This window comes from Paracandidimonas lactea, from assembly GCF_021653995.1.
In the GTDB taxonomy this organism is placed as follows: Bacteria; Pseudomonadota; Gammaproteobacteria; order Burkholderiales; family Burkholderiaceae_B; genus Allopusillimonas; species Allopusillimonas lactea.
Genome location: NZ_JAJJOZ010000006.1, coordinates 1 through 54861 on the forward strand (window position 1 = coordinate 1; position 54861 = coordinate 54861).

At 59.7% G+C, this 54861-nt stretch carries 57 protein-coding genes (1 of these 57 only partly in view); 34 read left to right on the forward strand and 23 right to left on the reverse strand.

Annotated elements, in window-relative coordinates; all coding sequences use genetic code 11:
• Positions 1–89 precede the first annotated feature (89 nt).
• The gene (locus LOL23_RS11650; RefSeq protein ID WP_160980585.1) at positions 90–1268 is read right to left on the reverse strand and encodes an acyl-CoA dehydrogenase family protein; all 1179 of its coding nucleotides are present in this window, start codon (positions 1266–1268) and stop codon (positions 90–92) included.
• A gap of 103 nt (positions 1269–1371) precedes the next feature.
• On the opposite strand from LOL23_RS11650, the gene LOL23_RS11655 reads away from it, so the two are divergent.
• Complete coding sequence (locus LOL23_RS11655; protein WP_160980587.1) at positions 1372–2295, forward strand: LysR family transcriptional regulator; 924 nt, start codon at positions 1372–1374, stop codon at positions 2293–2295.
• Here the strand turns inward: LOL23_RS11655 and LOL23_RS11660 are convergent.
• Positions 2288–3841 (reverse strand): AMP-binding protein, encoded by a 1554-nt coding sequence (locus LOL23_RS11660; RefSeq protein WP_237173622.1) that lies wholly within the window; start codon positions 3839–3841, stop codon positions 2288–2290. The genes LOL23_RS11655 and LOL23_RS11660 overlap by 8 nt on opposite strands.
• 246 nt (positions 3842–4087) lie before the next feature.
• Here LOL23_RS11660 and LOL23_RS11665 point away from each other — a divergent pair, with 246 nt between their 5' ends.
• Entirely contained in the window at positions 4088–5065 is a 978-nt protein-coding gene (locus LOL23_RS11665) for a Bug family tripartite tricarboxylate transporter substrate binding protein (RefSeq protein WP_160980591.1), read from the forward strand.
• 446 nt (positions 5066–5511) lie between these two features.
• Positions 5512–6702 (forward strand): MFS transporter, encoded by a 1191-nt coding sequence (locus tag LOL23_RS11670; RefSeq protein ID WP_237173623.1) that lies wholly within the window; start codon positions 5512–5514, stop codon positions 6700–6702.
• Between the two features lie 118 nt (positions 6703–6820).
• Here the strand turns inward: LOL23_RS11670 and LOL23_RS11675 are convergent, their stop codons facing one another.
• Positions 6821–7087 (reverse strand): GDCCVxC domain-containing (seleno)protein, encoded by a 267-nt coding sequence (locus LOL23_RS11675; protein ID WP_439652097.1) that lies wholly within the window; start codon positions 7085–7087, stop codon positions 6821–6823.
• Positions 7088–7147: 60 nt separating this feature from the next.
• On the opposite strand from LOL23_RS11675, the gene LOL23_RS11680 reads away from it, so the two are divergent.
• From LOL23_RS11680 to LOL23_RS11690, 3 genes are all read left to right on the forward strand, one after another.
• On the forward strand, positions 7148–7609 hold the full coding sequence (locus tag LOL23_RS11680; protein ID WP_237173625.1) for a hypothetical protein: 462 nt from the start codon (positions 7148–7150) through the stop codon (positions 7607–7609).
• The gene (locus LOL23_RS11685) at positions 7606–8619 is read left to right on the forward strand and encodes a CapA family protein (protein ID WP_237173626.1); all 1014 of its coding nucleotides are present in this window, start codon (positions 7606–7608) and stop codon (positions 8617–8619) included. The genes LOL23_RS11680 and LOL23_RS11685 overlap by 4 nt, the downstream gene beginning before the upstream one ends.
• A gap of 80 nt (positions 8620–8699) precedes the next feature.
• The gene (locus LOL23_RS11690; protein WP_160980601.1) at positions 8700–9365 is read left to right on the forward strand and encodes a 7-cyano-7-deazaguanine/7-aminomethyl-7-deazaguanine transporter; all 666 of its coding nucleotides are present in this window, start codon (positions 8700–8702) and stop codon (positions 9363–9365) included.
• Between the two features lie 46 nt (positions 9366–9411).
• Here the strand turns inward: LOL23_RS11690 and LOL23_RS11695 are convergent, their stop codons facing one another.
• Complete coding sequence (locus LOL23_RS11695; protein WP_160980603.1) at positions 9412–10359, reverse strand: TauD/TfdA dioxygenase family protein; 948 nt, start codon at positions 10357–10359, stop codon at positions 9412–9414.
• Between the two features lie 365 nt (positions 10360–10724).
• Between LOL23_RS11695 and LOL23_RS11700 the strand changes: the two genes are divergently transcribed.
• Complete coding sequence (locus LOL23_RS11700) at positions 10725–11465, forward strand: IclR family transcriptional regulator (protein ID WP_237173627.1); 741 nt, start codon at positions 10725–10727, stop codon at positions 11463–11465.
• A 161-nt stretch (positions 11466–11626) separates the two neighbouring features.
• On the opposite strand, the gene LOL23_RS11705 is transcribed toward LOL23_RS11700, so the two are convergent.
• Complete coding sequence (locus tag LOL23_RS11705) at positions 11627–12571, reverse strand: LysR family transcriptional regulator (protein ID WP_160980607.1); 945 nt, start codon at positions 12569–12571, stop codon at positions 11627–11629.
• A gap of 85 nt (positions 12572–12656) precedes the next feature.
• On the opposite strand from LOL23_RS11705, the gene LOL23_RS11710 reads away from it, so the two are divergent.
• Both LOL23_RS11710 and LOL23_RS11715 read left to right on the forward strand, forming a co-directional pair.
• Positions 12657–13877, forward strand: coding sequence for a CaiB/BaiF CoA transferase family protein (locus tag LOL23_RS11710; RefSeq protein WP_202411751.1), 1221 nt, complete (start codon positions 12657–12659; stop codon positions 13875–13877).
• Between the two features lie 43 nt (positions 13878–13920).
• Positions 13921–14889, forward strand: a complete 969-nt coding sequence (locus tag LOL23_RS11715) for a Bug family tripartite tricarboxylate transporter substrate binding protein (RefSeq protein WP_237173628.1) — start codon at positions 13921–13923, stop codon at positions 14887–14889.
• 82 nt (positions 14890–14971) lie between these two features.
• On the opposite strand, the gene LOL23_RS11720 is transcribed toward LOL23_RS11715, so the two are convergent.
• Positions 14972–15550 carry an ureidoglycolate lyase gene (locus LOL23_RS11720; protein ID WP_160981190.1) on the reverse strand — a complete coding sequence of 193 codons (579 nt, stop codon included), beginning with the start codon at positions 15548–15550 and terminating at the stop codon, positions 14972–14974.
• A 93-nt stretch (positions 15551–15643) separates the two neighbouring features.
• Here LOL23_RS11720 and arfB point away from each other — a divergent pair, with 93 nt between their 5' ends.
• The 3 genes from arfB (at position 15644) to LOL23_RS11735 (ending at position 16986) form a co-directional block, all read left to right on the forward strand.
• A complete protein-coding gene (arfB, locus tag LOL23_RS11725) occupies positions 15644–16051 on the forward strand; it encodes an alternative ribosome rescue aminoacyl-tRNA hydrolase ArfB (RefSeq protein ID WP_160981188.1) in 408 nt (135 codons plus the stop codon).
• Positions 16052–16288: 237 nt separating this feature from the next.
• Positions 16289–16525 (forward strand): metallothionein, encoded by a 237-nt coding sequence (locus LOL23_RS11730; RefSeq protein ID WP_160981186.1) that lies wholly within the window; start codon positions 16289–16291, stop codon positions 16523–16525.
• A gap of 38 nt (positions 16526–16563) precedes the next feature.
• Positions 16564–16986, forward strand: a complete 423-nt coding sequence (locus LOL23_RS11735) for a CBS domain-containing protein (RefSeq protein WP_160981184.1) — start codon at positions 16564–16566, stop codon at positions 16984–16986.
• 107 nt (positions 16987–17093) lie between these two features.
• On the opposite strand, the gene LOL23_RS11740 is transcribed toward LOL23_RS11735, so the two are convergent.
• The 3 genes from LOL23_RS11740 to LOL23_RS11750 form a co-directional block, all read right to left on the reverse strand.
• On the reverse strand, positions 17094–17474 hold the full coding sequence (locus LOL23_RS11740) for a low affinity iron permease family protein (protein ID WP_160981182.1): 381 nt from the start codon (positions 17472–17474) through the stop codon (positions 17094–17096).
• 62 nt (positions 17475–17536) lie between these two features.
• Positions 17537–18172, reverse strand: a complete 636-nt coding sequence (locus LOL23_RS11745) for a CinA family protein (protein WP_369414120.1) — start codon at positions 18170–18172, stop codon at positions 17537–17539.
• Complete coding sequence (locus tag LOL23_RS11750) at positions 18165–18686, reverse strand: DUF421 domain-containing protein (RefSeq protein WP_160981180.1); 522 nt, start codon at positions 18684–18686, stop codon at positions 18165–18167. The genes LOL23_RS11745 and LOL23_RS11750 overlap by 8 nt, the downstream gene beginning before the upstream one ends.
• A gap of 263 nt (positions 18687–18949) precedes the next feature.
• Here LOL23_RS11750 and LOL23_RS11755 point away from each other — a divergent pair, with 263 nt between their 5' ends.
• A complete protein-coding gene (locus tag LOL23_RS11755; protein WP_237173629.1) occupies positions 18950–19525 on the forward strand; it encodes an HdeD family acid-resistance protein in 576 nt (191 codons plus the stop codon).
• 168 nt (positions 19526–19693) lie between these two features.
• Here LOL23_RS11755 and LOL23_RS11760 read toward each other — a convergent pair whose 3' ends face one another.
• Positions 19694–20563, reverse strand: a complete 870-nt coding sequence (locus LOL23_RS11760; protein ID WP_237173630.1) for an AraC family transcriptional regulator — start codon at positions 20561–20563, stop codon at positions 19694–19696.
• 28 nt (positions 20564–20591) lie between these two features.
• Here LOL23_RS11760 and LOL23_RS11765 point away from each other — a divergent pair, with 28 nt between their 5' ends.
• Positions 20592–21437 (forward strand): hypothetical protein, encoded by an 846-nt coding sequence (locus LOL23_RS11765; RefSeq protein ID WP_237173631.1) that lies wholly within the window; start codon positions 20592–20594, stop codon positions 21435–21437.
• Positions 21438–21628: 191 nt separating this feature from the next.
• On the opposite strand, the gene LOL23_RS11770 is transcribed toward LOL23_RS11765, so the two are convergent.
• The 6 genes from LOL23_RS11770 to LOL23_RS11795 all read right to left on the reverse strand — a co-directional run bounded on the left by LOL23_RS11770 (position 21629) and on the right by LOL23_RS11795 (position 27678).
• Positions 21629–22030: a hypothetical protein gene (locus LOL23_RS11770; RefSeq protein WP_160981176.1), complete on the reverse strand. Its 402-nt coding sequence runs from the start codon at positions 22028–22030 to the stop codon at positions 21629–21631.
• A gap of 40 nt (positions 22031–22070) precedes the next feature.
• On the reverse strand, positions 22071–22268 hold the full coding sequence (locus LOL23_RS11775; protein ID WP_202411778.1) for a hypothetical protein: 198 nt from the start codon (positions 22266–22268) through the stop codon (positions 22071–22073).
• 360 nt (positions 22269–22628) lie between these two features.
• The gene (locus tag LOL23_RS11780; protein ID WP_237173632.1) at positions 22629–24284 is read right to left on the reverse strand and encodes a sulfatase-like hydrolase/transferase; all 1656 of its coding nucleotides are present in this window, start codon (positions 24282–24284) and stop codon (positions 22629–22631) included.
• Positions 24285–24454: 170 nt separating this feature from the next.
• Positions 24455–25441 carry a Bug family tripartite tricarboxylate transporter substrate binding protein gene (locus tag LOL23_RS11785; RefSeq protein ID WP_160981172.1) on the reverse strand — a complete coding sequence of 329 codons (987 nt, stop codon included), beginning with the start codon at positions 25439–25441 and terminating at the stop codon, positions 24455–24457.
• A 42-nt stretch (positions 25442–25483) separates the two neighbouring features.
• Positions 25484–26488, reverse strand: a complete 1005-nt coding sequence (locus LOL23_RS11790; protein ID WP_237173633.1) for an NADPH:quinone oxidoreductase family protein — start codon at positions 26486–26488, stop codon at positions 25484–25486.
• Complete coding sequence (locus tag LOL23_RS11795; protein WP_237173634.1) at positions 26485–27678, reverse strand: CaiB/BaiF CoA transferase family protein; 1194 nt, start codon at positions 27676–27678, stop codon at positions 26485–26487. The genes LOL23_RS11790 and LOL23_RS11795 overlap by 4 nt, the downstream gene beginning before the upstream one ends.
• Positions 27679–27775: 97 nt before the next feature.
• Between LOL23_RS11795 and LOL23_RS11800 the strand changes: the two genes are divergently transcribed.
• The 7 genes from LOL23_RS11800 (at position 27776) to LOL23_RS11830 (ending at position 33257) form a co-directional block, all read left to right on the forward strand.
• The gene (locus LOL23_RS11800; protein WP_237173635.1) at positions 27776–28105 is read left to right on the forward strand and encodes a hypothetical protein; all 330 of its coding nucleotides are present in this window, start codon (positions 27776–27778) and stop codon (positions 28103–28105) included.
• The gene (locus LOL23_RS11805; protein WP_237173636.1) at positions 28096–29253 is read left to right on the forward strand and encodes an acyl-CoA dehydrogenase family protein; all 1158 of its coding nucleotides are present in this window, start codon (positions 28096–28098) and stop codon (positions 29251–29253) included. Before LOL23_RS11800 ends, LOL23_RS11805 begins: the two co-directional genes overlap by 10 nt.
• 29 nt (positions 29254–29282) lie before the next feature.
• Complete coding sequence (locus LOL23_RS11810; RefSeq protein WP_237173637.1) at positions 29283–30350, forward strand: hypothetical protein; 1068 nt, start codon at positions 29283–29285, stop codon at positions 30348–30350.
• Positions 30351–30394: 44 nt separating this feature from the next.
• On the forward strand, positions 30395–31546 hold the full coding sequence (locus LOL23_RS11815) for a CaiB/BaiF CoA transferase family protein (RefSeq protein ID WP_160981158.1): 1152 nt from the start codon (positions 30395–30397) through the stop codon (positions 31544–31546).
• A 139-nt stretch (positions 31547–31685) separates the two neighbouring features.
• Positions 31686–32342 carry a TetR/AcrR family transcriptional regulator gene (locus LOL23_RS11820; RefSeq protein ID WP_237173638.1) on the forward strand — a complete coding sequence of 219 codons (657 nt, stop codon included), beginning with the start codon at positions 31686–31688 and terminating at the stop codon, positions 32340–32342.
• A gap of 174 nt (positions 32343–32516) precedes the next feature.
• The gene (locus LOL23_RS11825) at positions 32517–32849 is read left to right on the forward strand and encodes a YMGG-like glycine zipper-containing protein (protein ID WP_237173725.1); all 333 of its coding nucleotides are present in this window, start codon (positions 32517–32519) and stop codon (positions 32847–32849) included.
• A gap of 30 nt (positions 32850–32879) precedes the next feature.
• Positions 32880–33257, forward strand: a complete 378-nt coding sequence (locus LOL23_RS11830; protein ID WP_202411776.1) for a hypothetical protein — start codon at positions 32880–32882, stop codon at positions 33255–33257.
• Positions 33258–33273: 16 nt separating this feature from the next.
• Here the strand turns inward: LOL23_RS11830 and LOL23_RS11835 are convergent, their stop codons facing one another.
• Together LOL23_RS11835 and gltS are read right to left on the reverse strand one after the other, a co-directional pair.
• A complete protein-coding gene (locus LOL23_RS11835) occupies positions 33274–34809 on the reverse strand; it encodes a TAXI family TRAP transporter solute-binding subunit (protein ID WP_237173639.1) in 1536 nt (511 codons plus the stop codon).
• Between the two features lie 2 nt (positions 34810–34811).
• Positions 34812–36008, reverse strand: a complete 1197-nt coding sequence (gltS, locus tag LOL23_RS11840; protein ID WP_160981152.1) for a sodium/glutamate symporter — start codon at positions 36006–36008, stop codon at positions 34812–34814.
• Between the two features lie 232 nt (positions 36009–36240).
• Between gltS and LOL23_RS11845 the strand changes: the two genes are divergently transcribed.
• A complete protein-coding gene (locus LOL23_RS11845) occupies positions 36241–37212 on the forward strand; it encodes a glycosyltransferase family 2 protein (RefSeq protein WP_160981150.1) in 972 nt (323 codons plus the stop codon).
• Between the two features lie 26 nt (positions 37213–37238).
• Here LOL23_RS11845 and LOL23_RS11850 read toward each other — a convergent pair whose 3' ends face one another.
• Complete coding sequence (locus tag LOL23_RS11850) at positions 37239–37628, reverse strand: GtrA family protein (RefSeq protein WP_160981148.1); 390 nt, start codon at positions 37626–37628, stop codon at positions 37239–37241.
• Positions 37629–37710: 82 nt separating this feature from the next.
• Between LOL23_RS11850 and LOL23_RS11855 the strand changes: the two genes are divergently transcribed.
• On the forward strand, positions 37711–38490 hold the full coding sequence (locus LOL23_RS11855) for a ChbG/HpnK family deacetylase (RefSeq protein ID WP_160981146.1): 780 nt from the start codon (positions 37711–37713) through the stop codon (positions 38488–38490).
• 98 nt (positions 38491–38588) lie between these two features.
• Here the strand turns inward: LOL23_RS11855 and LOL23_RS11860 are convergent, their stop codons facing one another.
• The 3 genes from LOL23_RS11860 to LOL23_RS11870 all read right to left on the reverse strand — a co-directional run bounded on the left by LOL23_RS11860 (position 38589) and on the right by LOL23_RS11870 (position 41365).
• The gene (locus LOL23_RS11860) at positions 38589–39569 is read right to left on the reverse strand and encodes a Bug family tripartite tricarboxylate transporter substrate binding protein (protein ID WP_237173640.1); all 981 of its coding nucleotides are present in this window, start codon (positions 39567–39569) and stop codon (positions 38589–38591) included.
• Positions 39570–39624: 55 nt separating this feature from the next.
• On the reverse strand, positions 39625–40089 hold the full coding sequence (locus tag LOL23_RS11865) for a MaoC family dehydratase (RefSeq protein ID WP_160981144.1): 465 nt from the start codon (positions 40087–40089) through the stop codon (positions 39625–39627).
• Between the two features lie 64 nt (positions 40090–40153).
• Complete coding sequence (locus LOL23_RS11870; protein WP_160981142.1) at positions 40154–41365, reverse strand: CaiB/BaiF CoA transferase family protein; 1212 nt, start codon at positions 41363–41365, stop codon at positions 40154–40156.
• A gap of 199 nt (positions 41366–41564) precedes the next feature.
• Here LOL23_RS11870 and LOL23_RS11875 point away from each other — a divergent pair, with 199 nt between their 5' ends.
• Positions 41565–42458, forward strand: a complete 894-nt coding sequence (locus LOL23_RS11875) for a LysR family transcriptional regulator (RefSeq protein WP_160981140.1) — start codon at positions 41565–41567, stop codon at positions 42456–42458.
• A gap of 30 nt (positions 42459–42488) precedes the next feature.
• On the opposite strand, the gene LOL23_RS11880 is transcribed toward LOL23_RS11875, so the two are convergent.
• Positions 42489–43244, reverse strand: a complete 756-nt coding sequence (locus LOL23_RS11880; RefSeq protein ID WP_237173641.1) for an IclR family transcriptional regulator — start codon at positions 43242–43244, stop codon at positions 42489–42491.
• Between the two features lie 330 nt (positions 43245–43574).
• On the opposite strand from LOL23_RS11880, the gene LOL23_RS11885 reads away from it, so the two are divergent.
• The 10 genes from LOL23_RS11885 to LOL23_RS11930 form a co-directional block, all read left to right on the forward strand.
• Complete coding sequence (locus LOL23_RS11885) at positions 43575–45140, forward strand: acetolactate synthase large subunit (protein ID WP_160981245.1); 1566 nt, start codon at positions 43575–43577, stop codon at positions 45138–45140.
• 114 nt (positions 45141–45254) lie between these two features.
• Positions 45255–46049 carry an SDR family NAD(P)-dependent oxidoreductase gene (locus tag LOL23_RS11890; protein WP_160981136.1) on the forward strand — a complete coding sequence of 265 codons (795 nt, stop codon included), beginning with the start codon at positions 45255–45257 and terminating at the stop codon, positions 46047–46049.
• A 29-nt stretch (positions 46050–46078) separates the two neighbouring features.
• Positions 46079–47116, forward strand: a complete 1038-nt coding sequence (locus LOL23_RS11895; RefSeq protein WP_160981134.1) for a WD40/YVTN/BNR-like repeat-containing protein — start codon at positions 46079–46081, stop codon at positions 47114–47116.
• Between the two features lie 11 nt (positions 47117–47127).
• Positions 47128–47610: a VOC family protein gene (locus LOL23_RS11900; protein WP_160981132.1), complete on the forward strand. Its 483-nt coding sequence runs from the start codon at positions 47128–47130 to the stop codon at positions 47608–47610.
• A gap of 81 nt (positions 47611–47691) precedes the next feature.
• Positions 47692–48291 carry an amino acid synthesis family protein gene (locus tag LOL23_RS11905; protein WP_160981130.1) on the forward strand — a complete coding sequence of 200 codons (600 nt, stop codon included), beginning with the start codon at positions 47692–47694 and terminating at the stop codon, positions 48289–48291.
• A 28-nt stretch (positions 48292–48319) separates the two neighbouring features.
• Entirely contained in the window at positions 48320–49195 is an 876-nt protein-coding gene (locus LOL23_RS11910; RefSeq protein ID WP_160981128.1) for an alpha/beta fold hydrolase, read from the forward strand.
• Between the two features lie 29 nt (positions 49196–49224).
• A complete protein-coding gene (locus LOL23_RS11915; RefSeq protein ID WP_160981126.1) occupies positions 49225–50913 on the forward strand; it encodes a bifunctional 3-(3-hydroxy-phenyl)propionate/3-hydroxycinnamic acid hydroxylase in 1689 nt (562 codons plus the stop codon).
• A 34-nt stretch (positions 50914–50947) separates the two neighbouring features.
• The gene (locus tag LOL23_RS11920) at positions 50948–52561 is read left to right on the forward strand and encodes a sulfatase-like hydrolase/transferase (RefSeq protein ID WP_160981243.1); all 1614 of its coding nucleotides are present in this window, start codon (positions 50948–50950) and stop codon (positions 52559–52561) included.
• Between the two features lie 66 nt (positions 52562–52627).
• Positions 52628–53659 carry a Bug family tripartite tricarboxylate transporter substrate binding protein gene (locus LOL23_RS11925; protein ID WP_160981241.1) on the forward strand — a complete coding sequence of 344 codons (1032 nt, stop codon included), beginning with the start codon at positions 52628–52630 and terminating at the stop codon, positions 53657–53659.
• A gap of 67 nt (positions 53660–53726) precedes the next feature.
• On the forward strand, positions 53727–54861 hold the 5' portion of the coding sequence (locus tag LOL23_RS11930; RefSeq protein WP_160981124.1) for an NAD-dependent succinate-semialdehyde dehydrogenase. Its footprint extends 293 nt past the window's final position; 1135 of the gene's 1428 nt are visible here — the first part of the coding sequence; it begins with the start codon at positions 53727–53729; its stop codon lies off the right edge, out of view.

Genomic DNA, 54861 nt, shown 5'->3' on the forward strand with positions numbered 1-54861 from the left:
ATTGCTTCCATTAGAAATGTTCTTCGCAAAAACAAGTCTAATGAATACCGCTTGTCCCCCGTTCATGATGTAGAGCCCAGCAGTCTCGCTCACGAAAGAATTGCTTTGGCGATTGTGTTGCGCTGGATTTCGCTGGTGCCGGTGACGATGCGGTAAAGGCGCAGGCGGCGGAAGATGAATTCCACGGGGTGGTTTTTGGTGACGCCCACGTTGCCGTGTATTTGCATGGCCTTGTCGGCGATCTCGAAGCATTTTTCGGATACGAAGAGCTTGCACATGGAGGCTTCCTGGCGGATGTCTTCGCCGGCGTCTGCCTTGCGGGCGGCCGCCATGACCATGCTGGTGCATGCGTAGAGGCCGGTGGCCATATCGGCCAGCATGTGCTGAATGGCCTGGAAGCGGCTGATGGGGCTGCCGAATTGCTGGCGCGTCTGCGAGTATTCGACGGCCATGTTGTATGCCTGGCGGGCGAGGCCGATCATGGTGGGGCAGTGCAGCAAGCGATTGACGCTGATGCGGCCCATGGCGGCCTTGAAGCCCTGGCCTTCGCGGCCGAGCAGGTTGCTGCATGACACGCGCACGTTGTTGAATTCGATGTCTGCGTCGACGTGCTGGCCGGTCATGGGCAGGCAGTCGTAGGTCAGGGACACGCCCGGCCTGTCGAGCTCGATGAGGATTGCGGAGATCCCTTCTGCGCCTTTGTCGGGGTCGGTGACGCAGAGGGTGATGGCGTAGTCGGCGAAAGTCGATGCGCTGATGTAGTGCTTGCGGCCATTAATGATGTAGTCGTCGCCGTCTTTCACTGCTTGGGTCTTGAGGCTGCCGGCGTCCGAGCCGGACTCGGGTTCGGTCATGGCGAAGCAGGCGCCCATTTCGCCGCGCACGACGGGCAGGATGAAACGCTCGATCTGGTCGGGCGTCGCGTGGCTGGCCAGGCTGCCGATGCGGGCCGGCCCTCCCCAGTCGCCCAGCACGTGCGGGAAGAGTATCGCGCCCGAGGCGGCGACATCATCTTTGAGCACGCACAGGTCCTGCAGGCTCAGGCCCTGTCCGCCCAGCGCGGGGGGAACCTGCAGGCCGTACAGGCCCAGTTCGCGCGAGCGGCGCCATACGCGATGCACGTCTTCCTTGGTGAAGCGGTCCTCATAGCTGTAGCCCTGCTCGTGCTCGTAGGGGATCAGTTCGTCCTGCAGGTAAGCGCGCAGGCGCGCGCGCAATGTGTCAAGGTTCGCGGGAACGCTGGAGGGTGCGGCTTTGATGTTATCCATGGGAGGCCTCAGGCTATCGTGTTTTCTGATGCCTCCATATTGACAGCCGCCACCGGCCCGATGGATTATCTTTGCGTCAGACTCGATAACGCAGAGGAATGCCGTGCGGATTGAAGATCTTCAGTATTTCCTGGCCGTCGCCGAAACAGGCCATGTGGGCCGCGCGGCGGAAAAGCTCGGCCAGACGCAGCCGGCCCTGACCAAAGGCATACAAAGGCTGGAAAAAGAACTGCACCTGCAGTTGTTCGAACGCACGCCCAAAGGCATGGTGCTGACCACGGTCGGCGAAGCCTTCCATGCGCGCTCGCGGACGGTGCAACTGAGCCTGGACGAGGCAGTGCGCGAGGCGCGCGACCTGCACCTGGGTGCCATCGGACTGTTGCGGGTGGGCGTGCCGCCCAATTACACCGATTATTTCGCCTCGGTCTGCGAGGTGTTGCTGCGCCAGCGGCCTGCCGCCCGGGTGCAGGTGATGCTGGGGATGAATGACCAGCTTTTTTCCGCGCTGCGAACAGGTGAACTGGACCTGTGTATCAGCGGGCAGCACAACGCAGCCAGCACCGAGTTCGACCAGACGCCCTTGTTCGCCGACGACTTGCGGGTAGTGGCGCGGGAAAGCCATCCGCTCTTTTTTCAGCCGCGGATAACGCTGGCCGACCTGAGCAAGGCTTCCTGGATGCTGCCCCGCTCCGAAATCGTGGCAAGGCGCTGGGTCGAAGCGCGATTCCAGGAAAACGGCTTGCCTGTACCCAATGTGGTGATCGAGTCCAACTCATCCAGCATGGCGCTGGTGCGCATGCTGCGCAGCACTGACCTGCTGACCGTCCTGACTGAGTCATCGCTGCGCCAGCCGGGCGGCCAGGGCCTGCGCGCAGTGCCGCTGCGCGAGACGATCTGGCCGCGGGTGGTGGGCATCACCATGCGTAAGGACAGCTATCTGTCACCGCTGGCGCAGCGCTTCATGGAGCTCATGCGCCAGTACAAACCTGACGACTTTCCGGGCGCCGATTTCGCCCAGCCTAGCTGACGCGGCGCTCGCTGCCGGCCCAGTACGGGTCCTTGAGCACCTTGCGCGCGATCTTGCCGTTGGCGTTCTTGGGCAGTTCCGGCAACACATCGATCGAGCGCGGCTTCTTGAAGTCGGCAAGCAATGACTTGCAATGTGCCGTGAGGTTCTCCACGCTCGCCGTGGCGCCCGGGCGCAGCACCACGGCCGCCTTGATCGCCTCTCCCCATGTGTCGTCCGGCACGCCGAACACACACGCCTCATAGACGGCTGGATGCTGGTAAAGCGCCTGTTCCACCTCGGTCGGGTAGACGTTGAAGCCGCCGGAAATGATCATGTCCTTCGCGCGGTCGACGATGTAGAGATAGCCTTCATCGTCCATGCGGGCCAGGTCGCCCGTGTGGCACCACTGCCCGCGCAGGGCCTGGGCCGTCAGGTCAGGCTCGCGCCAGAAACCGGCAAACACGTCGGGACCGCGCACGGCGATCTCGCCCACGTCGCCGGGCTGTACGACTTCGCCATTATTGTCGAGCAGGCGCACTTCGGTTTCGCCGAAGGGTCGGCCGCATGATCCGAGCAGGTGCCCCGCCCCATCCATTGCGCGCGCGTGGTCGTCCGTGCTGAGCATGACCATGCCGCCCGTGGTCTCGCCGGCGCCGTAGCCCTGGCACAGGACGGGACCCAGCGCCTCCCACGCCTCGCGGATGCGGGCCGGCGCCACGGGGGCCGCGCCATAGGAGATCTGGCGCAGGCTGCCCAGATCGTAGTCCTTGAGCTTCGGGTGCGCGATCAGCATATTGATCATGGTGGGCACCATGAAGGTAAAAGCGACGCGGTGGCGCTGCACATCGGCCAGGAAATGCTCAGGATCGAACTTCTCATGCAGAAGTATGGTGCCGCCCTGGAACAGAAAAGGCTGCATGAACATGCCGCTGGCGTGGGTGATCGGCCCGCACAGTCCAAGCACTTCACCCGGCTGGGCGCGCATCCGGCCCATGACGACCTTGCGCAGCGAAGCCATGCGGTTGCCTACGGTCTGCATGGCCGCTTTCAGCTTGCCGGTCGAGCCCGATGTGAAATGCAGCACGGCGAGATCGTCGGCCTGCATTTCCGCGTCGGGACTGCGGGTGCTGGATGCGGCAAGCAAGCGTTCGTATTCACTGGATGCTTCATAGATGGCTGCCATGGCGATGAGGCGCTCGACACTGGGCATCTGGGGTCGCGCATCACCTGCGGCATCGGCGTGCGCCGGGTCAACCAGCAGGATGCGCGCCTGCGCATTGTTGACGGTCTCGACCAGCTCGGCCGGCGACAGGCGGGCATTGAGCGCTACCTTGACCAGGCCCGCCTTGTAGAGGGCGCATTCCAGCTCGATGATTTCGGGCCGGTTCCATGCTTGTATGGCAACGCGGTCCCCCTTGGCCAGACCCAGCCCCAGGAGCGCATTGGCCAATTGGCTGGATCGCGCATCCAGGGCGCCGTGCGTTACCTGTTGGTCCCCGAATATGATGGCCGGCCTGTCCCGCCAGTAAAGCGCATTGCGCGTGATAAAACGTCCTTGGTTCATGGTGTTGGCCTCAGGTTGGTGAAGGCCCTATGGTGCGCGCCCGGAGCGAAGCGCCGAATAACGCTCCCGCGTCGTTCGATAACGGCACGTTATCACGCCTTCGTAACCCGGGCGCGGGCACGCCGATGCCGCGCCGTTATGACGATGGACGCCAGCGGAATGAATGGCCGGGCGCCGCCGGGCTATAAATTCCAATCAGAAGATCAGGCGCCGCTCGGCCGCCATTCGAACTACCGGAGACTACGCATGAATCTGTTTTCTTACCTCGCGCAAGGCGCCATAGCGGCAAGCCTGCTTCTGGGCGCCGCCGCGCCCGCAAGCGCGGCGCCAGGCTACCCCGAACGTCCCCTTCAGCTCGTCGTGCCTTTCAGCGCCGGCGGCCAGTTCGACATGCTGGCGCGGCTGACGGCTGCGTCCATGAGCAAGAACCTGAATCAGGACATCATTGTCGAGAACGTGGCAGGCGCCGGCGGCAATCTGGGCGGCGCCAAGGTGGCCAAGGCCAAGCCAGACGGCTATACCGTCGTGGAATACGGTGGCAACTTTGCGATTGCGAAGTTCCTGACCAAAAACCTGACCTATGATCCCATCGGCGACTTCGAGCCAGTGGCAGGCATCAGCCTGGCACCCCATGTGATTCTGGCCAACAAGGACGTTCCTTTCAAGGACTTCAAGGATCTCGTGGCCTACGCGAAGGCAAACCCTGACAAGCTCAGCTATGCATCGCCGGGCGTGGGGACGTCGATGCACCTGACGTTTGAAGAGATCAAGGCATTGTTCGGTTTCTCTGCGCTGCATGTGCCGTATCGCGGCGGCAGCAATGCGCTCAATGACCTGGCAGGCGGGCAGGTGCAGTTGTGCATCGTCGCGGTCGCGCCAGCGATGCCGTTCATTCAGGCCGGCCAGATACGCGCGCTGGCCGTTACCGGCCCCCAACGCAGCAGCGCTCTGCCCGATGTGCCGACCATCGCAGAACTGGGCCACCCGGGCTTCAGCAGCGGAAGCTGGGCCGCGCTGGCAGTGCCCAAGGGCACACCCGAGCCGATCGTGGAGCGCCTGCACGCATCGGTTCAGGATGTATTGAAAGACCCCGCGGTGCTTGAACGCTTCGAGTCTTTGTCATTCACGCCCCTGCCGGGCACGCGCGAAGATCTGCGCGCGCGCATCGAAGACGAAGCGCGCCGCTACGGCCCGATGATCGAACGGCTGGGCATCCAGCGCTGAAGCATTTCCAGGCGATGAAACGCCATACGCACCGCCAGCAAGGACGCCGGCAAGGCGAGCGGAACGCAGTGCCCGCCCGAAGTCGCCGCTGTGGGCCGGCACCTGTGGCCTTCGTTTGAGGAGGTGAAGGTCATCAACAAATACACGGTGCAGTTCATCCATGCGATCCCTGATCTCACGCTGGAAGGCCGCCCGAACTTGATTGCACTGAGCGGCGAGGTTTGCCGATACAGTGGGGTTCAAAACCCAGTACCAGACTGCCATCGAACCGATCAGCGCAGAAGAGCAGTTCGGAGCGACGAGCAAGATCATCCATCAATGATTATGAAATAATCGTCATGATTAAAATCTAGGCGATCAAACACTGTCTGGAAGGGCGTCTTAGCCTGGCGTCAGTTCTTGGAATGGAAGCGACGTGGAGTCAAAGATCATTGATGGTGCCCCCCATGGATGAGAGATCATTCAGGGTGATGAGTACCTTGCTCGCCACGGCCTGTTTCCTGAGCATGGCCGCGCTGCGCGTGTGCGATACGCTCATCTCTGTATTGTCCGTTACCTTTTCTTCATCCCTTGAGGACACGTCGGTCACGATATACGCATATACCATCGCCTATGGTGTTGCACAGCTCGTATACGGCTTGATAAGCGATCGGTATGGAAAAGCGCGTGTTGTTGCCTGGTGCTGCCTGGTTTCAGCCGTTGGCAACCTCGCCTGTGCGCTATCCCAGACACTGACTGCGCTGATAATGTTCAGGATTTTGACTGGCGCTTCCACGGCGGGGATCTTTGCCCTGTCTATGGCGTGGATTGGAGATAATGTTGATTTCCGGTCCAGGCAGGTCATCCTGGCGCGGTTGGTTGCCGCCGGCGTCATGGGAATGTTGGCCGGTCAATGGCTGAGCGGCCTGATCGCGGACTACCTGAACTGGCGCTATGCGTTCATGGCCTTGACGCTGCCTTTCTTCGTCTGCGGCGTCTTGCTGCGTGCCCGCGCCAAGTATTCCGAAAGCAATGATGGCTTGGAACAGGAGGGCGGATATCGCAGGCTGCTGAAGGTCTTGTGGACGCCGCTCGTGCTGTGGACTTTGCTGTTCGCGTTGGTCGAAGGCGCATTGGGCTACGGCGCGCTGGCATTCGTGCCCAATTATCTGCAGCATCGATTTTCACTTTCACTATCAACGGCAGGGGGTATCGCGGCTTCATATGCCGTTGGTGGCTATATCTATACGAAGCTGGTGCCCATTATTTTGAAGAGGATGTCTGCGGCCGGGCTTGCGCGCCTGGGTGCTGTGTCGCTGCTCGTTGGATATAATGGTATTGCGCTTACAGGGAATCCGTGGGTTGCGGGCGTATTCTGCGCACTTTCGGGGTTTGGCTTTTATTGCCTGCACAACACCCTGCAGACCCATGCTTCCCAAATGGTGGCCGAGTACCGCGGCCTTGCCCTCTCGGCTTTCGCGTGCGCCCTCTTTATCGGCCAGTCGGTGGGGGTCAGTATCGCAGCTTTGATCTATTCCCCCAGTCGTGATGCCGTGATATACAACATTTCGGGCATTGGCTTACTGCTTCTGGGCCTGTTGATTGGCACCCTTTTGCGATTTCGGGAGCGGATCCAGGGCGCGCCGGTGGCACCCTAGCGCGACAATCGGGCCGCGACCGAGGCTTATCACTAGCGCGACCATGCTGCGCGCAAGCGTTGTTCTGCGGGCTGCCATAGCCCCGCAGGCGGTTCGGTTGCAAAATCACGGGGATCAGCTATGGATACGCATCCTGCTGTCTTGATGGGCATCTTCGGGAGCCGTAAGAGCAAAAGACACAACAATCGCCGGGTTTGGGCTTGAGGACCGTATGGCATGCCGGGCATTCGTAGAAGAACTGGCAGGAATCCACCGGCATGATTTCTTCATGCCTGAAACCGCATATTGGACAGGTGATTGTTGATTTCAAGGTAGGTGCCGAATTCATTTCATGTCTCCTTGCAATGCATACGGCGAAAAGGCGGCGCCGGTTGTTTACGGACATTTTCAGGAGTAAGATAGCCGCGTCCAGCACGAACGTCTTACATCATGGAGCCCCCAGTTCATGCGTCAGGTCGAACTTCTGTTTCGCCGTCGGTTTCGGGGGGCAGGCGTCATTGTGGCGATGGTATTCCTGCTGTGCAATAGCGTCAGCAATGCGGCAAATGCGGAGAATACCCGGCAACCCCTGCTGCGCTGCGAGATCAGCCTGATGGGCGACAATCCCCGCAAAGTCGAATTCACGCCCACAGCTGATCCATATACTGTGGAATCCGTCGATATCGACGGGATTTATCGTTTCAAGGCCGTCATGGTCGGCGCCCGGCCCATCGCCTACATCAAGCTTTACGTCTATTACCACAAGTCTGGCCGGTTCATTCTGCTGCATCAGGCCAAATACGTTCCTCCTCCGCTGCCTTCACCGTCTGATTCGGTCGAGCCCTTTACGGGCATCCAGTATCTCTATTCCCCCAATCTTGAAAGGGAACTGCGATACAGCTGCAAATTGACCGAGGCTTACTCATGAGGCGCGCAGGGTCGGTCAGAATTGCCATCGCAAGGTTTTCCGTCGCGGTGGCGCTTTGCATGGGCGTTTCCAGTGAAGTGCTGGCGGCCGAGGGAGCTGACGATCCCGTCGTCTCCCTTGCCTTTGTCGGCGACATCATGCTTGATACGGCGCCCGGCGCCGTGATCAAGGCCGGGAAAGATCCCTTTGCGCACGTTGAGACGATTCTGGCTACGGCAGACATCCGCGTTGGCAACCTTGAGTGCGTCATCGCTACCAAAGGGAAGCCGGAGCAAAAGCCCTGGACCTTTCGCGCAAACCCGCGCACTATCAATATATTAAAGCGCCATTTCACGGCGGTATCCGTCGCCAATAACCATGCCGGCGATTTCGGCCCTGCCGCCTTTACGCAGATGCTCGATCTGCTCGATGCGAAGAAGCTTTCATATTTTGGCGGAGGGCGTAACCTGACCGAGGCGCACGCACCGCTCATAATCGAGCGCAAAGGCCTGCGGATTGCCCTGCTTGGCTACAGCGAGGTCTTCCCCCGCAGTTTCGAGGCCAATTACGATGCGCCGGGGCAGGCCTGGAGCGAAGACGAGCAGGTCATTGCCGACATCGGCAACGCAAGAAAAGCCCACAGCGCCGATCTGGTTGTCACATTCATGCATTGGGGCGTGGAGCATGAGCCGCTTGCCAATGAACGCCAGCGGCAACTGGCCCGCGCGATGATCGATGCCGGCGCCGATGCAGTCATTGGCGGGCATCCGCACGTTACCCAGGACATCGAGCAGTACAAGGGCAAGCCTATTTTCTATAGTCTGGGAAACTTTGTTTTCGACGGTTTCGAGGACGAGGAAAACCTTAAGGGGTGGTTGGTCCGGCTGGAAATGGACCGAAGCGGGGTAGCCGCCTGGCAGGTCTATACCGTGTATATCGACCCAAAGGGCATTCCCCGTCCTGAATCGCCAGAACCCCGCTCGTGCTGGAAAAAAGGGCAGCAGGCAGAGACGGCTTGCGGCGGAGCCTGAAAATTTCTCCGGGCGGCATATAATCCACCTCTATACCGCTTTTATGGGTTCCCTAACCCCATTCATCAAAAAGGTGTCTCATGACCTCCGCATCCGTCCCGCAATCGCGGGAGTCGTTTTACCTTGCCCTGCTGGTGGCGTTTCATATTCTCATCATCATCGCCAGCAATTACCTTGTGCAGTTGCCCATCGAGCTCTTTGGCTTTCATAGCACGTGGGGCGCTTTCAGCTTTCCGTTTATCTTTCTGGCAACTGACTTGACGGTGCGCCTCATCGGTAAGGCCGAGGCACGCAAGGTCATTACGCGCGCCATGATTCCGGCGCTTGTTGTGTCGTACATTGTGTCGGTGCTGTTTCACGAGGGGCGTTTCAACGGCGTTGGCGCGTTGGGCGAATTCAATTCGTTCGTCTTCCGTATTGCGTTTGCCAGTTTTGCTGCTTATGTGTTGGGGCAATTGCTGGATGTACAGGTTTTTGACCGCATGCGCCGCAGTTACGCGCAATGGTGGGCCGCGCCCACCGCGTCTTCCATCGTCGGCCAGGCGCTGGACACGATCGCCTTTTTCGGCATTGCATTCTGGCACAGCAGCAACCCCTTCATGGCCGAGCACTGGGGTGAAATCGCCTTGGTCGACTATGTCATCAAGCTCGGCGTCAGCCTGCTGCTGTTCGTTCCTATATATGGCATCGCACTGAGCGCTATTGTCGGGGCGATGAAGCGGCGTAGCGCGCTCGCCAGCGCATGAAAAACATCCACGCCAATCTGGCGTACTGCCGGAGATTGGCGTGGCATCATTTTTGGTCTAGCACGCCTTCCTTCCGCAAAAACTGCTGTGGGATATCGGTTGATATCTCTGTCAGTGTATGTGCAACGCCGAGCATTGCCTGGCTGACGCCGTCGGATTCCGAAGCGGAGATCGTCATGCGCACGATCGACCGCGCCTCTTCCCCGCGCCAAGGCCGGCCCCGATGCATGGTGGCCCTGTTATCCCACATCAATACGTCTCCTTCTTCCCAGGCATGTGTATAGCGATATTCGGGACGCGTGGCCTGCGTCATTAATGTTTCGAGCATCTTATGCGCGACGGACGGTTCCATCCCTTCGATTGCGCCGGCATGTGACGCCAGATAAAGCGCGCGGCGCCCGTTGGTGGGATTGAGCCACGTCATAGGTTTGCGGACGGGGGGGAGCGCCGCTCGCTCCTCATTGTTCATCATTGCGGGATCAATCAGGTCGCGAGAGGTGGCATAGCTATGAATAACGACTTTATCGATGAGCGCATTGCGGAGGGTCGGATCGAGGCGCTGCCATGCGGCTCGCGTGGAAACGAATTCGGTCTCGCCGCCCTTGGATGGAATGACGCGTGCTGAGAGTACGGACGCCAGCGCGGGCAATTGCTTGAAGGAACTATCGGTATGCCAGAGCTGATTGGCTTTGGCGATAAGCAATGCGCGGTCGGTCGGAGGCACAACCTGGCCGTCCGGACCAATATTGTTCATGCGTGAATAAAACGTGCCTTGACCGCCTGAGCCCACCTTGGTCAGCTCCAGCGCGCCGAAGGCGCGGGCGAATGTTGCCTGAATGTCGTCGGTGACGTGCTGTCGTCGCCACAGAAGCAGCGAGTATTCATCAAAGGCCGTGCGCACTTGCGCAAATGCGTTACTGTCGCAAATAACATCCAGCAAACTGATTCCCTTTACTTGCGCGCCGAAGTCGGGATGCAGCGGTATAAGATCCATGGCGTTTCGTCCCCTGTGATAGATCCGGTGATAGTTGTTTTAAGTGTGTTAAGTTCAAGGCGTGATTGCTGCTTGGACAGATTTTTGCTGGACTTTATCACCGCTTATTCCAGTTGAGGGGATATCGGAACGATCCGGGGGCATTTACATATATGCGGAAAACCCGGCTATGAGTAAGAGGCCGCAAAGAACGTCGGCGTTTACGTGGCTGGAAAATGAATCGTAAAAAAAATCATACTTTTAGAGGAAGAGTGGCAACCAAAAATGGTCCGCTGGCTCGGTATCTGTAGCAACCTCGTCCTCAACTGGAGATTTCACAGTATCGTTCTGCATGGCAGCGGTCAGGGCGTGCCACAGGGTTTTTCATGATCAAGGGACCTATAAAGACATCAAAACGGGTATTTGAAATTCTGGAGGCGTTCGAGGACGTCCGGCGCCCGATGGCGCTGAAAGAGTTTGTGGATCGTTTTGGATACCCTGTCTCCAGCGCATCGGAGCTGCTTAAAAGCATGGTAGTGCTGGGCTATCTGGACTACGATCGATTCTCGCGTACTTATATGCCAACGATGCGTATCGCGTCGCTCGGAAGCTGGGTACACCACGCCTTGTTTGGCGAAGGAAAGATTTTCTCGCTGATGCAGGCTTTGTCGCAGGTGTCGGGAGAGACGATTACCTTGGGGGCACAAAGCGATCTGTATGTGCAATATGTTTATCTAATTCCGTCGCGGCTTCCCATCTGGTATACCCTGCCCATAGGCATGACCCGTCCCATTGCGCGATCTGGGAGCGGATGGTTGATGCTTGGCGTGCGTTCGGACGCAGATATCGAGCACATCTTGAGACGCGCAAATTTTCGTGAGCACGAAAAAAGCAGGCAGGTACCTTTGGCGGAATTGATGGAACATGTAAAGAAAGGACGCCGGGACGGTTATGTATTCTCCCAGAACACGCTGGAGCCCGGTGCCGGAAGTATTGCAATGCTGCTGCCTGAGAGACGCTTCGGAAGGGTATTCGCACTGGGCGTGCACGGCCCCGTTGAACGCTTGAGCGCCAAGCACGATCTGATTCTTGAACATTTGCGAAGCGGCATACAGGCGCTGGACTGACTTGAGGGCTGCGTGGTGCCACACTATGCGCCGCCCTGCGTTGATTCTGGACGACCAAAGATGCTTCTGGCGATCACCTCGCAATCGTGGCTATTGTGCCCAAGGAATAAGCCCCACCCGGCTACCCGGCCATTCCATACTATATCCATAATGCAATGTTGCTATTGGTTGGCGGGCATTCTCTCGGCAATATCCAACATTCTCATTTCCTCCAGCACCACTTTGAGCACCGCCCGTGACGCGTTGGATAAGGGGTGTTTCCGCGTGGCGTCTACAAACGCAGTCTGTCGCAAACCTGGTTCTTTAATGGGAGCCATCGCGAGGGCGCCAGCCCGTATTTCATCCGCCACCGCATGGTACGGCAGCAGACTATATACGTCGCAGTGAAGCACGACTTCTCTGATCAGCGTACCACTGGTCGCTTCGAGCACCACGTTCAGCGTCAGCCCGCGTCGGCTACAGATCTCATCAAGGTATGAGCGCATGCCGTTCGGGCGCGCCGGCAACACGAGGGGCAAGCTCGACATCGCGCTCAAGCGTACCGGCTGCCTACCCAGCGCGGGAGCGCCCGCCCTGCCTACCAGGTGCAGAGGAGCACTGAACACGGCTTCGCGAGCATCACGCTGCTTTGGGCGGTAGCGGTTGAAGATCCCGATATCCGCGCGGCCATCAGCCAGCATATTCTCGACTTCGCCGCTGTAGGCCTCGATGGCTTTCAGCCGGATGTCCGGGTAAGCCAACAGTACCCGCGATAGCACTCGGCTTATCAGCGGGCGCGACAAACCGGGCAGGACACCAATCGTCACGCTTCCGGCCGGACGATCACGCTGGGCCAGGACATCATCCACCAACTGCCCCGCGGTCTGGATCATGATCTGCGCGCGTGGAAGGATTGTGTACCCGATTTCTGTGAGCGACACGCCCCGGCCCGTGCGATGGAACAGCCTGCAACCCAGTAGTGACTCCAGTTGCGAAACTTGCCGGCTGAGCGCCGATTGCGCCATGCCAAGCGTGCTGGCTGCACTGCTGAGGCTGCCATGTTCGGCAGCGGCGATGAAGCAGCGAATGCTTTTCAGGTCGAGCAGTGGGCTATCTAAATTATGCATGACTGATATCCAGGGTATGCAGGTTCCAGCGTATAGCTGGCTTACTTATACTCGATGAACCGATTATTCCACTGAAGTGATAACCATGTCCGCCATGCACGATCCATCCACGTTCTCAGGACCTTTGAAGGGTCTTCGCGTACTCGATCTGTCTACGGTATATGCAGGGCCGTTCGCGGCAACCATGCTCGGCGACTTTGGTGCTGATGTGCTGAAAGTTGAACTGCCGGGCTCCGGCGACTCGCTGCGCAACCTACCACCCCACAAGGCGGGTATACCGCTCTGGTGGAAGGTGACAAACCGCAACAAGCGCGGCATTACCATCGATCTACGCAAGCCGGAAGGCCGTGCTCTATTGGGCCGACTGCTGCCCGACTATGACGTCGTTGTCGAGAATTTCCGGCCCGGCAAATTGGACGGCTGGGGCATTACCAAAGATTGGATGCATGAGATCAATCCCGGCCTGACGATTCTGCGAGTCACGGGGTTCGGGCAGACCGGCCCGTACAGTCATCGACCTGGCTTCGCACGGGTATTCGAAGCGATGACTGGCTTCACGAACATCTGTGGTGAGGCGGAGGGCCCGCCTTTGCATCTCGGTTTTCCGATCGCGGATGCGGTTGCGGGCCTGTTCGGCGCAGTCGGCGTATTGGCTGCCTTGTATCAGCGTCACGCGAATGGGGTGGCGAAAGGCGAGGAGATCGATTGTTCGTTGATGGAATCCATGTTCAGAATCATGGAATTCCTGCCCATCGAGTATGACCAGTTGGGCATCGTACGGCAACGTTCGGGCAGCTTCAGCCAGTATGCGGCACCCGGGAACATCTACATGACGCGCGATGGGAAGTGGGCATCGATTGCCGCGTCCACCCAAAGCATTTACGAACGCCTATGCCGGGCGCTTGAGCGGCCGGATCTGATTGCTGACGAACGGTTTCTGGATAATCCACGCCGGGTGACAAACCGGCTGCCTCTCGATGCAATCATCCGTAGCGAAGTCGCCAAGCATGCGTTGGATGAGTTAAGCGTCAGGCTCGATGAAAACGAAGTGGGATTCAGCCCAATCTACGATATTGCCGATATCTTTGACGATCCGCATTTCGCCGCTCGCAACGCGTTGGTCGGCGTGCCGGACGGGGAGCTCGGTATGGTGCGCATGCAGAATGTCGCGCCAGTATTCAAGAATTCACCGGGCTCAGTGCGGCACGCCGGGCCGTCACTCGGACAACACAACGATGAAGTCCTGCGGTCGCTGGGATTGGGGCATGAGGACATTGCGGCGTTGAAAGAAGCGGGCGTTATCTGAAACGAACCATTGTTAGGCGACATGTATGAGAGGAGACAGAAAAATGAAAGTGCTTGCGAAGTGGATGGCGGCCGGCATAATCGCCGTCGCCTGTGGATCCCCTGCGTGGTCCTCCTATCCGGATAAACCCATCACCATGATCATTGGATATCCGCCGGGCCAGGCAACGGACATTGTGGGCAGGCTGGTGGCGGAGAAACTAGCCCAGAAGCTGGGTCAGCCCATTATCGTAGAGAACAAGCCCGGCCAGGGAGCCAGCCTGGCCCTCGCCCACCTGGCAAAGGCAAATCCTGACGGCTACACGATGGTTCTGTCCGCGACCGCTGCTTATGTGACTAACCCCCATTTATACAAGTCAGTCGGCTACGACACCTTAAAGGATTTCACACCCATCGGCACCCTGATCGATTTTCCGCTTGTGATGGTTGCGCGCCCGGATGCGCCTTTCAGTGATTTCAAAGGCTTTCTGGAATATGCCAAGGCTCACCCCGGCGAGCTTGATCACACATCGTCGGGCAGTGGCACGCTTTCCCATCTGGGGATGGAGTTACTGCAGCGGGAAACCGGCACGGACCTCGTGCACGTGCCGTATAAGGGCAGTGCACGAGCCATGACAGACATCGCAGCAAGCAATGTTGATGTCGGCATGGAGACCGTCACGGTGACCAAACCTTTTATCAATTCGGGTCGCTTGAAACTGCTGGCCGTGACCGTGCCCAAACGGCTGGACTTGTTTCCCGACACCCCCACTCTTGATGAAATGGGGCTCAAGGGCTTCGAGGTGGCCGCTTGGCTGGGCATGGTTTTCCCTGCGAACACGCCCCTTGCGTATGTCAAGGCGATCAACCAACCACTACAGGCAATCCTGCGAGACCCTGATGTGGCAGCGAAGCTCGAATCCCTCGGCGCCTTGCCACGACCCTCAAGCCCCGAGGCCTTCGCTGAGCTTCTCAAGCGCGAATATACGACTTGGGGCGAGATCGTAAAGCAATCTGGCGCAAAGGTGGATTAGCAACCATCCTCGCCCCGCCCCTATCCTCAACCTCATCCGCAACGACAGAATCAGCCCTTCGTCCGCGGGCTGTTGATGGTCGTCAAGTGCGCTGGCTTTGCTTTGCCGAAAGGGATGGAGCGATAGGCGATGTTATTTGCAGTATTTTCGCTTGAGGCAGCGTGAACAAAGCGGTTTCACGGGCGGGGGCCTGATCCTGAAGGTGCGTCACCAACTCTAGCGTTGTCGAGCCGCGGGTGAGCATGACGCAGTTGACCTCGTTGCTGAGCACTTGTGTGGCGTGCCAGCAGCCAGGCTTCATACAGACGCCCCGGCCCGGAGGGACGCGGAAGGCCTTCAGGGTGGCCAGGTCTGGGCGTGTGCCGGATGCGTCGCATATGGCAACGACGTGAATAATCTCTTGGTCTCCGAGTGGAATAATCGCCTGCTCAGTCAGCCAGTGCACTTCGAGTGTGTTGATCAGCCGGTCGTTCTTGCGATAGTTGACCCATAAAACTTCGGGCGTGCCGTCTTGGCCCGCATTGAAGTGGTGTTGGTGCCAAAAGTCTGTAGCGGGGTTGCTGTATGCAGGGGTATCGTGCCCATATGGCCTCCCCAACATGCTGCCGTACGGTGCAAACGCTTCTTCCGTCAGTGGTTCGATATATAAGTATTGCTGCACGGGTGTGGCCTCAAGAAAGAATTGGGTGGGTAGGGCTCGGCGCCTGCTACAGTGAGTCTATAGGAAACCCGCAAGTAAACCGAGCCAACAGCCATGACAATCTCCCGGTTCATCGTTTCGAAAGAGGACATGGTCTTCAGTGCTATCCGCGCACAGGGCGCGGGCGGCCAGAATGTTAATAAGGTATCAAGCGCCGTCCACCTGCGTTATTCGATCCCGCGGTCATCGTTGCCGCCAGAGATCAAAGAACGTTTGCTCGCCTTGCGCGACCAGCGCATCACAGATGATGGTGACGTGGTCATCAAGGCGCAGAGCAGTCGCAGTCAGGAGAAGAATCGGCTTGACGCTATTGCGCGTTTACAGGCATTGGTCGATAGCGTCTCGCAGCCCACTGTGCCGCGCAGGGCGACACGCCCGACGCTGGGCTCGCAGCGCCGGCGGCTGGAGGGCAAGGCTGTACGCGGTCTGGTAAAGAAACTGCGGGGGCGGGTAGAGCCCTGATATCTACGCGGGACCGCCCTTAACTCGCCGCATTATCCTTGCCGCTGCTGCCATACATGGCAACCAATCTCCACATTCGCCCCCTATTCCTGTCCATATTCCGGCCCATATTCTGGCCCCACATTCCGCCTCCACATTCCGGCCCTACATCGGGCGCCAGGTGCTATCAACGCGGGCGGGCGCGGCCAGTCGGCATGCCACTTGCTGTGTTTGGCTGCATCTACAAGGAGATATGCAATGAGCAAATGTGACGCTTGTGGAAATGAGTATGACAAAACCTTCGAACTGACCGCGTCGGGCAAAACCTATACGTTCGACAGCTTTGAGTGTGCGATCCGAATGGTTGCACCGCACTGTGCGCATTGTGGTGTGTCGATCATCGGGCATGGCGTGGAGAAGAGCGGGCGGATATTCTGTTGCGCGCATTGCGCGGCTGAGGAAGGTGTAACGGAGCTGCGTGATCGTTCAGGATAGCGAGCGCGTCAGGAACTTAACGGATACAGGAGTTAACCATGCAACAGATTGCGGATGTAATGAGCCACGACGTAAAAATACTGCACCCAGACGCCAGCATTAAGGACGCTGCGCGACAAATGCGCGACGGGGATTTCGGCCTCATGCCCGTGGGCGAGCATGACCGGCTCGTCGGCACGCTGTCGGATCGCGATATCGTGATACGCGCGATTGCAGAGGGCAGTGATGCTAACGCAAAGGTGCGTGAGTCTATGAGCACCGATGTCAAATGGGTGTATGACGATGAGTCCGTCGACACTGCTAAACAGATTATGCGTGACCACCAAATCAGACGGTTGCCGGTCGTCAATAGAGAAAAGCGGCTGGTGGGTATTGTTGCACTGGGGGACTTGGCCGTTGATGGTAAGGACATACGCGCCACTGGGGAGGCGTTGGCGGGTATTTCGAAGCCAAGCGCTTAGTGCTTTATAGGGTCTGAGTTGTCGCAAGAAACAGCTGGCCCGCATCGTCCAAGCCGGGTATCTCCAGATGCTGGTCGAGAATGGGCGGTATCGTGGGGTGCCTCGGGCTAGGTTGAGATCTCATTCGAACGCTCTTTCGCTTGCGCCGTCTGCCTGAATTCTTCGCGCAGTTTGTTCAGGCTCTCTTCGCTCAGGTCTTCAAGGTTCACCATTCCGTCCCGGGCCCCCTTCACGGCACAAAGCAGTTCGTCCAGCTTCAGCTGCAAGGTAAGGGAGTCGCGATTCTGTGCGTTCTGAATCAGGAATACCATCAGGAACGTAACGATGGTCGTGCCGGTGTTGATAACGAGCTGCCAGGTGTCCGAGAAGCCGAACAGGGGGCCTGATATTGCCCATATCACAACAAGTCCGATGGCGGCGCTGAACGCCCAAGGGGAGCCAGCCGCTTTTGACGTGGCTTCGGCAAACTTTCTAAATGGCTCTTGCATGCGTTTACTCCTCGCGTACGCGCGGACCGCGCGTGAGGCTGAAGCCGCGATCGTCCTTGGCGCTAGTCGTCAGTGTGTTCAGCGGCGTCATGACTGGCGTTCAGTCCAAGGCTGGCATGGAGGTGAACCAAGCGCTGAAGTGCATAATCCGCGCTCGCGCTTCGAATTTCATTTCTCGAGCCGTGAAACTGCCGTGTCTTTGAAAAAACGTGTATGCTCGCCGCGTCCTTGAATATCCAGCAAAAGCATTGTGTGCCAGCGGCCGGCCCGTCAGGCATGGGTTCTGTAACACCCGTATTGGCGATGGAAACGTTTGCGCGGCTTCGTGAAAGCGCGCCGCGCGCCATCTCTATCGACACTTCTTCGCTCGTCAAACCAAAGTGTTCCAGGGTCGATGGGCGTACATCCAGGCAGTCACGCTTCGCGGCTGGGGAGTAGGTCACGAACGCGCAATCAAGGATGTCACCCGCACCGGGCGCATCCACCAACCGCGCCGCAATCAGGCCTGCGGTGCAGGATTCGGCCGTGACGAGGAGCAAGTGGTGGTCGTGCATGTATTGGGCGATTGATTCGATTTCGCGCATGTCCGCAGGTTTGGTCGTTGAGTTTGGTCGTTGATTTTCTGAATACACGCCTGCAGCAAAGTGCGTGCCTGGGAGGGCGTCGCTGCCATGCCCGAACTTGCGCGGGCTACTCATCTGGACGCCAGAAGGGTCCGGGCCGCCTCTCGTCTTTGGTCTTGATGCTAACGTCGCCCGTGGATTCCATATAGGCATACACCACATCGGCAACGTCATTGATGCCCTGCAGCCGCAGTTCCTCCATCAACTCATCTTTGCTTACATGCTCGCGGCGCATGCCGTGGCGTTGAAGCTGGCCGTCTTTAATGAGCAAAACCCTGTGGGGTTCAAAAAATGGTCGGACGCGGGGGAAGTAGAATGCGATGCGATTGGACGCGGCGCTCCAGAAAACCAGCGTGAAGACGAGAATCCCGCCATCTGTCACGCTGTTGTATTGGGCGGACATGCCGTTTTGCGCGGCATCGGCGATGAGCACCAGCAGCAGCATGTCTGTGGTGCTGAACGACCCCAAGTCCCGCCGCCCGGCCAAGCGCAGCACGATAAAAATAAACCAATACATCAGTGTGCCGCGGGCGATCAGTTCCCAGGGCGACATAGAAAACGCAAACATCCCTGACCAGTCTATGTTCATGGCTCGCTTCTGAAGAATGACTCATTCCTTCGAATGCAAGTGTTATGCCTGCTGGAGTCATATCATGCGACAGCGGGTGGGGAACAGCACAGGCGGACAGCCTTGCGTGCCATCGAACTGCGTCCGCAGAACGCTGATGGGCCTTGGATTTGCTGATTCTTCGATAGCCGTCATGTATTCAACAGAATTTTTATGCCAGACTTTGAGTTGCTGGGCGTGCATGCCTTGCTTGTCCCGACCTATTTGTTCACGGAGGAACTCCCATGAAGCAACCCCACGAGATTGATTCTGCCCGCGTGGCGGAAGCGCTTGCCGTGATGCGCGAGAAGCGAGGCTGGTTTCTCACACTTGGAGTCCTGTTGTTGATTCTGGGTGTTGTCGCCGCTATGTCGGTGTTGGCCGCCACCGTCGCCAGTGTACTGGTGGTGGGGATCATGATGCTGATCGGCGGCGTGGGCATGTTGATCCATGCCTGGAAATTAAAAGGTCTGGGTGGTTTTCTGCTATGGACGCTGAGTGGGGTGCTGTATCTGGCGGCGGGCTTCGTGGCGTTCTACGATCCGCTGGCAGGCGCCGCTGTCCTGACTTTGTTGCTGGGTGCAACGCTCATCGCTTCCGGCGTCTTTCGCCTTTGGGTGTGGCTCCAGAATCGTGGCCAGCCGGGCGGCGGCTGGTTGGCGCTGTCGGGCGTGATTTCGGTGCTGGCGGGGCTGCTGATAGCGGCGGGGTGGCCTCAAAACAGCGTCTGGATACTGGGCGTGCTGCTCTCAATCGACCTGATTTTCCAGGGGATTATGCTGATTATGCTGGCGCTGGCCTTGCGCCGCACCGACGCATAACGCATTTGGTGCGGCACCTGCTGCAGCGAGCCGCGAGGCATATGCAATACAGACGATCTAGCAGCGAAAACAAGCTAACAACACAGACGAGCTAGCAGCAAAGACGATCTTGCAGCAAAGACGATCTTGCAGCAAAGACGATCTGCCAAATTTGACGGCACTCATGGTTCATGGTGCTTTCGCCAGCCACTCGCGGGGGCATGCTCCTACTTTCCCTGCGAAGGCGCGCGACAGCGCCGACGGATTGGCATAGCCGAGTTCTTGCGCCAGCGTCTTGAGTGGCCGCCCCTCGCGCAAACGCCTTTGTGCCAGCGAGATCCGCCAGTCGCTCAGGTAATCTGCGGGTGTTTGGCCAACCACCTCGCGGAAGGTATTGGCAAATGCCGTGCGAGACATCCCGGCGTGTTCCGCCATGCGCGTCAGTGTCCAGGGCTCACCTGGGCTTTCATGCATGGCCACCAATGCGCGGGCCAGGCGATGATCAGACAGGCCCGTGATCAGGCCTGCCTGTATGCCGGCCTCCTGCGGGTGGTCGAGCAGCCAGCGCAGCAGCTGGAGGACAACCACTTCGAAGAGTCGATCGGCCAGCAAGCGCTGGCCGCAGCGTACACGTTCGGTCTCGGCGAACAGCAATTCAAGTGCTGCATGAAGGCCAGGCACGTATGAGAGCGGAACCGCAATCAAGGATGGCAGCGCTCTGGCCAGTGGGTTGTGTGCGCCGCCATCGAAGAGCAGCCGTGCACAGACGAAGTCCGACCCTTCCGCCGGCGGATTGTGGAAGCGATGTGTGATAGGGCGCGCATACAGCAATAGAGCTGGCTCGTCGAACTGTATCGACGGGGGGACGCCTTGTGCGCCCGGATGGCTTACCGTCAGCCGTCCACGGCGCAGTACATGCAAATACCCATACCCTTCACTGGCATCGAAATGCGTCAGCCCGCACAGCACGCCTGCGTGATGCAGCTGCGCCTGTACCTGGAAGCGTTCCAGGATGCCTGAAAGACGGTCGATGGCGGGTGCTGTTTGTAGGGTGCTCATTGCAGGATGTTTATTTGAACGAAATGATATGTTTTATGAACTAATTAACTCAAATAATACAACGGGACTGCATATACTTGTCCATACCAAAGCTAAGGACAAAGGATCAATGATGAAATCGTCAAAGTCATTTCTTCTCTTCGGTGCACTGTTGGCGGGCATGGCCGGCGGTATACCCGCTTACGGCACGAGTAGCCATCACGGTATCGCTTCCGACGCGGGCAAAACCCTGACAGGCGTCAATGCACCCTTCGACATCGTCCGCACGACAATCACCACTGAGGGCAATGTTGCCACCTTCCAAATGGCCGTATCCGGGAGGGCCGGTGAGACGAAGCCCGCCGCCACGGGCAAGTTGGCTGGCAGTACGGTTTTCTCCTACGTCTGGCCAACCAGCCTGGACCCATCCGTCGTCGGTTTTGCGCCGAAAGCGGGCATTCTTGCTTTTGCGGTTACCGCGCATCCCGATTTTGATGACACACCGCTGTTCGATGAGAACGGCGATGGAAAACTGGACAACGATGGCGACCTTTGGCATTCGCATTGGGTGGTTCTGCAACCGGATGCGGCCTGCGGAAAGGACGCCTTGAAAGTCGTGGACATCCCCGACGGCAGTAAGCCGAGCCTGCCCAAGACCTGGCCTGGATTGCCCATCCTGATTGACAGCCCGGGATGGGCGCCGGTATTCAACGCGCAAACGGTAGCGGTGCGTGTGCCTTTCGATGATATCGGCGTTATCAAGGCAGGCAGCTTCGACGGGGTGACCGCCGCGCTGCGAGTCAATGCCAGCATGCATACGCCATTGCTGTGCGTAGCCAACGTCTTCAAGGTGGCGTCGGGTGATCTGTCCCTACCCGGAAAGGTAAATCAGTGATGTACGGGCGTGCTGTGGGCCGCACTAATGTCACTGCATTGAGCCCCACCGGCATTTTGCCGTGCTGTGGCAGCGCTGCTGCTGTGCATGCAATTTGCGGGTCCGACGGGCGCTTGCACTGCATGAGGTAAAGCCGCTACGGGCACGGGTGCCGGGCATTGAGGCTCCCGTGCCTGGGCAGCCGTTCGTGTTCAATGCTTCGGCGCCGGCTCCGTGACTTTGTCTGCATACTTGACAAGTATGTCACCCATCGCGCGCATCATCTCCCCATGCATCTGCATCGCTGTCTTGCGATCCAGGCCGGTGTCCATCGCGGCGTGGCAACCGCCCATCATGCCCGCCATACCGCTATTCATCATGTCACCCATACCCCCACCCATCATGCCCCCCATGCCTCCGCCCATCATGCCTCGCCCCATCATCCCGCCGTCCATCATGGGGCCACCGGGCTTATGCTGAGGGGCTGCTTGATCGCTGGACATCCCCGAGGAAGAAGGGGTTTGGCCCTGCGCATGCGTTGCCGCGAGGCTTGGCATGCCCGCACCCAACGTCAAGGCAGCGAGGGATGCAATAAGAATGGCTTTGGTATTCATAGCGATCTCCTGATCGTGAGATGTAGCACTCGGCAGCCTACTACTTGCCGAAGAGGTATTTGATAAGTGCTGCGATGGTGAGGACAAGTACGGCGACAATGAGCAGCCAGAAAAGTATCATCAGCCACATCATCCCGCCCATCATTGAGCCGTCTGCAAAGTGCGCGTGTGCCTGGCCGGGCATGATCGCCAACGCAAACCAGACCAAGGGAGCGTAGGCGTGGACAAGGTTTTTCATGATCAGCAGCCTCTATGTTGAACGGGCGGGTATGGCTTATTGATATGCATGGCTGTAGTGGGGCAGGTGATGGTAGACGCCAGAACAGTCGATCCGTTCGTGGAAAGTTCCGTCCGAAGGTGTCAGTGGCCCAGTGGGTGCCTGGAAACTTCAAACAGAACTAGCATAATCCTTCTTGTTGTTGGAAGGTCAAGTGTGCCGTGCCTGATTTTCGGCATCCGCGCCACAACGCCACTCGGAACGGGCTGCCGCCACATATGACTACGCTGGTTCGAGCAACCTGGGCGGGTGGGGCGATCAGCGCGCTGCAGCCGCCGGGGGGGCGTAATACGCAGGGCGCCGGGTGATGCGCACATCCGCCTACTCCGAGAGCTGCCGATCATCCACAGCCATCATCATGACGGGGCTGCCGAAATAACCAAAGGGGCTGCCGTAGCTGAATCCGCTCACTGGGGTGCCGGGGTTGAACATCGAGCCGCTGAAGATATTCGGGGCTGAATCCGTGCGGTAGCCCATGTAATTGAGCAGCGTAGGCGGGACGTTGAAGTGCGAGAGGCGGCCATAATGTGCATGCGTGCTTTGTGCCAGATCCGCATCGGGGTAATTGGTGAATGCGATCAATGGCACCAAGCCCTCGCCCTTGTAGGGCTTGCTCGATGCGGTGCAGTGTGTGGCGCCAGGCTGATCGGCCAGGTTCTGGCCGTGATCCGACGTATAAATGACTACGGTAGGCATATTCAGGTCGAGTTGCAGCAGTTTCTTGAGGAAGCGTTCGGTCTGCCATTCGACTGCCTTGGCGTACTCTTGGCGTTCGTTGTTGGCGGCGATGTAGTTTGATGTGCGAATCAGCACATAATCTTCCGGATAGTTCTTGCTGTACGGAAAGTGTGCTCCTTTTTTGAGGATGATGGAAAACGTCTTGCCGGGCGCTTGAAGAAAAGGCATGGCGTCCAGGATCTGTGCATCGTGCGGCAATGACATGACCGGGATGTTGGCGGTCAGCATATTTAGCTCAGCTTTGTCAAAATGGTTGTGGCCGTTGCCGTCACCCTGTGCATCGAGCAAGTACCGTTCAAAGCCTGCGTTGGCGGCATAGCTCCAGATCAGCGCGTGACGATGCAGATCAGAGGCAATATGGCTGGGCCGCGGGCCTTTGCGCAGGATCAGGTTGCTGGCTGAGCTGCAATTGTTGCCGGCAAGCGTGGGGCCGAAGTCATAGGCGTTCCAAGGGCTGCGTGTGCTTTGCATGATGGCCCTGAGCCGTTCGCCATTCATGAAGTCAGACCGTATGCTTTCGTCGATCACCAGTACGATGTTCCGGTCGGCTACCTGCTGCGCCGGCAGCATGGCTGTTGTGTAGAGATACGGTTGGCGCTCGCGGTCGCGGTCGAAATATGTGGCCGCGTGCAGGCCATAGGCTGCGACGGTGCCCGGCAGCAAATGGGTTACTGCGCCTTTTTTAGCCACGCATACCGCCGTGACGAGCGCAACTGATATCAGCAGCATCGCCAGCGCCTTGGGCGCCGCGCGGGAGGCGGGGGGCATCAGGCAAAACCCCGCCAAGAGCATCGTATGGCGCAGGAGGGTGTAGGGCGAGGCGGTGGCGTATTCCGCCAGGGCGTCAGTGGTGTTGCTGAGCGCGTGCTGCAGAACAATGTAATCCGAGTACATCAACGCATGCCCGGACACAACGTAGAAGAAATCGGCGAGCATGGATGAAAGTGTGAGGGCGGCGAAGAGCGCCCATTTGAGGACGCCGCGGCAGCGGGCAGCGTACAGATATAGAAGAACAATGAGCAGCCAGCTCGTGAGGACCAGCATGGCAAGCGCAATGTTTTTAATGAGGTCGGGCGTGCCGAACAGCCGCTGGATTTGTATCAGGATGAAGGGGCGTTCCATCGCGCAGGCCGCTACGATGAGCCATTCGGCCAGCCGCCACGCGCGCAAGCCCGATAATATATCCCCGCGCCCAAGCGATACCCCGAGCGTGCTGGCAGCCAGTGTCTGCCGCTCCATGTCCTATCCCCCGCAATTTTTGACACTTATTGTGCGGGTCATAAACATAGCTGGGCATCCGACGAATGGCGGTGCTGATTTGGCGGAGTGGGAGGGATGCCCGGTCCCTCCCACCCATATACAGATACAAGCCCCCGCGCATGCGGGTTTGATCAAGCTGCGGCGATATCTCAGTTGCTCGGCTGCATATTTGCTTGCTTCATGACGTCAAGCCACGTATTGCGTTCTTTCAGGGCAAACGCGGAGAACTGCTGCGCGGTTAGCTGGCTGGGCATGACACTGAACTTCTTCATGCGCTCTAGCGCGGCGGGTGTTGCGGAAGCCTCGCGCATCGCTTTGTTGAAGGCATCGATGATCTTGGGGTTGGTGCCCTTGGGTGCCCAGACGGCGTACCATGCGGTGACGTCGAAGTTGTCCAGGCCCATTTCTTCCGCTATCGTCGGCACGTTCGGCAGCTCAGGCATGCGTTTCTGGCTGGATACGGCAAGCGCCTTCAATTTGCCCGCATAGATCTGAGGCATAACGCTGGCAGCAGTTGAATACAGTAGATCCACATGGCCGCCCATCACGTTTGTCAGTGCCGGTGCTGTTCCGCTGAACGCTACATGCGTCATATCCAGCTTACCCTGCAATGCAACGCGTTCGCCGGTCAGGTGGGGCAGGGAACCTTGTGCGCCCGATGCGTAGGTGATGTTCTTGGTTTTTGCCGCGGCGACGACATCCTTGAACGTTTTGTACGGCGCATCGGCGCTGGTAACGACAATGATAGGCGCGGAGCCGAGCAGGCCAACCGGCACAAAGTCTTTCACCGGATCGAACGGCAAGTTCTTGAACATGCCGTCGTACATGACATGCTGCGAGGTATTGGCTAGCAGCGTATAGCCGTCTGGGGCAGTGTCGGCCACGCTGCGCGCGCCGATAGTGCCGGCTGCACCTGGTTTGGGATGAACGACGATAGGCTGGCCGAGCAGCTTCGCAACGTCATCGATAATCACGCGTGCGAACGTTTCAGTTGTTCCACCCGCCTGATAGGGAATAACCAGGGTGATTGGGCGTGTTGGGTAGGCATCTTGGGCACTGGCGGCCGAGACCACGCCCATCAATGCGGCTATGCCTGCAATTCGGGCAAGGCTGGCTGAAGTGATACGTTTGAACATTGTTGTCTCCTTGTTTGAATTCACGTTTGGTTGAAGTTGGTTTTATTCGTGCGGATGCATGACCACTCTTCCGATCACATCCCGTGTGGTGAGCATTTCCAGCGCCGAGCGAAAGCGGGACAGCGGCAATACGGCGTGGGCTCGCGGCTTGATTTGACCCTCGCGCACCCAATCGAAGATCTGGGCGTAACCTTCGCGCAATCTGGCATCATTGCCCGCGCGCGGAGCATGGCGCCCCCAGCCGAAGTAGTACCCCCAGTAAACGCCTAGAACGCTGATGTTCTTGACCAACGCGATATTGGCGGGAATGCTGGGGATCGTGCCGCTGGCAAAACCCATAGGGATGATCCTGCCTTCCGGGGCGATACATCGGAGCGAGGTGTCGAACGTGGCGCCGCCCACGGGGTCGTAGATCACATCCGCGCCGCGCTGGCCGGTCAGGTTCAGGACCTCCGTTCGCCAGTCTGTATCGTGGTAGTTGATCGCGTGATCGGCGCCGTGCTCTCGCACAATAGATTGTTTGGCCGCCGAGCCTGCAACCGCGATTACTTTCGCGCCCAGCGCCTTGGCGACCTCGACCGCCGCCAGGCCGCTGCCGCCTGCCGCCCCATGCACCAGAACGACCTCTCCGGGCTCGACTTGCGCGCGCCACTTCAGCGCGCCATACGCGGTGCCATAGATCGTTGGCAACTGTGCACCGGCGTCAAAACCGATATCGTCGGGCAGATGGAATACAGTTGTTTCAGGCGCGACGACCTCTTGCGCATAGCCGCCTGACTGAACGCCTGCGATCACCCGATCTCCAGGTCGAAAGCGCGACGACGCGCCGTCCACCTCGACAACGGTGCCGGCGATCTCGGTGCCCGGTATAAGCGGGAGAGGCGCGCGATTCTGGTGTTTCCCTTCCATGACCAGCAAGCTTGCGAAGCTTGCCGCACATGCGTCCACGCGGATACGCACCCCGCCGGGAAGCATCGCGGGGGCGGCGATCGTTTCCAGTTTCGCCACGTCGGGCCCGCCATAGCGACGACAAACCACAGCCTTCATGATCCAGCTCCCGCAGCGGTGTTTTCAGCGAGAATCGTTGCGATGTCCGCATCGCTGAAGCCTGCTTCAGTCAGAACTTCCTCGGTATGTTCGCCCAGACGCGGCGCATGCCGTGTGGAACTGGGCTGTGTGCGCGACCAGGTGCTGGTTTTAGCCATGGTTCGGATGGTGCCTTCGGATGGGTGATTGGTGGTGGCGAAGAACCCGGATGCCGCCAGATGTGGATGCGTCATCAGTGATTCCATTGTTTCGATTTTGGCGACGGGGATGTCTGCCGCCTCCAGCAGCGCAATCCACTCTTCCGTGCCGCGCTTTACCAGTATCTCGGACACAATGGCGTACAGCGCTTCCAGGTTGTTTGTGCGATCCGCCATCAGCTTGAAACGCGGATCCTCAATGATTTGCGGCTCGCCGACAGCCGTAAAAAATGTCTTCCACTGTCTGTCTGTCAACACCATCATGGAAAGAAACCCATCGCGAGTCTGAATAGGCCGGCGAATCTCGGCATAACGCCGGAAAACAGGCGGCCCGAGCGGCGGCTCGAAGGTCAGGCCCGCCATATGGTCGGCCAGCACCAGCGAGGCAAGGGATTCGAACATAGGTACTTCAACATGCTGGCCCTGGCCGCTTTGCGCGCGATAATAAAGCGCTCCCAACGCCGCGTTGGCTGTAAGGATTCCAGTGATGCGATCCGCGATGGCGATGGGCGCATAGCGGGCGGCCGCGTGTGCGGGCCGCAGCGACGCAATGCCGGCCGCGGCCTGAATGAGATCATCGTAGGCGGGCTTGTCGGCGTAGGAACCATCGCTGCCGTATCCAACGATGTTGACATAGATAATTTCCGGATTGACGTCAGCAAGATCGGCGTACGACAAACCCAGGCGCCTCATGGCTTTGGGGCGCGCATTACAGACGAAAACGTCGGACATGGCCGCCAGACGCTTGAAGGCCGCACAACCTGCCGGCGACTTCAGATTGAGAACAATACTGCGTTTGCCGCGGTTGGTATGCAGAAACATGGCGCCCATGCCTTGATTGCGGGCCGGACCGATATCGCGAATGCTGTCGCCCTCGGGGGGCTCCACCTTGATGACATCCGCCCCCATGTCGCCGAGAATCTGGGAAGCGACGGGCCCCGACAGGGCTGTGGTCAGATCCAGAACCCTGACGCCATTCAATGGTCCGCTCATATCGTTGAACCTCCTTCTGTGCTTGCCCGCTGATGTATGCGGAGGACGATTGCGTTACGCAGCCCGGCGAGAGATGCGCGGCACGCTGGATCGCGTCATGACGAAGCACGGCATAACAGCCCAGAACCTGATGACTCATGGCGCGGCCTCCCATATTGCTAATCTGCGCGCCCGTTCATCGAGTCACCTTCATCAAGTTACTCTGATCGACATCCTCGCTTTGAGATACTACGCAGTATCATATATTTATTTTGAAATTGCAATTCGACCAATAACATCCATTACTCATGGTGTGGATGAGGTTTTATTCTTAAGCTCTATGCTTGACATAAACAAGATACTGAGTAGTATGTTGTCTGGTCTGGGCAATTCCACGCATGGGATTCTGCACACTGAAAATACTGAAAGGGAGCTTCAATGGCCGTAATATGGGAACCGCAACTGGACGAGGACGCGGTGCAATGGCGCGATATCGCGCGGGGCTTGGGCGCAAAGTACTTTCAACCGCTCGCGCATGCCATTGATCAGGATCAGCGCTATCCGGTTGAGCATCTTGAGCCTTTACGGCAGTCGGGTGTTTCGGGCATGTTCCTGCCCAAGGCATATGGCGGCGGCGGCAGCTCATTGACGTCGCTTGTAGCGGCGGTCGAAGCAATTGCCGAGAGTTGCGGTTCCACAGCGGCCATAATGGCCGCCCTTTCCCTGGGTGCCTTCCCCGTGCTGCTGGGCGGCAGCGAACAACAAAGGCAAGTGCTGCTTGGCGGTCTGGCACAAAATGGCGAGGCAGTGAACTTCGCTTTGAGCGAGCGGGATGCCGGCTCCGACGCCGCGGCCATTCAAACCACTGCCGTGCGGGAAGGCGATATGTGGCGCATCAAAGGGGAAAAGTGCTGGCTCGGCAACGGCGGCCATTCCAGGCACTTCATTGTCTTCGCAAAAACGGCAGACCCAAGCGTGCGCGACAATATCACCGCATTCTGGGTGCCGCGCGATACGGAAGGCGCGGTCGTCGATTTCTATGAAGACAAAATGGGTATACGCGGTACAACCACCACCAACTTCAAGGTCGACGTTCGCGTACCGTCGTCGAGCATTGTGGGCGAGGTGGGCGGCGGCTTGCGCTTGGCATTGTCCACCTTGAATGTGGGCAGGATCGTCGTTGCCGCGCAGGCGATGGGTATTGCACTGTGCAGCTACCATGCCGCCGTTGAATTTGCGTCGTCGCGCAAAACCTTCGGGCGCGCCATTATCGACCACCAGGCCATAGGCTTCAAACTGGCCGACGCCGCGACGCAGTTATCTGCCGCGCGCATGATGCTCTATGAGGCCGCCAAAGCCTATGACAACGGGCAAGATGTCCGCACCCTTGGCGCCATGGCCAAGCTGTTCACCAGCGAGGTCGCGCATAGCGTGTGCGACGCCGGCATGCAGACGCTGGGCGGCCGCGGGTATGTCAAGCCCAGCGCGGTCGAGCGATGCTACCGGGACCAGCGCATCACTGAAATCTACGAAGGCACATCGGAGATTCAGCGCGTGGTAATTGCGCGGGCAATCAAGCAAAATGCCTTGTCCTGAGGCCGCTGTACAGCATCGAGGAATGAGAATTGAACACTGATCACATCACCGACGAACCTATACAGGCATGGCGCGCCGTCGCAGAGCTTTACCACGCGTACTTCACTGGCACAGTGCTGTATGTTTCCTCCCGGCATGGGGCCGCAAACGCCGCCGAGCTTGTCTATGAAGTCTTTTGCCGCCAGCGTCGCGAGCGATTCCTTGCGGGGCTGGAAAAGCTCGGCCTCGCCAAGCTGCCCCATGCTGTCGCGGCGGCTCAGTACCATTATCTATCGAACCATATTGGCGGGGTTGCGGTGGAGTACATGTATGAGTCGGAGCAGAAGGCGTGGATCCGCTACGCGGCCCCGCGTTGGATCTGGTCTGGCACGGCATTATGCGGGATACCGCCGGAAGCCTCTCGCGCCATGCTGGCGGGATGGCATGCCCAGAATGGCGTCATGCTCAAGAATCCGAGGCTGGGCTTCGTCTGCACCAAGCAAACCGTGGACGGGCAGTCGGGGCTGGAGGGCTATTACTACGAGTACGATCGCGATCTTGCGCCGCATGAGCGTTTACGTTTCGCACGCGACGAGGACGCGCCTGATTTCGATCCCGAGAAAGCGCCCCGGCTACCCACGGATCAATGGCCAACAGCCAGGTTGGCCAAAGCGCACCGCAACTACGCAATGGAATATATGCGCTCCGTGTATCCGACCGCCTTGCAGCTTTGGGGGCCGGACGAGGCCGCCCACCGCTTGCGCACGATAGGGAAAATGGTTGGCATGCAGTTCTATCATGAAACCGCGCGAGGGCTGGGCGGCGCATATACAAGCGACGCCAAGGGGTTTGCAGGCTTTGTCGCCGATCTGGCCCGGGCGCATGGCGACGAGTGTGGCGTAGAACGCCTGGCGGACGGTGCTTATGAAGTCAGCCAGAAGGGTTGGGCCTTCAGGAAAGGGCTGAACGAGTATCACCCTGCGCTGGGCGGCGCATGGAATGGCCTTATGGAGGGCGCCGCATACGCCCATAACCGGCGGCTTCAGATCGATTATTCCGCGCCGCTGGGTAACCAGGAAAGCGGGCCGATCTGGCGGATACGCAACAACGGTGGCTAACAAAGCCAACACGAAAACCGCAAACTAACTAACGTCTTACTGCCATGAATACTCAAAAACAGACCTTGGGCGCCCTGGCCGGGTTGAAGGTTGTGGACGCTTCCAGAGTGCTTGCCGGCCCGTTTGCCGGCCAGATTCTGGGCGACCACGGCGCGGCTGTGATCAAGATCGAAAGCCCCGAGGGCGACGAGTGTCGCGGCTTCGGCCCACCCTTTGTAAATGGCAGCTCTGCTTACTTCAACGCAGTCAACCGGAATAAGCGCAGCGCCATCCTGGACCTGGGCGAGCAGGCGGATCGCGACCGGCTGTTTTCACTGCTGGAAACGGCGGATGTGCTCATCGAGAACTTCAAGCTGAGCACGCTGCAGGCATGGGGCATCGATCATCCGTCATGGTTCTCCCGCCAATATCCACGGCTCATACATTGCCGCATCACCGGTTTTGGCGATGACGGGCCCTACGGGGGGCTGCCCGGCTATGATGCCGCCGTTCAGGCTATGGCTGGCCTGCTTTCCATCAATGGCGATGTAGACGGCGAGCCGGTGCGCCTGGGGGTTCCTGTCGTCGATCTGACAACAGGTATGAATGCCGCCATGGCGGTGCTGCTGGCCTTGCAGGCCCGCCACCGGACGGGGCGCGGGCAGATGGCGGATGTCAGCCTGTACGACAGCGCGGTGTCAGTGGCCCATCCTTTCCTGACCAACTACCTGCATTCTGGGAAAGTCCCAGGGCCGTCCGGAAATCGGCACGCGAACATTGTTCCGTATAACGTCTACAAAACCAGTACAACGCCGTTGTTCGTCGCGGTTGCCAACGACAGGCTGTTCATCAAACTGTGCGGGCATCTTCAAGTGCCCGCATTGCCGCAGGATCCGCGGTTCAGTACCAACCGCGCGAGGGTTGAAAACCGGGAGGCGCTGGAGGCCGAGCTGTGTGCCGCATTCGAACGCATAGATGGCGAAGCGCTTGGGCCCATGCTGCTCGCCGACGGCGTGCCGGCCGCGCCGATTCTGGATATAGAAGCCGTTGCCAATTCCCCGCACGCGCAGTTTCGGAATATGATTGTCCGCACCCCCGGCTACACCGGGCCGGGCATCCCCATCAAGCTCGCGGACACGCCGGCCAGCATACAGCGTCCGCCTCCTGCGTTGGGCGGCACCAGCCTGGCGGGCAACGATGATGTTTTTGAAACCTGATCAAACCAGCGCGCAGCATTTTCCACCGCCGCTGCGCGGGCGGGGCGCCCTGTTCGGGTAATGCCGATTGTGCAGAGTGTTTATAGCTATACTGGCCCCGCCAACCCCGTTGTCTTGCAAACACTGCGAACAAAACACCGTGAACCTTACCTCCGAACTTGAAAAATGGGTGGATATCGACTACGAGAATCTGCCGCCCATTCAGCTCAGCTTGCTTGATGCAGCGGCCAAGGCATTTACAACATACGGGTTTAGCGCCGCATCCATAGATTTGATCGCAAGCCAGATTGGCGCTACCAAAGGCAGCGTCTATTATCACTATCGCAGTAAGATCGATCTTTTCTTTGCGGTACACAAGCGCGCGATGCTCATGAACCTGAAAGCTCAGGTTCCCATCGCTACGGACAACACGCTCGATGCCAAGGAAAAACTGGATCGCATGGCGCATTCCCACGCCAGGCTGATGATGGATACGCTTTATTATCAACGCGTCACGGTGCAGGGTGTTGAACTGCACCAATCTGTCAGCACCACCCCCATGGAGCGCGAAGCGCTGGCAGAGGTCATTGCCATGCGCGACGCCTACGAAAACTTGTTTATCGATGTTATCGGAGCGGGCATTGAGCAGGGCCAGTTCGCTGCGATCAATGCCTCGCTTGCCGCAAAAGGCATATTGGGCATGCTGAACTGGATCACGGTCTGGTATCGCCCCCGTGAAACCGAGCCCGCCGACTTCAGGCGGCGCGTAGCCGATCAGTTATCCACGCAAGCCATCAAAGGGATTTTGGCGGATTGACCTGGATACGGCTTCGCAGCCCTTGAATCCTTGATGTGATTTTGCCCAGCGGCAGTCGCTCAACAGCAATATGCCTGATTGCAAGTTTGTTACATCCCCGCACAGATAAAAACAGCTGGCAGGTCACCCTGCCAGTAGCCTTTGCTCGACGGTCATTTTCTGGAGAGCAATAAAATGATTACCCGAATTCTGCTGCCTGCCGTACTCGCGCTTGCGATATCCGGGGCGGCTCACGCCGGTGGTTCGACGATTGTCGGCGGCGCGCTGGGTGGCGGTGTTGGCGCCGCAGTGGGCGAGTATGTCGGTGGGCGTGATGGCGCAATCATCGGCGGCGCGTTGGGCGGCGGCGTGGGCGCCGCGGCCGGCTACGACTATGGCGAAGAGCGGCCACGCTACGTGCGGGAGCGCCGCCACCGCCATCACCATCATTACCGGGAGTGGGATGACGATCGCCGAGGTCGCGGCTACTTCTGCCCCCCCGGGCAGGCAAAGAAGGGCCGTTGTTAAAAGCCCACTCGGCCATTACAGCTTGGTTACATGCAACTCAATGATTGTATCGAAGTGGTTCACGGCAAATGCTGTGGCCACCATGACAATGTAGGGCGGGTGCGCGCCTCTTCTGTTGGTGCTGGCGCCCGCTATTTTTTGGAGCTATTAAGCATGGCAAGTAAATTACTAGCGGTTATGGTTGCGTCGATCGCATTGGGGGCCGGTTCGGTCGCGCACGCTAAACAAGGAAACGGGCATCCGGGCGGCAAGTCTGGTAGCTCTATCAGCCAGCAAGGGCTCTTTAATACCAACGGCCCAAACGCCACTGATCGGTTCAAAGGCCGTGAGCGAGCCGCTGACCGCAAGACGATCGAGCATACGAACAAGGGCGATCGCGGACATCGGTACGGAAAGTCCAAGCGTTAAGACATAGCGGTGCGGCCTACTGTGCGCGCGCCGCACCGTCCTGCTTGATCTGCCCGGGCGGTTCCACGTTTTGTGCCGCAGATGCTTCGCCTGCCAAGCCGTCCAGCGCCCGGGCAGCTGCCGCGTGCATGGGCACAGACATGCCGATGCGGCTGGTGGAGACCGATATTTGCGCGCCCTGTGTGCTGCCCAGGGCAGAGTAGTCGCGCCCAGGGGCGAAAATGTTTTGGGTCAGGGCGGTGATTTCCGCATCGGAGAATGCCGTATCGGTGAGCAGTAGAGCAGCGGTGGCGATGGTGTGCACATCATCGTTCTGCCCAGGGTAGGTGCCGCGTGCCACGGTGTAGGGAAAGTAACCCTGCCGCGCGCCGACCAGTGTGTGGATGGCCGTTTCTGAAAGCGGCAGCATGCGCAGGGACATGTCAGTTTGTGCTTCGCGGATGGCGTCGGCCGGTGTGCCGATGACTTGCATGACAGCATCGGTCTGGTTGTTCTGTAGTGCCTGCAGGGCGCCACCTATGGTCAGCGCTTCTGCAATGATGTCTTTCGGTTCCAGCCCGTGGGCGGCCAATACACGCAGCGCCGTCGTGCGCGAGGCGGCGCCTGTTTCTCCGATGGCGACGCGCTTGCCGCGCAGATCCGCCACTTTCTTCAGGCTGCTTTCAGCGCGCACCAGGATGTGCATGGGCTCTGGGTACAGGCTGGCAATGCCGCGCAAGGCGACCTGTGGCCCCTGGTCTTTGAACACCCCGGTGCCCTGGTACGCATCCAGGGCCGCGTCGCCCTGAGCAAGTGCGATGGGTACTTTTCCAGAGCGCAGCAGCCTCAGGTTTTCTTCGCCGCCGCGTGTGATCAGCGGAACCGCGCGCGATCCCTTTTCTCCGAACAGCGCTTGTGCGACGCGCAGGTACTGCCCATGCTCCGCGCCGGCGGCAATGGCGTAGCCGTCTGAAACCCTTGCCAGGCGGGCCCGTATACTTGCTTGTGCGGCAGCGAGTTCTTCTTCGATTGCGGCATGCTGCTCTGGTGAGGTGTCCCGCGGAAATGATTCGACTGCGCGGCGCAGTGCGGCCAGCAAGGCATTGGTGCGCTCTGTATAGCCGGTTGCTACGCCCGGCGCGATGGGCGGCTGATAACCCGCCGGTACGATCAGTGTCCAGGTGTTGTTTTCTTCGCGGTATAGTGCGGTGCCGTGGGCGCGGATGACGTCGCCGGCTTTGTTGCCGCCCGCTCTAATGCCCTCAATACCTTTTGGGCCAGCGCCTAGCGCCGATACCAGCCCGGCGATACCGGGTGCATTCCAGGCGCCAAAATCGATGTCGCGCAGCAATTTGAGCTCTGCGTCGAAGTACACAATACGGCGGTTTTCCCCGGCGGGTGCGCGTGTATCGCGTTGCGAACCGCGCCGGATGAGGCTCGTTAGATCAAGCACGCCGGCGGGCAAGGCATGCTCCAGGCGCGTGTCTACGCCTGTGCGCAATGCTTGCACGTCGGGGCCGCCGCCGCAGGCGGCAAGAAAAATGAGAATCAGGCTGGCAAGCAGGGCGCGCATCTTCAGCCTCCGATGAATGGCAGTGCCAGCAGGCCGGTCAACACAAACGCATTCATGATGTCCACGAAAAAAGCGCCGGCTAGCGGTGCGATGAGATAACTGGTGGGCGCCGGCCCATGCTTGGCCACGATGGCTTGCATGTTGGCCATGGCCGTGGCGGTGGATCCCATATTGAAGCCGATAAACGCCGCCGACGTGACTGCGGCTTCATAATCGCGCCCCATGAAACGGAAGCAGACGAAGACAACATACAGGACGATCGCCACGACCTGGGCCGCGATGATGACCAGGAAGGGGCCGGCAGACAGCGCAACCTCGACCAGGTTCAGCGTCATCATTGTCATCACGAGAAACAGCGACAGGCAGACATTGGCGATCAGGTCTGAGGCCCGGTCGTCGAAGCGCATGCCTGTGAAAGGCAGCAGATTGCGGATCGCGATCCCGATCAGCATGCACCAGAGAAAGGCGGGTATGGTCACCGCGCCACCGGAGTAGCGCTCGGCCAGCCACTGGCCGATGATGACTGCGGTGAAAATACCCGCCAACGCCCCCAGGGCGCCGGTGGTGCTGATGGGAGCGGCCGTTTCGTGATATTCGTGCGTATCGGAGGCCTGCTCGGCCGTTGATCGAAGCTTATGGCGGTTGATCAGGTACTGCGCCACGGGGCCCCCGATAAGGCCGCCGATGATCAGGCCTATGGTGGCGACGGTCATGGTCAGGTCCATGACCATCTGCAGGTTGTTGATCTCGGCAAAGCGGTCGGCATACGCGGCGCCGGTGCCATGGCCGCCCACCAGGGTGATAGAGCCAGCCACCAGCCCGAAGATGGGGTGCAGATCGAGCAGCTTCGCCACACCCACGCCGACCAGATTCTGAACCACGATAAAGGGCAGCAGCACGAGCAGGAAAATCAGCAGCGCCTTGCCGCCGCGCTTGAGCTGGCGAAGATCCGCACACAGGCCCACGCCGCTGAAAAACATCAGCAGAAGAACCGGTTTGATGGATTGCTCGAACGAGATCTGGAAATCCGCGGACGCCAAGGCGATTGCGGCCGCTATGGCGAAGATTAAGCCGCCAGTGATCGGATCCGGGATGTTGTAGCGCGAAAGAAACGGTACCTTGCGATTGACGATGGTACCGATCAGCAGCATAGCGATGGCCGCCAGTAGCGAAAGCAGGGGTGGGACGTTGAGGCTCATTGTGGTGCGTGTACGGCTGCGAAAAGGTGGTACGGCGCTTTGCCTGGCCGCGGCAGCATTTTACGTGCCAGGCTGTGCGTTGTTTATATGCATGTATCATTCATGACACATTGACAGGATGGGTGTGTGCGCCATAATTGCCGCCTAATTACCGCGTTGCCACCATGTCTTCGCGTGCCATAATAGGGTAAATCAGGCAGTGCCCGCCGGGTCTGTTCAAAATTAGAAATATATGCAGCAGCCATCGTCAATCAGTTGCGTTATTCCGTGCCTCAATGAAGCGGCAAGTCTGAGGGTTCTGTTGCCGGAACTGGTCGCATTGCTGGGTACGCTCGCGCCCCGCTTTGAAATCATTGTTGTCGACGACGGCAGTACCGATGCAACGCATGCCGTGCTGGCCGAATGGGCGAGCCGCCAACCCGAAGTCGTCTGTATTCAGCTTTCCCGCAATTTTGGTAAAGAGGCTGCGATCAGTGCGGGCCTGGAGGCCGCGCAAGGCCAAGTCGTGGTGCTTATGGATGCCGATTTTCAGCACCCTCCCGCCTTAATCCCCGCCATGGTCGAACGTTGGTCTCAGGGCGTCGAGATGGTGTATGCGGTGCGCGCATCGAGGGCCGATGAAACAATCTTCAAACGGCTAGGCACCCGCTTGTTCTACCACATGCTGCGTACATCGGACGGCTTGCACGTGCCCGAGAACGCTGGCGATTTTCGCCTGATGGATCGCGTCGTGGTAGACGCCTTGATGGCGCTTCCTGAGCGCACGCGTTTCATGAAGGGCCTTTTTGCATGGGTCGGCTTCCGTTCGGAGCCTATGTATTATTCGCCCCCTGAGCGCCTGCACGGTCAGTCGCATTTCAAGGCACTGAAGCTGTTTCGTCTTGCGATGGAAGGGCTCACGGCGTTCACAACCTGGCCCTTGCGCCTGCTGAGCCTGGTTGGCCTGTGCTTGGCCCTGCTGTCGTTCACCTATGGTTTATATATCGTGTTGGCACATTGGTTGTATGGTGATCCGGTGCAGGGTTGGGCGACATTGATTACACTCATTTTGTTCTTCGAGGGCGTGAGCCTGCTTTCGGTAGGCGTGGTGGGTGAGTACATTGCCCGCATATTCGGTGAGGTCAAGCATCGCCCGCTTTATGTGGTGCGGCACAAATCCGGCGAGGGGCTGGGCGTCTCGTCGTCGAGCGATTCGCGCAAGTAATCTGGGCGCCTGCGCGCAGTTGGTGTCTAAGGCCTGTGATGAAACGCCCAGAAGCGCCCCAGGACGAATGTCATGGCGGCGATGCCGATCAGAATCATAGCCAGCAGAATGTCGTAGCGGATTGGCGTGATATTGAGCAGAAAAGCATACGAGGCTTCGTTGACGGCGAAGCCTAGCGCCGACACCGCGAAGAAGCGCCTGGCTGCCGTGCGTATGGGCGCTTTACCGTGCCGGAAGGTCAAGTGATAATGTCCTGTAAACGACACAACAAACGCCGCGAGCCAGCCGGCAATGTTGGCGATCAGCGGCGTCAGGTGTGCATAACTCACCACCAGCACAGCGGTGAGCCAGTGTGTGGCAGATGCTGCGCAGCCAACTGCGACGAACCAGCCGAGCTGTCCGATAAGGTGCCGCATGTGAACGTTTCCAGTAGAGGTTAATGTGGGCAATGATGCCGGCTGCGGCAAATTCCTGACAATTTGTGCCGATGATTTCGGCATGAATCCGGCTATCGACGAGGCTATTTTACGGTTGGCGGAGCTGGGGCGCCTGAGCGCAGCCAGCTGTATGCCGTACGGGCCGTCCTTTCGCAGCCATGCCGACGCACTTTCCACGTCGGGCCTGCAGCTTGGCCTGCATCTTAACTTTACCGAAGCCTTGAATGGCGAAGGCCTGTATCGGCCCTTGCCGTGGCTGATTGCCGCCGCGTATGGGCGGCGCCTGGATGCGGCAGCGGTGGAGCGCCAGATCGTACACCAGCTTGATGCATTCGAGGAGGTGCTGCGGCGAGGCCCGGATTTCATCGATGGCCATCAACATGTGCACCAGTTGCCCATCATTCGCGATTGTCTGCTGCGCGAGCTGGTGCGCCGCTATGCGGTCGCGGATCGGCCTTGGTTGCGATCGACCATCGCTGCGGCGCAGCCGGGCGTACCATGGCCGCTGCGCGGCAAGGCGCTCGTGATCCAGATGCTGGGGGCGCGTCGGTTTGCGCGGCAGGCAGGTGCACGCGGCTTCACGCTCAATAAAGGGTTTCTCGGTGTATATGGTTTTTCTGGCGGCGAAGCAGCCTACCGCCGGCTGCTTGCCTGTTGGCTGCGCGCGGCCGGCGATGGCGCGCTGTTGATGTGCCATCCCGCGACGGCGGCGGCCGATGACGACGTCCTGGGCGCCCAGCGGGTGGCCGAATTCAGGGTGCTCGCCGGCGACGGTATGGCGCAGCTTTTGCGAGACACAGGCTTCTCGCTGGCGCGGCCAGACGGCTTTCGATTTCCCTAACACCCTTCTTTCCATTTCGGAATTGTGGGGTGCGCCGCCCTTGCCGCGGCGGCAGTTTGACGCCCACCCTCAAGGCCGAGGGCATGAGCGTCGATTGATCAATTGAGCTTGACCCCTGCGGATGCGATCACGTCGCCGAGCCGTTTGGTTTCGGCGACGATGTACTGTTGATACTCCTGGGGCGTTGCGCCCAGGGGTTCGGCGCCTTGGAGCTTCAGCTGTGCGCGTACTGTATCGGTTTGCAGCGCCTTGCGGATTTCGCTGTTCAGCCGTGTCACGATGGCGGTGGGTGTGCCGGCGGGGACCATAATGCCTTGCCACGCACCCATTTCAAAGCCGGGGATCACGGTTTCGGCGATGGTCGGGACGTCGGGTACGGCGGGGTTGCGGGCGATACTGGTGATGGCCAATGCCTTGACGCGTTTTTCTTTGATGAAGGGCAGCGAGTCGTTCAAGGTGTTGGCCATGAACTGGACTTGTCCGCCGACCAGATCAGTCAGTGCGGGGGCGCTGCCGCGATAGGGGATGTGCGTGGCATCGATGCCTGTAGTTTGATTGAAGAGAAATGCGCCCAAGTGGGTGATGTTGCCGGCACCCGCCGAGCCGTAGGAAAGCTGTTGAGGATGCTTGCGGGCATAGGCAACGAACTCTTGCACAGTGCTGGCCGGAACGGATGGGTGCGTTAGCAGCACCATCGGGATGACGGCCGTGGAAGACACCGCGTCGAAATCTTTCAGTGGATCAAATGAAAGTTGTTTGTATAGCGCAGGCGCCAGAGCGATCGATGAGGTGTTGTACAACAATGTATAGCCATCGGCGTTGGCTTTAGCGGCGGCGGCCATGCCGATGGTGGCGTTGGCGCCAGCCTTGTTTTCAACAACGATGGGCTGCCCTAACTGATCGCCGAGATGTTTTGCCAGCACGCGAGCGATTAGGTCTGTGGGCCCGCCGGGCGGGAAGGGCACGATCATGTTCATGGCTCGGGACGGCCACTTGGCCTCCTGTGCCATGGCGGCGGGGCCCGTCGTCATGGCCAGTGCGGCCAGCGATACAAAAAGCATTTTTCGTATGAGTTTCATTGTTGTCTCCTTCTTCCTTATTGTGGGTTGCGTTCTTTGCAGGGTGTCGTGCAGCCTAATCCGGCCTGCCGGCCAGCATGCGGGTGACGGTGTAGGTCATGACGTCCTGGCCATGCTGATTCTTGACGTCGACGCGTGATCCGACAATGGCTCGGTTGTTTTTCGATGTAGGCCGCACGGACAGAATTTCCACCAGGGCATGGACGGTGTCGCCCACCATGACAGGGGCGATCATTTTTTTATGCACCTCCAGCAGTGCGAGGCCTGTGCCCTGAACCATGCCTTGCATAAGCAACCCTTCGATCAGCCCATAGGTAAGCGCGCCCGGGACAGGCCGCCCTTTGATCGCGCCGCTGGCATAGGTGGTGTCGATGAATATCGTCTCCAGCATGCCGGTTGTGCTAATGAAGTTGACCAAATCGGTTTCGGTGATGGTGCGGCGAAAAGTCTGGAAGCGTTGGCCGGCGTTCAGATCCTGCCAGTAATAACCTAGGCCGAGTGTGGGAGGGGTATCGTGCATGCTATATCCGAGAAATGAAAAGCGAGTCAGTAAAGTGTCAAGGGCACTGGATGGCGTCCAGTAATCAGAGTTTCGCGTGGTGCTTCGCGGCGCCGCTGCGAAGCAGGTTGTCGATCGTGTCGGCCGACAGCCCCGCTTCGGCAAGAACTTCACGGGTATGTTGGCCCAGGCGTGGCGGCATGGCGACAGGGACCACTGATTGCTCCATCCGCACAGGGTTGCGGGTGAAGCGGTATGTATTCTCTTGCGGGTCGCGCAGGTCGACGAAGAAGTCCACGCTTTTCAGATGTGCATCTCGCTCCAGGTCTTCCAGCGTGTTCACGCGTGTGGCGGGGATCTCGTGGTCCGCAAAGAAGGCCAGCCATTCGGCGCTGTCGCGCTCTCGCATGAGCGTGCCGGTGATTTCGTAAAGTGCATCGATGTGCTGGGTGCGCGCGGAAATACTCGTGAAACGCGGGTCATTGGCCCATTCCGGATGCCCTGTGCCGGCAAAGAAGCGCTGCCAGTGGGTATCGGTATACGGCATGATGCACAGATAGCCGTCGCGGGTCTGGTAGGGGCGGCGCCAGGCCGAGAGCAGGCGCGGGTACCCCGCGGGTTCGCCGGCGTCGACCAGATGGCGGCCATAGAAATGTTCCACCAGGGTGTACGAAGCCATGGATTCGAACATGGGTATCTCGACGAACTGCCCCTGGCCGGTTCGTTCGCGTTGAAACAGTGCGGCCAGGATGGCATGCGCGGCAACCAGACCGCAGGTTTTGTCTGCGGCGATGGTGGGCAAGTAGCGCGGTTCGCCCGACTGACGAGCGACAATATCTGCAATCCCGCTCAGCCCCTGTATGGTGTCGTCGTATGCCGGATCGCCCGAATAGGCGCCGCCGTTGCCGAAGCCGTGCAGCCCGGCGTAAATGAGCCGTGGGTTGCGTGCGCGAACCGTGTCCGCGTCCAGGCCAAGCGCAGCCATTTTTTGCGGCCGGACGCTGTGCATCAGGACATCCGCGCTATCGATCAGCGACAACAGTGCCTCTCTGGCCGACGCCTTCTTCAGGTCCAGAACAATGCTGCGCTTGTTTCGGTTGATGCCCAGAAACACAGCGGACATGCCTGTTTCCAGGGCCGGGCCGGTATTGCGCGTGGAGTCGCCGGCCGGCGATTCGATCTTCACTACATCGGCGCCATAGTCGGCCAGAATCTGTGAAGCATAGGGGCCGAACACAACCGAGGTCAGATCAAGAACCCGGATGCCGCCTAGCGCAGCGGTTGTAGAAGACAGCATGTGGTTTTCTGCTCCGGCCAGGCGATCAATGCGCTCCGGCTATTGTCGTGGCGCGCCTAAGGGGCGCCGGTGATGGCCTGCGGATGCGCGACTCGGCTGTTGTGCACTGCAGCCCCGCTTCCAGATGGATTTTCTGAGCATATCCAATCGACTCATAATGGTCTAATATTGTTTATCAATTGATCGATACATAAATGTTATGTCTGTAAGCCTGCGCCAGCTCCAGCAGCTCATTGCCATTGCCGAAACGGGTACCTTCCGCCGCGCGGCGGAACAGTTGTTCATTGCACAGCCGGCGTTATCCGTGTCGATACAGCGGCTGGAGCAAACCGTGGGTACGCCGCTGTTTGTGCGCGGTGCGCGTGGCGTGTCCTTGACGCCCGCCGGGCATGCCATGCTGGACGATGCGCGCATAGCCATCCACCATGCCGAGCAGGCCTGCAGGGCGGCGAGGATGGTGGCCAGTGGCGAGGGCGGTACGCTGCGGCTTGGTTTCGTGGGGTCGGCCACGTATACGCTGCTGCCGCCGGCGCTCAATGCATTTCGTGAACGCTATCCGGATGCTCGTCTGGACCTGCGCGAAGGGAGTACGGTCGAGCTTATTGAATTGATTCACAGCCGTGAACTGGACGCCTGTGTGGTACGCGGCCCGATTGCAGATGATCCGCGGCTGGGCGCGTGTATTCTCCAGCGCGATGATTTGGTGCTGGCCGTGCCGGCCCAGCATCCCCTGGCCGCGAAGCGCGATGTACAACTGGCTGATTGTCGAGGCGAGAATTTCGTGATGTATGACGCCGTCAAGGTGCCTGGCCTGTACGGTGTTGCGCTGGCGCTCTGCTATGCGGCGGGCTTCACGCCCCGCATCAGCCAGGAAGCCATACAGGTACAGACCCTGGTCAGCCTGGTGGCGAGCGGCATGGGCATTACCTTGGTGCCCGGCGTAACGCGGGCCTATCCAACTGCGCACGTGCGTTTCATAGAACTGGCCGACGTCGGTGCACACGCATGCCTGTCTTTGTCGCTGGTTGCAAAGCGCGATGCGCCGACGCCGTTGGTCGGGCGTCTTCGCGATATTTGCCTGCAATATGCCTGACGCCGCCGGCGGTCTGGTGCATGCGGCCGTCTACGTTGAATCCTGCCCGGATGTGGAGATGCGCGCACTGATCTTCGCTGCTGTGCTGGTGGCCAGCTCCGCCAGGTAATCTTCATTGAATGCACGATACCGTTCGCGTTGGGCAAGCAGGGTGATACTGCCCAGCACGCGCTGCTGCTCATCGAAAATCGCCGCCGCAACGCCGCTGAGATTGACGTCGGCTTCGCCGTGAGTGATGCAATAACCACACTTGCGGATATCGCGCAGAGTGCGTGAAAAATGCTTCCAGTCTGAGCCCAGGCGCTTCAGTTGCGCGTTGCCTTCGTGCTCGTCGAAGATGCGTCGCAGCTTGCGCGGCGGTAGATGAGCGAGGATGACCCGGCCAGTCGCATTCTGGAACAAACCCATTGCCTTGCCGCGCCCGAACTTCAGCTTGAACGGATCCCCGCGCGATTGTTGGTGAACACTGACGACAGAGTCGCCGTAGAGCTGGCTCAGCAATATGTCCATGCCTGTCTTTTCAACGATCTCAACCATGAGGTCGCGGCTGCCCGCGACGAGCGGATCGTGGTCGCGCATCAGCAGGTCGAGCTCGATGATGCGGGGGCCCAGCGCATATCCCTTGGGGAAGCGGGTGAGCAAGCCGGCATCGCACAACTCCTTGATGTATCGGTAGGCGGTGGCCGGCGCGAACGCCAGCTGCGCGCAGATTGATTCCGCGTCGACGACGGATTGTTCGGGGCCGAACAGATCAAGGATCTGGAGCATGCGGCGGAGACTGTTCATGGTGTTTTTTATTTGACGAGCGAGAACATCATAGCCCGAGGGGCAGGGCGAACCGGATCGCCGCTTGCGTGACCTGCTGAGCGCGTGCGGAACGCATGACGGTAGGGCTGTTCGAAAATTCTGCATATTTATCCAATATCGGTATTTTCCATTAGATTTGCTATTTTTACACCTATACTATTTACGTAATTATCAAATTACGATAATCTTGCTAAAAATTAGATCAGATAAGAAGTGCCCCGGAATGGAGTGATTATGGAAGCGAAGGCAGTCGTATCAGTTGGCTCGGACGCGACGCGCGAGCACGAAGGTGAACGGGCGGGCGAGCAGATGGGTGGGTGCGCGCAAAGCGGCGCCGGCGCCATGCTTGGTGCACTGGTGCAGTCCGGCGTATCGGTCTGCTTCGCAAACCCTGGCACGACGGAGCTGGATTTTGTGCGGGCTGCGCAGGCCCACCCTGAAATGCGGTGTATTGTCGGTTTGCAGGAAAACGTCTGTACCGGCGCGGCCGACGGGTATGGCCGCATGCGCGGTAAACCAGCTGCAACGCTGCTGCATCTGGGGCCCGGCTTTGCCAATGGCATCGCTAATCTGCACAATGCGCGCCGCGCCCGCACGCCCATCGTCAACTTGATCGGCGATCACACCAGTTGGCATCTGCCTTACGATGCGCCGCTGTCCTCCGATATTGAGTCACTGGCGAAGCCCGTATCGGGTTGGGTGCATCGCGTCGCGAATGCGCAGGACATGGCTGCGTCGGCACATCAGGCCGTCGCGCAAAGCCGGGCGAACGGCGGGCAAGGCGCTACCCTGATTGTGCCGGCGGATTTCCAGGCGGCGCAGTTGCCGCACGCGCCACAAGCGGTTCGTCTGGTGGAAAAAGCCGCGCCCGCGGTTACGCGGGCACACATCCAGGCGGTGGCGGCGCGCTTGCGCGCGGCGCGCAAGCCCTTGTTTCTGTTGGGAGGCGGGGGCGAAACCGCCGCGCTGAGCGCTGCGGGGCAAAAGCTCGTTGCCCGCCTGTGTGCTGCATTGGGTGCCAAGGCTTACGCGGAGACATTTCCGTCGCGCGCCGAACGCGGGCAGGGGCTGCCCGATTTTGACAGGCTGCCGTACTTCCCTGAGCCGGCGCGTGCCGTACTCGACCTCGCCGATATTGTTGTGCTGGTAGGTGCGTTGCGGCCGATTACCTATTTTGGCTATGAAGGCCAACCCAGCCAGATGGTGGAAGATGCACGCCTCCTTACGCTGGCGGGGCCGGGCGAAGATGCGGTGGCAATCCTGGAAGCCGTGGTCGAGGAGCTTGGCGCCGCGCAATATGCCGCCTCCGAAGCGCCTGTGATCGCGCCGCAGGCGGGTCCGCTCGATGCGCGTAATGCCTCGGCCACGCTTGCGCGCATGCTGCCAGAGGGTGCGATTGTTTCGGTGGAAGGCGGGACGTGCGGCTACCCGTTCTATGCCGCATCGGCGGCCGCCCGGCCGCATACCGCGCTTACCAACACGGGCGGTGCGATTGGGCAGGGCCTTCCTGTTGCTATGGGGGCGGCTATAGCCTGCCCAGACCGCCGTGTCGTGGCGCTGCTGTCCGATGGCAGCACGCAATACACCATACAGACGCTCTGGTCGCTGGCCCATGAAAACCTTCGTGTAACGGTGCTGATCGTCGCCAATCACCAGTATGCGGTGCTGCGCAATGAGTTGCGCCGCGACGGCAAGGCGCTTAGCCCGAGCGCAACGCAGATGACGGCGCTGGATCACCCGCGTATCGATTGGGTGGGCCTGGCCACCAGCTATGGCGTCGGCGCGGTACGGGTGGAAAGCGCCGAGACGCTGTCCGATGCGCTCGAGCGCGCCTTTGCCGTGGATGGCCCGATGCTCATTGAAATGAGCATGTAGGGTGTCGGCACACAAAACATCGGTACAAAAACAAGTGTCAAGAAGCGTCCGGGCGGCCATGCCGCAGGGCGGCTGGCGACCGAACGTAATCACGAAACCGGAGGATGGAAAGCAATGGATCTGCAATTGAAAGGCAAAGTGGCAGTGGTGACGGGCGGCAGTTTGGGCATTGGCCGTGCAGTAACGGAGGCGCTTGCCCGCGAGGGTGTGCGTGTGGCCATCGTGGCCCGAGGCCGCGAACGCCTCGAAGAAGCGGCCAGGGAGATCGCTGCGCAGACTGGCACTGAAATCATGCCGGTAGCTGCGGATGTCTCGAGCACCGAGCAGATCACGTCAATGATGGATCAGGTAGCGGCGCACTTCGGCAGGATCGACATTCTAGTGAATGGTGCCGCCCATCCGGGCGGGCTGGTGCGCAGCGACATTGATGAAGCGGATCCTGAGGGACTGCTCAAGGATATCGATATCAAGGTGGTGGGCTATATGCGGTGCGCCAAGGCCGCATCGCCGCACATGAAGAAGAATAGCTATGGCCGCATCATCAACATCGGCGGCCTGACAGGGCGGGGCAGCAAGCAGTTGTCGGGTATGCGCAATGTGGCGATCTGCCACATGACCAAGGTGCTGTCCGACCAGCTCGGCCCAAGCGGCATCACCGTCAACGTCATACACCCCGGGGTTGTGGAGACACCGCATATTCACGAGCTGTACGAAAAAGAGGCGATCAAGCAAGGCTTGACCGCGGGCCAGGTCGAAGCCAACTACGTCAAGGTAACGCCGATACGCCGCGTCTTGCAGCCGAACGAAATTGCCGACACCGTGCTGTTCCTGGCATCGCCCCGCGCCGGCGCCATCACCGGAGAATCCATCGGTGTGGATGGCGGCATATCGCGCGGCGTATTTCTCTAGATCTCCAGACCCTATTCGAGGAGTTGAACATGGAAGGAACCATTCTGGTTGGAACGGCTGGCCAAGGTATTGTGCGCAGCGCCGACAATGGGGCGACCTGGCACAGGTTGGGCCTGAAGGAAGCGATCGAGTTCGATGGCACGGTGCGCAGCCTCGCTGTGGATCCCGCCGACTCCGCGCGGATCTACGCGGGCGCCGATGTGGGCATATGCTTGAGCACAGATGGCGGGGTGCATTTCGAGCGCCTCGACTCGCCCTTGAACGATATGACGGTTTGGGCGCTGGCCATTGATCCGTCCGATTCGAACATCGTCTATGCAGGCACCGGCGCCCCGTCGCGGGCGGCGATGTTCCGCTCCGACGACGGTGGCAAGCACTGGAAGCGCCTGCCACCGGAGCTGCCCGAGTACTGCAAGGGCGTGAATCGCCCGCGCATTCTGACGATCTGCGTTGATCCAACCGACACACGCCAGGTATGGTTCGGCGTCGAAGAAGGCGGCGTATGGCGCAGCGATAACCGAGGCGACACCTTCACGCGCGTGGATAGCGAGGGTGGTGCAATTGCCAACAGTGATATTCATGCCGTCAGCATCGTGCCGGGTGATGGCGATGTGCCCAAGACGACCATGGTGCTGTCTGTGAACACGGTTTATACCAGCATCGACGACGGCATAACCTGGACAGGCGTGCCCTCGAAGACCCGCTTCGACGGCATGTATTACACCCGCACTGTGCAGCCGCTGGGCGACGGCGAGCAGGCGCTGATGCTGGCCATTGGCGACGGCACACCTGGCACGCGAAGCAAACTGTACCGGTCTACTGACCGTGGCGCGAGCTGGACACCAGCGACGCTGCATACGCAGCCGAATTCAACCTTCTGGGCGTTTGGGGTACATGCGTCCGAGCCAACGCTGGTATTCGCGGGCACTAAGTACGGCCATCTGTTCCGCTCGATGGATGCAGGCAAAAGCTGGTTCAAAGAGTGGCGCGATTTCAGCGAGATAACCGCCGTGGCCTGGACGCCCTACAAGGCCGCCATTGTGGCCCATCCACAATCCATAGACTGAGAGGCGGGAACATGGCGACGGATTATTCCCTGGTCAAGCCGCGCATCGCGCGCACGCACCTTGCATTGTTTGTGGCGGATCCGTTCGCGTCGGCGCCGTGGTACGAAGATGTGCTGGGCATGACGGAAACCGCGCGTGGCGAGAAATGGGTGTTTCTTTCCTTCGGCGTCAAGCATCACGATATTGCGCTGATCAAAGCGGAAACACCTGAAGAGCGCGCGCTGATGCGGGGCGAGGTGAACATGCAGCACTATGGCCTGGAGATCGAGGGTGGCATGGACGCGCTGCGGCGCCTATACGGCATGCTGCTGTCCAAGAACGTGCCGATTGTGAAGGTCACCGATCACAAAGTGGGCGTGGGCGTTTACTTCACCGATCCAGATGGACACCGTTTTGAGTTCTTCTGCGAAACCGTCACCGATGACGAAGAAGGCAAGCGCGTTCTCAATCTCTACAACGCGCCCAGCGAGCCGATTTTGCTGGATCCGCTGTGAGCGCACCGAGGCAGCCCTGCGCATCGTGCATCAAGAATGACTGAACACTACGGCGGCGGATGCCGCCAACAGGAGATAGAAATGAAGGAAAAGAATTTCGGCGAACTGCATGTACGCAAATGGTATACGCAGATGGAAGAAACCCACGCCAACGAGACTGGCCGGCTTGCGGATGGCGAACCCGTGCACAAGTACCTCATCGCTGCCGCGATTCAGAACCCTCACGCTGGGCGCGACGATCAGGATCTGACGGGCACAATCAAGGCGTCGGTGGCGTTGGGCAAGGAGTTCGGCCGCCGCATCCGCGAACTGGCGGGAAACCGTGTTGTCAGCTACGGCAAGGCTTGTCTGGTGGGCGTGAATGGCGAGTACGAGCACGGGAATGCCTTTCTTTCGTCGGATTTTGCCAACCCGGTGCGCGAGGCGCTGGGCGGCGCCAAGGCATGGGTGCCGTCCACCGGCAAACGTGGCGTGCCGGGCACCGAGATTGACGTGCCATTGGCGCACAAAGATGCGCTTTATGTGCGCTCCCATTACGACACCATCTCCGCAACATTCGGCGATGCGCCGATGCCGGATGAGGTGCTGATTATTTTCGGCTTTTCCACCCGCGGGCGTCTACATGCCCGACTGGGCGGCCCCAAGGCCAGCGAGATCAAGGGCGAAGACGGGCTGTACTGAGACCGACTCGAAGGCAAGGAGGTAAATCATGGAGCGCCGGGAATATTTTCAAACGATCAACGGTCTGCGTCTTCGTGTGCTGGAATGGGGAGATACCTCGGCCTTTCCGGTGGTGATGATGCATGGCATCCGCGGATACGCGGAGACGTTTGCAACGCTTGCGCAGGCGCTGGCGCCGGAGTTTCGTGTGATTGCCTACGATCAGCGCGGGCGTGGCGAGAGTGAATGGGATCCCGCCCGCGAGTACTACACCGACGCCTATGTGAGCGATCTGCAGGCCCTCATCGCCAGCTTGGGCCTGACGCGTTACGACATGCTGGGGCACTCCATGGGCGGTATCAATGCAATGGTGTATGCCGCGCAGCGGCCATCCGGCCTGCGCCGCATGGTCATCGAAGATGCCGGCCCTGGCGCGTTTGAGAACAGCCGCGGGGCCACTCGCATTCGCGGGGAGCTCGAGACAACGCCCGTGTCGTTCGCCACTTGGGCGCAGGCCCGCGATTTCATGCGAGGATTACGGCCCGGCGTCACGGAAGCGGCGCGGGAATCCCGGCTCAGGAATATGCTCAAGCCCGCGGCGGCCGGTGGGTATACCTGGCGCTATGATCACGCGGGCATCGCGCACACCCGCCTGAATCCGGATCCAGCTCGTGTGGTGGATCTTTGGCCATGCGTTGAACGGATCGCCTGTTCGACACTCGTGCTGCGGGGCGGCGCCTCGGACTATCTGCAGGCCAGTGCGGCCGAGGAGATGACCAGGCGCAACGCGTGTATTGAATGGGCCGACATCCCGGATGCCGGCCACTATATCCACGATGACCAGCCGGCCCTGGTGTCGCGCGTGGTCAGGGAGTTTCTGCTGGACGGCGGCCCGCTGCCCGGCAAGGCGGCCGCGTGTCGCTGACATCAGAACAGCAGTACAGGAGACAAAAAATGGCGCAGAAACATGACGTCGAAGTAATTGTTGTTGGCGGTGGGCCTGTGGGTGTGACACTGGCGAACCTGTTGGGGACCTATGGTGTGAGAACCCTCGTGCTCGAACGGTCTGCGTCCATCCTGGATTATCCGCGGGCTGTCGGGTTGGACGATGAGGCAATGCGTACGTTTCAGGCGGCTGGCGCCGCCGACGAGATGCTCAAGGACATGATTCAGAACGTGCCCATGCGCATGTACAGCGCCAGAAAGAAATGCTTTGCGGAGATTCTGCCCGCCACGCGGGAGTTCGGCTGGTTTCGCCGCAATTTGTTCTCGCAGCCGCTGGGCGAACGCACCCTGCGCAAGAACCTGGCCCGGTTCGCAGAGGTCGAGATGGCGCTTGGCGCGGAGCTGATGGATATCGTGCAGGATGCGCACGGCGTGGATGCTCGGGTGCGCTTTGCAGATGGAACTGAACGCACGGTGCGCGCCCACTATCTTCTGGGCGCCGACGGCGGGCGTAGCACTGTACGCGAGAAGCTCCTGAAGATCCCCTTTCATGGCAATACCCACGAGCGCAAGTGGGTGGTCATCGAATGCAACCATGATCCGCTCGATGCGCCTTATACGGCCCTGCACTGCGAGCCGGCGCGCCCTTATGTCTGTCTGAAGCTGCCCTACGGTCTGCGCCGTTGGGAATTCATGCTGTTCGAAGGTGAAGACGGTGATCAGATGCTGCGCCCCGAGAAAGTGCGCGATCTGCTGCGCAATCATGTTGCCCATCCAGAAACGTTGAATGTGATCCGTGCGCGCGTTTATACCCATCATTCCAGGGTGGCGGAATACTTTGTCGATGGCCGCGTTGCCGTTGCCGGGGATGCGGCGCATTTGACGCCGCCTTGGATAGGACAAGGCTTGAATGCCGGGCTGCGGGACGCCGCGAATCTGGCCTGGAAAACAGCTTGGATCGTCAAGGGGCGCCTCAAGCCGGAGGTGTTCCAGACGTATCACGACGAGCGTCATGCGCATACCAAGGCCATGATCGATCTGGCCGACAAGGTGGGGGCGATCCTGTCGCAGCGCAATCGGCTCCTGGCGTGGGTCAGAGACTGCTTTCTGCATGGTATCCAGTATGTGCCCAAGGTGCGTGATTACGTTATGCAATTCAAATTCAAGCCTATGCCGCGCTACAGCAACGGAGTGGTGTTGAACACGGGAACAGGCGCCGCGAATGCGCTGATAGGGCGAATGTTTGTTCAACCCAATGTCGAGTGCGGCGACGGGCGTGTCGTTCGGCTCGACGACGCGCTTGGCGCCGGGTTTTCCTTGCTGTTCTGGGGGGCCGAGGCGGCGGATGCGCTGGACGCCGATATGCGGGCTATTCTGCGGCGCCTGGATTGCCGCGCGGTGGCGGCGGTGCGCGCTCGCAGCGGCGACGGCCCGGGCCGCAGGCCTGGTGTACCGGAGGGCGTGCGCGTCGTAGAGGATGCGGAGAATGCCCTGCATTTCTGGTTTCAGAAGGCCGGCGTCGACTGGGTGCTGATCAGGCCCGACCGCTACGTGGCGGCGATGGGGGCTCGCGAAGCGCTGCAGCCCATCATGAAAGAATTTGAGGCGGGCTTCATGGCGCCCGTGCCAACCATCGGCGTTGAGATGGTGCCTGCGGGCGAGGCCATTGCCGCCCGGTGCACGGCCGAAGCCGCCTAAGCGAGGAGACACGATGAACCCGAAGTCATCCGGCATGGCTACCCCCGGTAGCGCCGCAGCACGACAAGGCGCCGCCGGCCGGGTGGTGCGCAATGTGCTTTTCATCATGTGCGACCAACTGCGGGCCGATGCGCTTTCGTGCTACGGCGCGCCTGGGGCGGTGGATACGCCCAATCTGGACAGGCTGGCCGGCATGGGGGTGCGCTTTGATCGCGCATATGTAAGCTCTGCGGTGTGTGGGCCTTCGCGCGCCTCCTACTACACCGGGCGTTATCCGCACTCCCACCGGGTGACCTGGAACCGCGTGCCCCACCCGATCGATGAGTTATATCTGGGCGACTATCTCGCCGAGAACGGGCGCGACTGCTGGCTGCTCGGTAAAACGCACCATGTTTCGGATCGGCAGGGCCTGGAACGGCGGGGGTTCATGGTGGGGCAGGATGCGGCTACACGGTTCTGGGAGGGCGGATTCAAACCGCTGGAACGCTACGATGGCCATTTCGAAATGAAGCCAGATTCGCCCTATCGCGCGTACCTGCATGAAAAAGGCTATGCGGGCGAGCGGCCCTGGGAGCAGTACGTCATCGGCAGCGTTGGGTCGGACGGAGAATTCAAGTCGGGCTGGTATCTGCGCAACGCGGGCCTGCCAGCACGCGTGCGCGAAGAGGATTCCGAAACCGCGTATCTGACGACGCGCGCCATGCGCTTCATTGACGAGCAGGGCGAGCTGCCGTGGGTATTGCATTTGTCTTATATCAAGCCGCACTGGCCGTACAAGGCTCCCGCGCCCTACCACGATATGTACAAGGACGATGCGCTTGCGGCGCCTGTGCGTACCGAGGCTGAGCGTTCGGATGCGGCGCATCCTGTACATGCCGCCTATCAGCGGCACGAAGAGTCTGAGTCGCTAGCCAGGGACGAGGTGTGGCGCACCGTCAAACCCGTCTACAAGGGTCTGGTCAAACAGATCGACGATCATATCGGCCGCTTGCTGGATCACTTGGAAGAAGCGGGGCGTCTGGCGGATACATTGATCGTGTTTTGCTCGGATCACGGCGATCTGCTGGGGGATCACTGGCTGGGCGAGAAAGAGTATTTCTTCGAGGGTGCGATGCGGGTACCGCTGATCGTCTACGACCCGTCAGCGCGTGCGGATGGCTCGCGCGGCACGGTGAGCCGTGCGCTGGCCGAGTGCGTTGATGTGACACCTACGATTCTGGATGCGCTGTCCATCGAGATCCCCGATCATCGCGTGGAAGGCCGTTCCCTGCTGCCCGGGATTAGAGGCGAGGGCGACGTGGCGCGCGCATATACGGTGGGCAGCCTGGATTACGCATATCGCGAGGCGCGCCAGTTTCTTGGGCGCGACGTGACCGAATGCAAAGGCATGATGGTGTACGACGGCCACTACAAAGCCATGTTCTGGCAGGGGTATCGGCCGCAGTTGTTCAACCTGAGGGATGACCCCCACGAACTTACCGACCTCGGGCAATGCCAGGCGCTGGCGCCGGTGCGCCGGCGGCTGGAGGAAGCCTTGATGGATTGGCACGATCAGTTGAAGGGCCGCGCCTCCGAGACAACGCGCCAGGTGATAGACCGAACCAACGCGCATGAGCGAATGATGAATATTTTGATCGGCCGCTGGTAAGCACGATCCGCCGCATCAACGCATCCCTCGAATGAAATATTAATTATTAATACCCTGGAGACAATGATGACCAAGTTGCTGAAGATAAGCCTGATCGGCGCGGTGGTGGGGCTGTGCACGATTGCCGCCGGTGTGGGCATTGCCAATACCGGGCAAAACGGCAAAAAAACCGATGCCCCAGCGATACGCGGCGCGGCGTGGCCTACTGGACAGGTGCGAATTGTGGTGCCCTATCCGCCCGGCACGGAGCCTGATGTGCTCGCTCGTGATCTTGGCAATCACCTGAACAAGCAGACGGGGCAGACATTCGTGGTGGAGAACCGCCCCGGCGCGAACGCGATTATTGGCACCGAGAGCGTCGCGCGTTCAGAAGGTGACGGCAATACGCTGCTGATGGTGGATCGCCTTGCGCTCGAGACCAATCCGTACCTGTATACCAAGCTTACCTACGATTGGCACAAGGATCTGAAGCCGGTGGCCGATCTGGCTAGTGTCAATCTCTATCTGGCCGTGCGCAAGGATTTTCCGGTCAATAGCTTTGAGGAATTCATCGCTTACGCAAAGAAGAACCCTAATGCGGTCAATGTGGCGACGGGCGGCAAGGGCCACGTGACACACCTTGGCATGGCTTCTTTGGCGAATGCGGAAGGCGTCGACTTTACCTATGTTCCGTATCGCGGTGTGAGTCCCGCGCTCAATGGCCTGTTGGCGGGCGAAACCGATGCGATGATCGCGGGCGGGCTGGTGATGTCTCAGCAAAGCAAGGCTGGCAATGTGAAGGTGCTGGCGGTGGGTACGGACGAGCGCACAGCGTTGATGCCAGATGTACCAACGCTGCAGCAAGCGGGCGGCAAGCCGGCGAGTATTCCTTCGACGACGTTCACGTTGGTGGCGCCGGGCACAACGCCCGATGCGGTAGTGGCACAGATCAACGAGAAGGTGAACAAGGTGCTCGAAGAGCCCGCGCTGTTGAAGTCGTACCAGGCGCGCGGCTTGATTGTGCGCCGCGGAACCCCGCAGCAAGTCAAACAGCAGATGTTGACGGAGGCTGGGCAGTACAAGCAGATTGTGAATGAACTCGGCATCAAGCCCGAGTAGGGCCGATCCTGGGCCGCCGATCGCGGCTGCCCAGGCATTCGGATCAGTCAAACCAGCAGGCGCCACAATGTATCCCCAACTTCAACTGTATCTAGACGGCGAGTTTATCGATGCCGGCCGCCGCGAAGTGCGGGCGGTGATCAACCCGGCCACGGCATTGCGCATCGCATCGCTGCCGTGTGCGGATCGCGATGATCTGGATCGTGCGCTGCAAAGCGCGCAGCGCGCATTCGCGCACTGGAAAGCTTCGGACCCCATGGAGCGTTCGCGCATTCTTCGCGCGGCGGCGAGCCTGCTGCGGGAGCGCGCGGAAGAGATCGGCCGCGGGATTACTCAGGATCAGGGCAAACCGTTAAAGGAAGCGGTGGGTGAGGTGATCGCCAGCGCTGAGATCGCAGAGTGGCACGCGGAGGAATGTCGGCGCATCTACGGACGCGTTATTCCGCCGCGTGACCCCACGGTGCGGCAGATGGTGGTGCGCGAGGCGGTCGGTGTATGCGCGGCGTTCACACCATGGAACTTCCCGCTTCACCAAGCCATCAAGAAAGTTGCCGCCGCTATCGGCGCAGGTTGCCCGATGATCCTGAAAGGGCCGGAAGAGTCCCCCAGCGCAGTGCTTGCGTTGGCACGTGCTTTTCACGAGGCAGGTCTGCCGCCCGGGGTACTGAGCATCGTATGGGGCGAGCCGGCTGACATCTCCAGCTATCTGATCGCATCGCCCATCGTCAGAAAGATTACCTTCACTGGCTCAACGGCAGTTGGCAAAAAGCTGGCAGCGCAGGCGGGCGCGCATATGAAGCGCGCGACCATGGAGTTGGGCGGACACGCACCGGTTATTGTCTGCGACGACGCAGATGTGGAAGGTGCGGCTGGGATGCTGGCTCGATACAAAATGCGCAATGCGGGGCAGGTCTGCGTATCGCCCACCCGCTTCTATGTGCAACGCGGCATTCACGACCGCTTCGTCCAGGCCTTCACTGATGCGCTCGCAACGCTGCGCGTGGGTGATGGCCTGCTTCCGGATACGGATATGGGGCCGTTGGCGAGCGAGGCGCGCCTGCTCGCTATGGAAAGTTTGACGGCGGATGCGCGTTGCCTGGGGGCATCGCTCGCCCTTGGTGGGGAGCGGCTGCAAGGCGCAGGTTATTTCTTCCCGCCTACGGTATTGCTTGATCCGCCTGATGCGGCGCGTGTGATGACAG

Coding starts and splice junctions, on each gene's coding strand:
- LOL23_RS11860 (WP_237173640.1), bottom strand. CDS start 39,569: ATGAAACTCATACGAAAAATGCTTTTTGTATCGCTGGCCGCACTGGCC.
- LOL23_RS11865 (WP_160981144.1), bottom strand. CDS start 40,089: ATGCACGATACCCCTCCCACACTCGGCCTAGGTTATTACTGGCAGGAT.
- LOL23_RS11870 (WP_160981142.1), bottom strand. CDS start 41,365: ATGCTGTCTTCTACAACCGCTGCGCTAGGCGGCATCCGGGTTCTTGAT.
- LOL23_RS11715 (WP_237173628.1), top strand. CDS start 13,921: ATGAAAGTGCTTGCGAAGTGGATGGCGGCCGGCATAATCGCCGTCGCC.
- LOL23_RS11915 (WP_160981126.1), top strand. CDS start 49,225: ATGGCGCAGAAACATGACGTCGAAGTAATTGTTGTTGGCGGTGGGCCT.
- LOL23_RS11665 (WP_160980591.1), top strand. CDS start 4,088: ATGAATCTGTTTTCTTACCTCGCGCAAGGCGCCATAGCGGCAAGCCTG.
- LOL23_RS11875 (WP_160981140.1), top strand. CDS start 41,565: ATGTCTGTAAGCCTGCGCCAGCTCCAGCAGCTCATTGCCATTGCCGAA.
- LOL23_RS11900 (WP_160981132.1), top strand. CDS start 47,128: ATGGCGACGGATTATTCCCTGGTCAAGCCGCGCATCGCGCGCACGCAC.
- LOL23_RS11765 (WP_237173631.1), top strand. CDS start 20,592: ATGTTTTATGAACTAATTAACTCAAATAATACAACGGGACTGCATATA.
- LOL23_RS11920 (WP_160981243.1), top strand. CDS start 50,948: ATGGCTACCCCCGGTAGCGCCGCAGCACGACAAGGCGCCGCCGGCCGG.
- LOL23_RS11770 (WP_160981176.1), bottom strand. CDS start 22,030: ATGAATACCAAAGCCATTCTTATTGCATCCCTCGCTGCCTTGACGTTG.
- LOL23_RS11675 (WP_439652097.1), bottom strand. CDS start 7,087: ATGTCCGTAAACAACCGGCGCCGCCTTTTCGCCGTATGCATTGCAAGG.
- LOL23_RS11735 (WP_160981184.1), top strand. CDS start 16,564: ATGCAACAGATTGCGGATGTAATGAGCCACGACGTAAAAATACTGCAC.
- gltS (WP_160981152.1), bottom strand. CDS start 36,008: ATGAGCCTCAACGTCCCACCCCTGCTTTCGCTACTGGCGGCCATCGCT.
- LOL23_RS11680 (WP_237173625.1), top strand. CDS start 7,148: ATGCGTCAGGTCGAACTTCTGTTTCGCCGTCGGTTTCGGGGGGCAGGC.
- LOL23_RS11685 (WP_237173626.1), top strand. CDS start 7,606: ATGAGGCGCGCAGGGTCGGTCAGAATTGCCATCGCAAGGTTTTCCGTC.
- LOL23_RS11785 (WP_160981172.1), bottom strand. CDS start 25,441: ATGTTCAAACGTATCACTTCAGCCAGCCTTGCCCGAATTGCAGGCATA.
- arfB (WP_160981188.1), top strand. CDS start 15,644: ATGACAATCTCCCGGTTCATCGTTTCGAAAGAGGACATGGTCTTCAGT.
- LOL23_RS11775 (WP_202411778.1), bottom strand. CDS start 22,268: ATGAAAAACCTTGTCCACGCCTACGCTCCCTTGGTCTGGTTTGCGTTG.
- LOL23_RS11740 (WP_160981182.1), bottom strand. CDS start 17,474: ATGCAAGAGCCATTTAGAAAGTTTGCCGAAGCCACGTCAAAAGCGGCT.
- LOL23_RS11750 (WP_160981180.1), bottom strand. CDS start 18,686: ATGAACATAGACTGGTCAGGGATGTTTGCGTTTTCTATGTCGCCCTGG.
- LOL23_RS11695 (WP_160980603.1), bottom strand. CDS start 10,359: ATGGATCTTATACCGCTGCATCCCGACTTCGGCGCGCAAGTAAAGGGA.
- LOL23_RS11790 (WP_237173633.1), bottom strand. CDS start 26,488: ATGAAGGCTGTGGTTTGTCGTCGCTATGGCGGGCCCGACGTGGCGAAA.
- LOL23_RS11815 (WP_160981158.1), top strand. CDS start 30,395: ATGAATACTCAAAAACAGACCTTGGGCGCCCTGGCCGGGTTGAAGGTT.
- LOL23_RS11755 (WP_237173629.1), top strand. CDS start 18,950: ATGAAGCAACCCCACGAGATTGATTCTGCCCGCGTGGCGGAAGCGCTT.
- LOL23_RS11850 (WP_160981148.1), bottom strand. CDS start 37,628: ATGCGGCACCTTATCGGACAGCTCGGCTGGTTCGTCGCAGTTGGCTGC.
- LOL23_RS11830 (WP_202411776.1), top strand. CDS start 32,880: ATGCAACTCAATGATTGTATCGAAGTGGTTCACGGCAAATGCTGTGGC.
- LOL23_RS11910 (WP_160981128.1), top strand. CDS start 48,320: ATGGAGCGCCGGGAATATTTTCAAACGATCAACGGTCTGCGTCTTCGT.
- LOL23_RS11650 (WP_160980585.1), bottom strand. CDS start 1,268: ATGGATAACATCAAAGCCGCACCCTCCAGCGTTCCCGCGAACCTTGAC.
- LOL23_RS11660 (WP_237173622.1), bottom strand. CDS start 3,841: ATGAACCAAGGACGTTTTATCACGCGCAATGCGCTTTACTGGCGGGAC.
- LOL23_RS11845 (WP_160981150.1), top strand. CDS start 36,241: ATGCAGCAGCCATCGTCAATCAGTTGCGTTATTCCGTGCCTCAATGAA.
- LOL23_RS11800 (WP_237173635.1), top strand. CDS start 27,776: ATGACGAAGCACGGCATAACAGCCCAGAACCTGATGACTCATGGCGCG.
- LOL23_RS11835 (WP_237173639.1), bottom strand. CDS start 34,809: ATGCGCGCCCTGCTTGCCAGCCTGATTCTCATTTTTCTTGCCGCCTGC.
- LOL23_RS11805 (WP_237173636.1), top strand. CDS start 28,096: ATGGCCGTAATATGGGAACCGCAACTGGACGAGGACGCGGTGCAATGG.
- LOL23_RS11745 (WP_369414120.1), bottom strand. CDS start 18,172: ATGAGTAGCCCGCGCAAGTTCGGGCATGGCAGCGACGCCCTCCCAGGC.
- LOL23_RS11730 (WP_160981186.1), top strand. CDS start 16,289: ATGAGCAAATGTGACGCTTGTGGAAATGAGTATGACAAAACCTTCGAA.
- LOL23_RS11880 (WP_237173641.1), bottom strand. CDS start 43,244: ATGAACAGTCTCCGCCGCATGCTCCAGATCCTTGATCTGTTCGGCCCC.
- LOL23_RS11760 (WP_237173630.1), bottom strand. CDS start 20,563: ATGAGCACCCTACAAACAGCACCCGCCATCGACCGTCTTTCAGGCATC.
- LOL23_RS11780 (WP_237173632.1), bottom strand. CDS start 24,284: ATGGAGCGGCAGACACTGGCTGCCAGCACGCTCGGGGTATCGCTTGGG.
- LOL23_RS11825 (WP_237173725.1), top strand. CDS start 32,517: ATGATTACCCGAATTCTGCTGCCTGCCGTACTCGCGCTTGCGATATCC.
- LOL23_RS11895 (WP_160981134.1), top strand. CDS start 46,079: ATGGAAGGAACCATTCTGGTTGGAACGGCTGGCCAAGGTATTGTGCGC.
- LOL23_RS11890 (WP_160981136.1), top strand. CDS start 45,255: ATGGATCTGCAATTGAAAGGCAAAGTGGCAGTGGTGACGGGCGGCAGT.
- LOL23_RS11700 (WP_237173627.1), top strand. CDS start 10,725: ATGATCAAGGGACCTATAAAGACATCAAAACGGGTATTTGAAATTCTG.
- LOL23_RS11925 (WP_160981241.1), top strand. CDS start 52,628: ATGACCAAGTTGCTGAAGATAAGCCTGATCGGCGCGGTGGTGGGGCTG.
- LOL23_RS11670 (WP_237173623.1), top strand. CDS start 5,512: ATGGATGAGAGATCATTCAGGGTGATGAGTACCTTGCTCGCCACGGCC.
- LOL23_RS11905 (WP_160981130.1), top strand. CDS start 47,692: ATGAAGGAAAAGAATTTCGGCGAACTGCATGTACGCAAATGGTATACG.
- LOL23_RS11690 (WP_160980601.1), top strand. CDS start 8,700: ATGACCTCCGCATCCGTCCCGCAATCGCGGGAGTCGTTTTACCTTGCC.
- LOL23_RS11855 (WP_160981146.1), top strand. CDS start 37,711: ATGAATCCGGCTATCGACGAGGCTATTTTACGGTTGGCGGAGCTGGGG.
- LOL23_RS11885 (WP_160981245.1), top strand. CDS start 43,575: ATGGGTGGGTGCGCGCAAAGCGGCGCCGGCGCCATGCTTGGTGCACTG.
- LOL23_RS11795 (WP_237173634.1), bottom strand. CDS start 27,678: ATGAGCGGACCATTGAATGGCGTCAGGGTTCTGGATCTGACCACAGCC.
- LOL23_RS11705 (WP_160980607.1), bottom strand. CDS start 12,571: ATGCATAATTTAGATAGCCCACTGCTCGACCTGAAAAGCATTCGCTGC.
- LOL23_RS11710 (WP_202411751.1), top strand. CDS start 12,657: ATGTCCGCCATGCACGATCCATCCACGTTCTCAGGACCTTTGAAGGGT.